The organism is Peptoniphilus pacaensis (genome assembly GCF_900088125.1).
GTDB classification, from domain to species: Bacteria; Bacillota; Clostridia; order Tissierellales; family Peptoniphilaceae; genus Aedoeadaptatus; species Aedoeadaptatus pacaensis.
In genome coordinates this window covers 1152119-1207365 of sequence record NZ_FLQT01000003.1, presented here as the reverse complement: position 1 = coordinate 1207365, position 55247 = coordinate 1152119, and the positions used below count along the sequence as shown (strand labels likewise).

Genomic DNA, 55247 nt, shown 5'->3' with positions numbered 1-55247 from the left:
GAATTGCCTCGGGCGCCGGAAAGGGCATCGGCCCGCTTGACGTCCTTCATCATTTCCTTCGTGTCCTCGTCATATTCCATGGCGAGGATGGCGGTCTTCACGATTTGAAGGCCCCGCTCCGTCTTCCATTGATAGCCTTCTTCTACGGCTTCGGTCAAGCTCTTGGCGAAGCCGATTTGATCCCCTTGAATGCGGCTCATGCGATTGCCCTTGGAGGGATCGTTGGTGTAATTGGAGAAGGCGGCGGAAAGGGAACCCACCACTTCGTTAAACAGCTGTTCCGCCGCGTCGTTGTCCATGTCGCCAAAATCGAAGGCCGGCGCGTTTTGGATCAGATACTTTTGGGGCACGAAATTTTTTACGAAGAGCAGGGGATCCACGATCTTTAATGTGTAAGTGCCGCGGGTCACGGCGCCCACTTGGGTGCCGAAAAAGGCGTCGTCCCAGTAAATTTCGCTTTGGGTGCCGAAGCGATTGTTGGGGATCTCCTTTAAATTGACGTAAAAGGCCAACTGTTGCGCCCCGGCTTGGCCGCCGAATTGGAATTTATCCCAGGTGGACTGAATCAAGCTTCCCACAGGATCTTCCGTGGTGAAAATGCTTTGGGCGTTGGCGTCCTCGCTTTGGAAAATAAATCCGCCGGGCTCGGCGATGAGGCCGGTAATGGCGCCGTCTTCCATGGTGATGAGGGCCGTTCCCTCGGGCACGATGATCTTGCTGCCGGAGGTAATAATATTGTCGTTGCCCTTGGTGTTTTCGCCGCGACCGTGATTGGTGCCCTTGGGTCTGGCGGCAAAAAGACCTGCCGTGGCGGGGACGCCTTCCGGCGGCATGTAAAAATCTTTCCACTGATCGGCGAAGCTTCCGCCCAATGCGCCGGTAAATGCTTTAATAAATCCCATGATGTCCTCCTTTTTTCTTCTCTGCGTTTTATCCCTTAGGTAATTCTACTTTTGCATCGTCATACAAGAGGCGTATGGCCAAGGCCACCGCTTCGTTGCGGCGGATATAGCCGTCGGGGTTGAACCGCATCCACTCGTCGCCTACGGCCACCCCCATACGGTACAGGGTCAGGATCTCTTGGTGGTGAGGCGTGCACTTATCCACGTCGGGAATGTCCGTCAAGGGAACGTCGGGATTCAATAAAACCCGTCCCGGCCGCTGATCCACATAGGCGTACATGCCCGCCACGTCCCTTCGCTTGGCGGGAGCGTTCCACTTTTCACAGGCATAGAGCTTGACTTGGCCTCGTGCGACCTTTTGATTTCTGTAAATGCCGTTTTCGTAACAGTAGCTCAGGTACTTCCCATACCACGGCGTCGTGGAATTCACCTGAAAGTGGGTATTTCTTTCCAGCAATCGGTCGTGAAGCTTTGCCGCTATGGTGGCTACCTCGGCCATGGTGACGTAGCCGTCGGGATCGAATTTGGTTTCCGTTCGTCCGTTAATAATGCCCTCGTAGTAAGCCCATCGGACGTAGAAGCTGTACCAGCTGTCCTCCGGCACGTCGGTAAAGGGCAGGTGCTCCTCGCCGCAATTGCATACTTCGTTCTCGCCCTCGGCATAAGCTTTTGTAGCCGCAAAGGGGCTCATAAAAACCAATGCTGCCAGTAGGATAAGAACGATGCTTTTCTTCTTCATTTCGAGACTCCTTTCTTTTATGCTTCAAGCTTATGCTTGACCGTCCTCTTTATGGCTTTAGTCTAATCGATTGTTGTTAATCTTCCATCACCTAAAGGTATGAGATCATTTCTTTTTCGAAAAAATTTTCCGATGGCGTTCTGAAAACGGGCACAAAAAAAAGACACCGCCCTTCGGCAGTGCCTCTATGTAGCCGGGGTTGAACCGGCTGTTATACTAATTCGATAATGGCCATTTCCGCGCCATCGCCACGACGGGGACCTTTTTTCAGAATACGCGTGTAACCGCCTTGACGGTCGGCGTATCCCGGTGCGATTTCTTCGAACACTTTCGTTACAACGGATTCGTCGAAGATGTAAGCCAGGGCTTGACGTCTTGCGTGAAGATCGCCTCGTTTGCCGAGGGTGATCATCTTTTCAGCCATGCGTCTGGTTTCCTTTGCACGGGTCACTGTGGTTTCGATACGGCCTTCGCGCAATAGATCGGTTGTTAAGTTTCTTAACATAGCCCGTCTATGGGGCGTCGGGCGGCCTAATTTTCTCAACTGTGCCACAATGGATTCCTCCTTTATTCTTCGTTTTCTCTGAGAGAGAGTCCAAGTTCATCCAGTTTTTCCTGCACTTCTTCCAGGCTCTTCTTTCCGAGATTTCTAACCTTCATCATTTCGTCTTCGGTTTTGGCCGTGAGCTCGCTCACGGTGTTGATGCCCGCACGTTTCAAGCAATTGAAGCTGCGAACAGACAAATCCAACTCTTCCACGGTCATTTCCAGGACTTTTTCTTTTTTGCCTTCGGGTTTTTCAACCATAATGTCCATGTCGTTGACTTCTTCGGTCAAAGAGACGAACAGATCCAAGTGTTCCATCAGGATCTTGGCTGCCAAAGAAGTGGCTTCGTCCGCCGTCATGGATCCGTCGGTTTCCACATCCAGGATCAGGCGATCGTAGTCGGTACGCAAACCGACGCGGGTGTTTTCTACATTCCAATTCACCATGCGAATAGGCGTGTAGTTGGAATCCACGGCAATGACGCCGATCTCGGTGATTTCGTCTTTTTTCAGTTCGCTGGGCTCGTAGCCGCGGCCTCGCTCGATGACGAGTTCCATATAAAAGTTCGCATCGTCGTTTAAAGTGGCGATGTGGTGTTCGGGATTGACGATTTCCACACCGGCCGGCACGGTAATATCTCCGGCGACAAGCTCGCCGGCGCCGACTTTTTCGACGGCCAGGCGCACGGGTTCGTCTTGATCGCTCTTAAACACGATGCCTTTAATGTTCAGAATGATCTCCGGTACGTCTTCTAAGACGCCGTCGATGACGCTGAATTCGTGTTCGACGCCGCGAATATTGACGAAGGAAACAGCACAGCCCGGAAGCGAGGAGAACAGCACTCTGCGAAGGGAGTTGCCTAATGTGATGCCGTAGCCGTTTTCCAACGGCTCGACGATAAATCTTCCCTTATTGCCGTCGCTTGATACTTGTTCAACTACAATACTAGGCTTTTCAATTTCAATCATGTTATCCGCCCTCCTATGAATGGATCTGTAGAGACTTTCTCGTGAGATGGGTTGCTGTTTCGATATCAGACTCTACGACGCTTCGGCGGACGGCAACCGTTGTGGGGAATCGGGGTTACGTCTTTGATCATGGTAACCTCAAGACCCGACGCTTGCAGGGAACGAATGGCGGCTTCACGTCCGCTGCCCGGTCCCTTGACGAATACTTCAACGCTCTTTAAGCCGTGTTCCTTCGCCTTGGTTGCCGCTTCTTGTGCCGCTTCTTGTGCAGCGAAGGGCGTGGATTTTCTGGAACCCTTAAAGCCGAGTTGGCCGGCGCTGGACCAGGAAATGACGTTGCCGCTCATGTCGGTTAAGGTCACCATGGTGTTGTTAAAGGAAGAAGCGATATGCGCTTGTCCTTTTTCTATATTCTTGCGCACTCTCTTTCTGGAGCGCGTAGCTCTACCTTGTTTAGCCATTTAGCCCTCCTACTTCTTCTTGGATACAATCTTCTTCGGACCTTTGCGCGTTCTCGCATTGGTCTTCGTGTTTTGACCGCGAACGGGCAGGCCTCTCTTGTGACGGATGCCGCGGTAGCAGTTGATTTCGCGTAAACGCTTAATGTTTAATGCGACTTCACGACGCAAATCCCCTTCTACATGGTAGTCGTCGATGACTTTACGAATAGACGCAATTTCTTCTTCGGTCAAGTCTTTAATATACGTGTTGAAGTCGACGCCGGCTTTCGTCAGGATTTCTTGGGCGCGGGAACGTCCGATGCCGTAAATATACGTGAGCCCGATTTCAGCTCGTTTTTCTCTAGGTAAGTCAATACCAGCAATTCTTGCCATGCCAACACCCCCTATCCTTGTCTTTGTTTATGCTTCGGGTTTTCGCAAATCACCATGACGCGTCCTTTGCGTTTGATGACTTTGCATTTATCACACATCTTCTTAACTGAAGGTCTTACTTTCATTTCGTCCCCTCCTAAACTATTTCTTTCTCCAGGTAATACGTCCGCGGGTCAAGTCATAAGGACTCAGCTCGACAGTCACACGATCGCCGGGCAAGATGCGAATATAGTGCATGCGCAATTTGCCGGAGATATGAGCGAGAATTTCATGTCCATTTTCCAACTTGACTTTAAAGTTTGTATTGGGCAGGGCATCGGTGACGACGCCTTCCACTTCAATGACATCTTCTTTTGCCATGGTTGCATCCTCCTTATGCCTCTTGGAAGCGAGACAGTTGTTTACGAATATAACTATCGTTTAACGGTCTATCCTCAGGTTTCAGATCCACAAGAGAATGGGTTTTTTGCAAATGCATGGCCTTTTTCCGCTTGGGATTGTCCAATGTTCTTCTCTTGCCGTCTGCCAGAAGAAGATATCTGTCGTCAATAACTTCCAAGACCACAAAGAATTGTTCCTTGTCTCTGCCCGCCTTGGATATGACTACCTGACCGACCTTAATATCTGAGGTTCCGATCATCGACAACTAGGCCTCGTCTTCGAGCCCAAGTCGTATTTGCTTGAATACATCGTCGATGCCCTTGGAACCGTCGACATCCAGTAACAGTCCTTGCGCTTTGTAATAGTCGATTAACGGGGAAGTTTGCCTTTCGTATACGTCGATGCGCTTCTTCACCGTTTCTTCCGTATCGTCAGCTCGTTGAATCAACTTGCTTCCGTCGTCGTCACAGATGCCTTCCACTTTCGGCTTTTGATTGACCACGTGGTAGGTTCTGCCGCAGCTGGGGCATACCCGGCGGCCGACGGCGCGGTTGATTAAGAGTTCGCTGGCGACCTGAATGTTTATGACGCGATCGAGCTTCGTGCCCATGGCTTCCAATGCCGCATCCAAGGATACCGCTTGGTTTACCGTGCGCGGGAAGCCGTCTAAAAGGAATCCGCCTGCCACATCGGGCTTCTTCAGGCGATCCACGACGATTTCATTGACCACTTCGTCGGGAACGAGTTCGCCTCGATCCATAAAGCTTTTCGCTTTCTTACCGAGTTCCGTGGCATTCTTAATGTTTTCGCGGAAAATATCGCCTGTGGAGATATGCACCACGTCGTAAGTGTCAACGATGGATGCCGCTTGAGTGCCTTTGCCGGCGCCCGGCGGGCCTAAAATGACTAGTCTCATATGATCCTCCTTATTTTAGGAATCCCTTGTAGTGTCGCATCATTAATTGTTGTTCCAAAATACGTGCCGTTTCCATAATAACGCCGACGACGATGATCAAGCTGGTTCCCCCGAAGCTGAAGTGCATACCCGTGACTTTTTCTAAAATCGTAGGCAAGACAGACAAGAGGGCCAGGGCAAATGCGCCGGGCAAGACCAGTCGATTGACCATTTGTTGCAGGTAATCGGATGTTTTCTTGCCGGGGCGGATGCCGGGAATAAAGCCGCCGTTTTGTTGCAGGTTTTTGGAATATTCCACCGTGTTAAACTGGATGGCCGTATAGAAGAAAGTAAAGAAGACGATTAACACAACCATAAAGACGCTGTAGATAACAATCCCGATACTGCCTGCCGGCGTAAACCATTTGGTCATGAATTTCGCCGCTTGAGAGTTTTGGCCTTGGAACATAACGATAATCGATGGAATGCTCATAATGGTTTGAGCGAAAATGATCGGCATAACGCCGCTCATGAGAACTTTAATGGGAATATGGGTGCTTTGACCGCCGTACATTTTCCGTCCGACGACGCGCTTGGCGTATTGAACGGGTACTTTGCGTTGCCCTTCGTTTAACAGGACGACGAAGAAGACGATGGCGATGGCCAGGACGATGAAGACAACGACCCAAGCCCAAGATACCATGCCTGCCGCCGCCATGCGGAAGGAAGCCCATATATCAGCGGGGAATCTGGCTACGATCCCTGCAAAGATGAGTAGAGAGATCCCGTTTCCGATCCCTTTTTCCGTAATCATTTCACCGATCCAAATCAGGAAGGTACTCCCTGCAACGACAGAGAGAATAATGACGACGTCTTGGAACGGGTTGCTCGTATTGACTGCTTGACGATAAAAGCCGTAGGTGTAACCGATGGCTTGAACGGCAGCCAGAACAACAGCTAAATACCTTGTATACTTTGCGATCTTCTTACGTCCGGTTTCGCCTTCTTTGCTGAGCGCTTCCAAACTGGGGATGGCGATCGTCAACAATTGAAGGACGATGGACGCCGTGATGTAGGGATAAATGCTCGTGGCAAAGACAGAGAAATGTCCGAAGTTGCCGCCGCTCATTAAATCTAAGAACGAGAGTATACCACCTTGTTGTTGGTTAAAAATCTTTGCGATGGCCGAGCGGTCCATAAATGGAACGGGAATGTGGCTACCGAAACGAAAGACCACAAGCATCAACAGGGTGAAGAGAAGCTTTTTGCGAATTTCCGGGATCTTCCAAGCGTCTCTAAAGGTTTGGATCATCTAGATCACCTCAGCCTTTCCCCCTGCTGCTTCGATTTTTTCGGCAGCGGATTTGGAGAAGTGGTTGGCCTTCACGTTAACGGAAACATTGATGTCGCCGTTACCTAAAATACGCAAGCCGTCTTTTGCATCGGCGCGCTTGACCAAGCCGCTTTCAATCAGGGAATCTAAAGTCACAGTCGCTCCATTGTCGAATTGGTTCAATGCGTCCACATTGACAATGGCGTACTCTTTCTTAAAAATATTCGTAAAGCCGCGCTTCGGAAGACGACGGAAAAGAGGCATTTGGCCACCTTCAAAGCCCGGACGAACGCCGCCGCCACTGCGGGCTTTTTGGCCCTTGTGACCGCGTCCGGCGGTCTTACCGGTACCGGAACCGATACCGCGGCCGAGACGTTTCTTTGCCTTGACTCCTCCACCTTCGTAAGGTCTTAAATCATGCAATTTCATTACGTCCACCTCCTTAATCGACAATTTCGACCATGAAGTCTACTTTTCTGATCATGCCGCGAATTTGAGGAGTGTCCTCTTTTTCGACGACTTGACCGATCTTTCTGAGACCTAAGGCTTTAATCGTGCGTCTTTGTTTTTCGATTCTTCCAATGGGGCTTTTCTTGAGTTTAATCTTAATGGTACTCATGTCGTCCCCCTATCCTAAAATTTCTTCAACGCTTTTGCCGCGAAGTTTAGCTACACTTTCGGCGGTCTTTAAAGACATAAGCCCTTCCATCGTCGCATTGACGGTGTTTCTCGGATTCGGAGAACCGATGCTGTGGGTGTAGATGTCTTTAATGCCTGCGAGTTCGCATACAGCACGGACGCTGCCTCCGGCGATAACACCGGTACCGGGACGAGCCGGCTTTAAGAACACGCGACCTGCACCGAAGATGCCGGTGATTTCGTGCGGAATGGTATTTCCGACGAGGTTGATATTCACCATGTTTTTCTTAGCTGCTTGGCTGCCCTTGCGAATGGCTTCGGGAACTTCCAAGGCTTTGCCGGTGCCGACACCGACGCGGCCGTTTCTGTCGCCGACGACGACGAGGGCAGAAAAACGCATATTACGACCGCCCTTAACGGTCTTTGCAACACGGTTAATGGCTACGACGATTTCGTCGAGTTCCGTGTCTTTTTCTCTGGTATTGTTTTTAGAACGGTTCAATCTTTCCCTCCTTAGAACTTCAGTCCTGCTTCGCGAGCAGCTTCGGCTAAAGCGGCAATGCGACCGTGATAGACGTAACCGGAGCGGTCGAAGACGGCTTCTTCGATGCCGTTTTCCTTTGCTTTCTTTCCGATGGCTTCACCGACGGCTTTGGCCGCTTCTACGTTCTTCGTGCTTTCGAGACCCAAGGACTTGTCCAAGGTGGAAGCACTGGCTAATGTCTTTCCGTTTACATCGTCAATCAGTTGAGCGTATAAATGGTGCGCACTGCGGTAAATGGCAAGACGAGGTTTGGATTCCGTTCCGTTAATTTTCTGTCTGACGCGAATATGTCTCGCTTTTCGATTGCCTTGGCGATCAATTTTCTTAAACAAAACACTCCACTCCTTTCTTACTTACCGGTCTTACCGACTTTTCTGCGGACGTATTCGTCAACGTAGCGAATACCCTTGCCCTTGTAGGGTTCAGGTGCGCGGAAGCTGCGAATCTTAGCCGCATAGGCGCCGACTTTTTGCTTATCGATACCCCGTACAATGATTTGGGTATTGGCCGGTACTTCCACTTCGATGCCTTCCGGATCGGTGAGTTCGATGGGGTGGGAGTGACCGAGGTTCAGGGTCAGTTTGTTGCCGGATTTTTGTGCACGGTAACCGGTTCCGATGATTTCCATTTTCTTTTCGTAGCCGTTGACGACGCCTTCGATGTTGTTGGCGATCAAGGTACGATACAGGCCGTGAAGGGCGCGAATGTTCTTTTCATCGTTGGGACGGGTGACGAGCACTTGATTGTCTTCGATGGCAACGCTGATGACCGGGTCGACTTCCGTTTGAAGGCTGCCCTTGGGGCCCTTCACTTCAACCACGTGACCGTTCAGCTTCACTTCTACGCCGGTAGGGATTTCGATAGGATTTTTTCCGATTCTGGACATCTTTTTCTCCTTCCTTTACCAAACGTAGCAGAGAACTTCTCCGCCAACTTGTTCCTTGCGGGCATCGCGATCGGTCATAATTCCCTTGGATGTGGAGATGACGGCAATTCCCAATCCACCTAATACTTTGGGGATTTCCGAGTTTTTCGCATAGACGCGAAGGCCCGGTTTGGAAATGCGCTTCATGCCGCTGATTACTTTTTCGTCGTTTCTTCCGTATTTTAACTCTACATTAATTTTGCCTTGGGGACCTTCTTCAATAAGATCGTAGCCTTTAATATAGCCTTCCTCGAGAAGGATACGGGCGATTTCCGCCTTCATTTTCGAAGCGGGAATCTCAACAGATTTATGTTTTGCATCGTTGCCATTACGGATTCTCGTAAGCATATCTGCAATAGGGTCTGTCATCATAGTCAATTCCTCCTTTCGGTTAGCTTTACCAGCTTGCCTTTCTTACGCCGGGGATTTGTCCTGCGTAAGCCAGTTTACGGAAACAAATTCTGCAAATGCCGTATTTTCTAAGCACCGCGTGAGGGCGTCCGCAAATTTTGCAACGGGTATAGTTTCTAGCGCTGTACTTGTTCTTACGTTTTTGCTTGGCTACCATGGATTTCTTTGCCACAGTTTAACCCTCCTTCTTTGCAAAAGGCATGCCCATCTTTTCGAGGAAGGACTTCGCCTCTTCGTCTGTTTCGGCGGTTGTCACGATGATGATATCCATGCCGCGCAACGAGTCGATTTTATCGTATTCGATTTCCGGGAAAATCAATTGTTCTTTGAGTCCCAGTGCATAGTTTCCTCTGCCGTCGAATGCCGTCGGCTTCACGCCGCGGAAGTCGCGGACGCGGGGCAGGGCGACGTTCATGAGCTTGTCGAGGAAATCATACATTCTGTCACCGCGCAGGGTGACTTTGCAACCGATGGCGTTTCCTTCACGCAATTTAAAGTTTGCGACGGATTTACGCGCCTTGGTTACAATGGGTTTTTGACCGGCGATCAAGGTCAAGTCGTTGACGGCACTTTCCAGTGCTTTCGGATTGTCCTTGGCTTCGCCCAGTCCTATATTAATCACGACCTTTTCAAGGCGAGGAATTTGCATGGTGTTGTCATACTTAAACTCGTCCATTAAAGCAGGCGCGACTTCGCTTTGAATTTTATCTCTTAATCTCGATGTCATCACAGGCCTCCTTATTTATCAGAAATCGTAGCGCCGGAGGACTTTACGACACGTACCTTCTTGCCGTCTTTAAATTCGTAGCCGATGCGGCTTCTCTTGTTGGTCTTTGTATCGTAATACATGACATTGGATACGTGAATCGGGGCTTCAACTTTGTTGATGCCGCCGGGGTTTTGCGGTCCTCTCGGTTTTTCGTGTTTCGTCACAATGTTGACACCTTCGACGACGACGCGGTCAAGCTTCGGTAAAGTACGAACGACTTTGCCCTTCTTGCCTTTGTCCTTGCCGGAAATGACTTCGACGGTATCTCCTTTTTTGATGCGCATTCTATGCCACCTCCTTAAAGAACTTCCGGAGCCAAGGAAATGATACGCATAAAGTTATCGCCTCTGAGCTCGCGGGTTACCGGCCCGAAAATACGGGTACCTTGGGGATTCTTATCGTCCTTGATGACGACGGCTGCGTTGTCGTCGAATTTAATGTAGCTTCCGTCGGAACGACGAATGCCCTTTTTCGAACGAACGATGACCGCCTTGACAACGGCACCTTTTTTAACAACGCCACCGGGTGTTGCATTTTTGACCGAACAAACGACGATGTCGCCGATGTTGGCATAGCGACGGTTCGTACCGCCCAATACCTTAATTACGCCCAGTTCTCTCGCGCCGGAGTTGTCAGCAACTCTTAATCTGGTTTCTTGTTGAATCATGGCGAGAACCTCCTTACTTCGCTTTTTCTACGATTTTGACGAGGCGGAATCTCTTGTCCTTCGAAAGGGGACGTGTCTCCATTGCGCGTACGGTATCGCCGACACTTGCTTCGTTGTTCTCGTCGTGCACCTTGTATTTCTTCGTGTTTTTGAATCGTTTATTGTAAATCGGGTGACTCTTGAAGGTCTCGACGGCTACGACAATCGTCTTGTCCATGGCATCGCTTACGACCTTACCGGAGATCACTTTACGTTGATTTCTTTCCATAAGTTACGCCTCCTTTTCCATATTGAGCTCGCGCTCTCTTTGGATGGTCTTGACGCGTGCAATGTCTTTTTTCACACGCTTAATGGTCGCCGGATTGTCTAATTGACCTGTTGCAAGTTGAAAGCGAAGGTTAAAGAGCTCGTTCTTCAACTCGGACACCTTTTTATTCAGCTCGTCACCGGATAAATTGCGGATGTCTTTAATTTTCATGACTATCGCCCTCACTTTCTTCCTTATTCTTGGCGATGAAGCGCGTCTTAATGGGAAGCTTCATGGCTGCAAGGCGCATGGCTTCTCTGGCAACTTCTTCTTCGACGCCGCCTAATTCAAACAGGACGCGGCCCGGCTTGACGACGGCTACCCAGTACTCGGGTGCCCCTTTACCGGAACCCATCCGAGTTTCGGCCGGCTTTTCCGTTACCGGTTTGTCGGGGAATACTTTGATCCAAATGTTCCCGCCACGACGAATGTAACGGGTCATGGCACGACGTGCGGCCTCGATTTGATTGGAAGTGATCCAGGTCGGTTCCAATGCTTGGATGCCAAAGTCACCGTAGGTGAGCGTATTGCCTCTGTGTGCAACACCCTTCATTCTCCCGCGATGTTGTCTCCGATATTTTACTCTTTTCGGCATTAACATAGTGCTTTCCTCCTCACTTACCGTCTATCTTGGCCTTGGCCTTGATTTCTGCGGTTTCCACCGCGGCGCTTGTCGTTGTTGCCGCGACGTCTGTTGTCTCTACGGTTTCTGCGTCCTTGGGGCGCTTCGGGAAGAACTTCTCCCTTATAGAGCCATACCTTCACGCCGATCTTTCCGTAAGTGGTGTCGGCTTCGGCAAAACCGTAATCGATGTCTGCGCGCAGGGTTTGAAGGGGAATGGTTCCTTCGCTGTAGCCTTCGCGACGGGCCATGTCGGCGCCGCCCAAACGGCCGGAGCATTGGGTACGGATACCCTTAACGCCTAAGCGCATGACGCGTTGAATGGTTTGTTTCATAGCACGACGGAAAGCGACGCGGCGTTCCAATTGTGCTGCGATGTTTTCGGCGATTAAGGTCGCATCCAAGTCGGGATTTTTGATTTCATCCACATTGATGACGACGCTTCTGCCGGTTAATTTTTCAAGCTCTTGGCGAAGTTCTTCCACGCCGGTACCGCCGCGGCCGATGACCATGCCCGGCTTTGCCGTGGAAATGGAAATCTTGACCTTGTTGGCAGCCCGTTCGATTTCGATGCGGGAAACGCCTGCTTGGAACAAGTTCTTTTTAATGTATTTACGAATTTCGTTGTCTTCGACGAGGAGATCTCCAAAGTCTTTTTTGTCGGCATACCATTTGGAATCCCAATCTTTAATGATCCCTACACGAAGACCGTGCGGATTTACTTTTTGACCCATTCTTCTCCCCCTTCTTATTCTCTTTCGGAAACGACCACGCCGATGTGGCTGGAGCGCTTCAGAATCGGATACGCCATGCCCTTCGCTTTCGGGCGGAAACGTTTCATTGTCGGACCGTCGTTTGCGTAAGCTTCCTTCACGATGAGATCTTCGCGATCCAGGTTCAGGTTGTTTTCCGCATTGGCGACGGCGGAGTGAAGAACTTTATAAAGTTCACGAGCGCCGCGCTTCGGTGTGAATTTCAAAAGCGCCAGGGCTTCGTCCACTTGCTTGCCGCGAATTTCAGCACAGATGAAGTTGACCTTCAAAGGAGAAATACGCACGTATTTTGCAATTGCTCTTGCTTCCATTCGTTACTCCTCCTTACATTCTCGTGGTCTTTTCGCTGCCTGCGTGACCACGGTAGGTTCTGGTCAGAACAAACTCGCCAAGCTTGTGGCCAACCATGTCTTCGGTAATATAAATCGGTACGTGCTTTCTTCCGTCGTGAACGGCGATGGTGTGGGACACCATTTCCGGGAAGATCGTCGAGCGACGAGACCAAGTTTTTACCACTTCTTTTTTGTTTGCTTCGTTAAGGGCGTCGATTTTCTTTAACAGATGTTCATCTGCAAAAGGCCCCTTCTTAATGGATCTGGACATTGCTTCCTCCTCCCTTATTTCGTTCTACGACGAACGATGTAACGATCGCTCTTCTTGTTCTTCTTACGCGTCTTAAGACCCAGAGCCTTCTTGCCCCAGGGTGTCATCGGGGAAGGACGACCGATCGGCGTACGACCTTCACCACCGCCGTGGGGGTGATCCACAGGGTTCATCGCGGAACCGCGAACGTGGGGACGAATGCCCAGGTGACGTTTCTTACCGGCCTTACCTAAGTTAATCAGTTCGTGGCTAATGTTGCCTACTGTACCGACGGTGGCGCGGCAGTTGACGCTGACGCGGCGGTATTCGCCGGAGGGAAGACGGAGTTGAGCCATCTTGCCTTCTTTTGCGGAAAGTTGCGCCGAGGTACCGGCTGCACGAGCGATTTGGCCGCCCTTGCTGGGGGTCATTTCGATATTGTGTACCGTGGTACCGATGGGAATAGCGTACAGGGGAAGGGCGTTGCCGATCTTAATGTCCGCATCTTCGCCGGATTCCACCTTGTCGCCGACCTTTAAGCCCTTAGGAGCTAAGATGTAGCGCTTTTCGCCGTCCGCATAGTTCAACAAAGCGATGTAAGACGTACGGTTCGGGTCGTATTCGATGTGAGCGACCTTTGCGGGTACGCCGTCTTTCGAACGCTTAAAGTCGATGATTCTGTATTTCTTAGCAGCACCGCCGCCTCTGTGGCGACTGGTGATGCGGCCGTGTGCGTTGCGGCCTGCCGATTTATTGAGGCTTACGACCAAGCTCTTTTCAGGCTTGCTTCTGGTAATTTCTTCAAAACTGGCGACGGTCATGCCTCTGCGGCCGTTCGTCGTCGGTTTATATCTTTTGATCTCCATGAATGTCCCTCCTTAGGCTTATTGCATGTTGTCGAAGAATTCAATCGGCTTGGAGTCATCCGTTAAGGTGACGATGGCCTTCTTCCAGTTGGGACGCTTGCCGATATTCATGCCTTGACGTTTGACTTTACCCGTCATGTTCATCGTGTTGACCTTGGCTACCTTGACGGAGAAGATCGATTCGATGGCTTTTTTGATTTCCGATTTATTGCTCGTCTTCGCTACTTCAAAGGTGTACTTGTTTTCATCCATTTGTGCCATGGATTGTTCAGTAATGATAGGACGAATGATGATATCAAAGTTTTTCATTAGTTATACACCTCCACGATTTTGTCCAGCGCATCCTTGGTGAGGATCAGGGAATCGTATTTTAATATGTCGTAAACATTCAAGGTGCCTACCGTGGAAACTTCCGCCTTCGGTAAGTTTCTCGCACTCAATACGACGTTTTGATCGCTGTTTGCCGTGACGATCAATGCCTTTTCAGCGGCGCCCATCTTGGCCAGCGCATCGCTCAATGCCTTGGTCTTGGGAGCATCCAGAGCCAATTGATCTACGACGATGAGTTCTTTTTCTTGAACCTTTGCCGTTAAAACAGACTTCATAGCTAAACGACGAACCTTTTTCGGGGTCGTGTAGCGGTAGCTTCTCGGCTTCGGTGCAAAGACGATGCCGCCGCCGCGCCATTGAGGCGAACGAATGGAACCTTGTCTTGCACGGCCCGTGCCCTTTTGTCTCCAGGGCTTCTTGCCGCCGCCGCGAACCTCTGCGCGAGTTTTGGCGGACTGTGTGCCTTGACGTCTGTTGGCGAGAATATTCTTCACGACCAAATAGACGACGTGTTCGTTAATTTCTACATTAAAGATATCGTCGGAAAGTTCGATTTCTTCTAAGGACTTGCCGGCCATATCTACCATTTGGAACTTAGTCATTGTTAGTGTCCTCCTCTCGCTTATTTACCGCTTTTAACCGTGGCACGAACGCGAACGAGTCCGTTTTTCGGTCCGGGAACGGCACCTTTAATTAAAAGGAAGTTGTTGTCGGCGTCGACACGTACAACTTCGAGGTTTTGAACGGTGACCCGTTCGTTCCCCATGCGACCCATCATGCGGTGGCCCTTCCATACGCGACCCGGGTAGGATGCAGCACCCATACCACCGGGCATTCTGTGGAATTTAGAACCGTGGGTTTCACGGCCGCGACCGAAGTTGTGGCGCTTAATCAAACCGGCGGTTCCTTTACCCTTGCTGGTACCGGTAATGTCGACCTTGTCGCCTGCTTCAAATACAGTGACATCCAAGGTGTCGCCGACGTTGAAATCTTCGCCGTCAGCCAAGGGGAATTCACGAAGCACTCGTTTGTATTCCACACCGGCCTTGTCGAAGTGGCCCTTTAAAGGTTTGTTGACGCGTTTTTCCTTTACGGCGCCGGTAGCGACTTGAATCGCTTCGTAACCGTCGATGTCTTTGGTCTTTCTTTGAACGACCACTTGGGGTTCAACCGCCACGACGGTGACGGGAACTTGGACGCCTTCTTCGGTAAAGACTTGGGTCATGCCAATCTTTTTACCCAATGCATATTTCATAAAATACCTCCATTACAGCGGATTGCTTGGCAATCATATAGTCCGACAGCTTACAGTTTTATCTCGATATCTACACCTGCGGGCAGATTGAGTTTCATTAAAGAATCCACGGTCTTTTGATTCGGGTTCATGATGTCGATTAAACGCTTGTGCGTTCTTTGTTCGAATTGTTCACGGGAATCCTTGTGTTTGTGTACGGAACGAAGAATCGTAATGATTTCTTTTTCCGTGGGCAAGGGTACCGGACCCGATACATCGGCGCCGCTGGCTTTTGCCGCTTCGACAATTCTTTGAGCGGAGCTATCCAACAGCTCGTGGTCATAAGCTTTCAAACGAATTCTGATTTTTTGTTTTACATTTGCAGACATTTAGTCCCTCCTTGTGCATTTTCCTCAACGATAAGGGAAGAGCGCCGATCAACCTAGCCGGGTGTTTTCTGCATCCCGTAAAAAAAGTCGGGCACTCCGTCGCCCAATTCACGATTGGACATTCTCGACAATAATTCCCTTTTCCGCAAGCCTCCGATGCGAACACATCTTTGCGCCTGTTTCAAAGCCACCTATTGTGTCAACGCATGTCTCACGCATACCCTGGTATTATACATAAAAAATAACCCGAAATCAAGAGATTTAGGCATTTTTCGCGGAATTTCCGGCCAAAAGGCTCTATCCGCACGTATCTACTTTGGCAACTTAGCTATAATAACCGATTTGCCCCGTGATTGCAAGGCTTTTTCGAAAGTTTTCAGAACGGACCGCCCGGATTATAAAAGCGCCTCGATTTTTTCTTCCAGGCTCTTCGGATCCTTTTGCGGCGCAAAGCGATCCGCGACGCGTCCCTCTCTGTCCACGAGAAATTTCGTAAAATTCCATTTAATGTCGTCGCCTAAAAGTCCGCCTTGGGCTTTTTTCAATTCTTTATATAAAGGATGGGCATCCTCGCCATTGACGTCGATCTTCCCCATGACCGGGAAGGTGACGCCGAAGGTGTCGCTGCAGAAATTTTTGATGGCACTTTCGTCGCCTGGCTCCTGATGACCGAACTGGTTGCAGGGAAAGGCCAAGACGACGAGACCCCGATCTTTGTATTTTTCGTATAAAGCTTGTAGGCCGGCGTATTGTTTCGTAAAGCCGCATTTTGAGGCGGTGTTGACGATCAAAAGCACTTTGCCTTCGTAGGTTTTCAAGGACAGATCCTGCCCTTCGATGTCTTTTACTGCGTAATCGTAAATCATTTTCTTCTCCTTTGCTTCTTTACTTTTGCTTTTTTCATACCCCACATCATTTCCCCCCACGCAAAAAACGCCCGAGATCTCTCGAGCGTTTTGTTTTTGATTTATTTTTTGATGATATAGTCGTCGCCGTCCACGGCAATTTCCAAATGATCGCCATCCATAATCTCGCCGGCAATGAGGGCGCGGGAGAGTTTGGTTTCGATGTGGTTTTGGATATAGCGCTTCACGGGCCGTGCGCCGTAGAGCACGTCGTAGGCTTCGGCCAAGATCTTGTCCTTGGCTTCGTCGGTGGCGGAGATGTGAATATCTCTGTCTTCCAGGCGGCTTTCGATTTCCGCGATATTCGTGTCGATGATCTTTACGATTTCGTCTTTCAACAGGGGCTTGAAGAGGACGATTTCGTCCACCCGATTTAAAAATTCCGGGCGGAAGTGTTCCTTCATTTCTCTGCTGACGGAATCTTTCGCTTCATCGGAGATGTGGCCGTCCTCCGTGACGCCTTCGATTAAATCTTGGGAGCCGATGTTGGAAGTCATAATGATCACCGTGTTTTTAAAGTCCACGGTGCGACCTTGGTTGTCGGTGAGGCGGCCGTCGTCTAAGACTTGCAAAAGGATGTTGAAGACGTCGCGGTGGGCCTTTTCGATTTCATCGAAGAGGATGACGGAGTAGGGCTTTCTGCGCACAGCCTCGGTGAGTTGGCCGCCTTCGTCGTAGCCCACATATCCCGGGGGCGATCCGACCAATCGCGAGACGCTGTGTTTTTCCATGTATTCGCTCATGTCGATGCGAATCATGTTCCGCTCGTCGTCGAAGAGGGCTTCCGTCAAGGCCTTGGCGGTTTCGGTTTTGCCCACGCCGGTAGGCCCTAAGAAGATGAAGCTGCCGATGGGGCGGTTTTGCGCCTTGAGCCCGGCGCGGGCGCGAAGCACGGCGTCGCTTACGGCTTTGGTGGCATCGGCCTGTCCCACGACGCGCTTCTTTAAGATGTCGTCTAAGTGAAGGAGTTTTTCCCGTTCCGTTTCAGCCAGCTTCGAGACGGGAATGCCCGTCCATTTGCTGACGACTTCGGCTATTTCTTCTTCCGTGACTTCTTCTTTAATGAGCTTGCCGTCGCCCTTTTCCTTGCCTTGCTCCTCTTTCAGCTTTTCTTCCAGTTGAGGCAGCTCGCCGTATTTCAGGGCGGAGAGTTTTTCCAAATCGTAGTTGCGTTCCGCTTCTTCGATTTCGTGACGCACCCGGTCGATGGCTTCTTTAATATTTTTTTCGCCTTCCAGCTCTTTCTTTTCCGTTTCCCAACGGGCGATAAGGGCGTCGTAATCGGCCTTTTCTTCAGCCAGCTCTTCTTCCAGAGCGGCGAGCCGTTTTTTCGACGCGTCGTCGGTTTCCTTCTTCAGGGCTTCCCGTTCGATTTCAAGTTGGAGGATGTGCCGGCGGATTTCGTCGATTTCCGTGGGCATGGACTCGATTTCCGTGCGCACCATGGCGCAGGCTTCGTCCATAAGGTCGATGGCCTTGTCGGGAAGGAAGCGATCGGTGATGTAGCGATCGGAGAGCAGGGCCGATTGAATGACGGCGCCGTCGGAAATGCGAATGCCGTGATAAATTTCGTATTTTTCCTTCAGGCCACGCAAGATGGAGATTGTGTCTTCCACCGTGGGCTCTTGCACTTGCACCTTTTGGAAGCGGCGTTCCAGAGCCGGGTCTTTTTCGATATACTTGCGGTACTCGTCCAAGGTGGTGGCGCCGATGGTGTGGAGCTCGCCCCGTGCGAGCATGGGCTTTAAGAGATTGCCCGCGTCCATGGCGCCTTCGCTCTTGCCGGCGCCGACGATGTTGTGAATTTCGTCGATAAACATAATGATTTCGCCTTCGGAGCTCTTCACTTCGTTTAAGACGGCCTTCAAGCGTTCTTCAAATTCCCCGCGGTACTTGGCCCCGGCGATCAACGCCCCCATGTCCAGGGAAAAGACGGTTTTATTTTTCAAGCCGTCGGGCACATCTCCCGCCACGATTCGTTGGGCCAAACCTTCCACAATGGCGGTTTTCCCCACGCCGGGCTCACCGATTAAGACGGGATTGTTTTTCGTGCGGCGAGAGAGGATGCGGATCACGTGGCGCACTTCGTCGTCGCGGCCGATGACCGGGTCCATTTTGCCCTTGGCCGCTTCCACCGTCAGATCCCTGCCGTATTTATTTAATGCTTCGTAGGTGTCTTCGGGATTGTCGCTGGTGACGTGTTGATTGCCGCGAATTTCTTTTAAGGCGCCCATAAAGCTGTCTTCGTCGATGGAAAACTCTTTAAGGATTCGCTTGTTGTTCACCCCGTCGCCCTTGATCATGGCGAGGTAGAGGTGTTCCACGCTGACGTAGCTGTCGCCGAGGCGCTTGGCTTCTTTCAATGCGTCGGTTAAGACGCCGTTCATGGCGTTTGAGAGGCGGGGCGTGGCGCCGGTTTGCTTGGAGAGGCGGCCGATTTCCCGGTCCAGGGCGTTTTCAACCTCCTTGGCGTCGATGCCCATGTAGTTTAAGACGCGAGGGATCAGGCCTTCGTCGTCGGAGACCAAAGCTTTGTTTAAGTGGAGGACGTCTACCTCCGGATTTCCGTATTCTTGTGCCAAATTTTGCGCGCTTTCTAAAGCGGCCATGCTTTTTTGTGTAAATTTATCGATTTTCATATGGCACTCCTTTCATTCATTAGATTAATTTTTTATTTTGTGGTTTTGTGATTTTCTTTTAATTGTTTATAGAGGGCTTCTTCTTCCTCACTTAATTGATCCGGGTTCACGATGACGAAGCGAATGTAGGCATCGCCGGTGTTGCCCTTTAAATCCTTTAAACCTTTTTTCGGCAGCCGCAGCTTTTGTCCGCCCTTGGTTTTTTCGGGGACGGTAATGCGCAGCTTGCCGGCGGGCAAGGTACAGGTGACCTTGTCGCCGAAATAGGCTTGCCAGGGATAGACGGTTTGATCCATGACGATGTCCAGTCCTTGGATTTCCACGCCCTTGGGCGCCGTGACGTGGATTTTAAAGAGGATGTCCCCTTCCACGCCGAATTTATCGCCCCGCACCTTCAGCTTCTTGCCTTCGGTAATGCCTGCGGGCACCTTCACGGGGATTTCCACCCCGCGCCCGTCCACGGTGAGGCTTACACGCCGCTCTACGCCGCGGTAGGCCTCGTCCATGGAAACGGTGAGATCCGCCGCGTACTGCATCCGTTGGGGTTTTCGGGCTCTGCGGGCACCGCCGCCGAAAATATCTCCCATATTGAAGGTGGAGCTTTTGCGCTTCGAGCCGGTGCTTGCGCTTGTGCCGAAAAACATATCGAAGAAATCGCTGAAGTCCCCTTCGCCGCCGGTGGTGGTGTAGGTGTAGCCGTATTGGGAGGGATCGAAGTTCATGCCGCCGGAGAAATTACCGGCGCTTCCGAATTGGTCATAGGTCTGTTTCTTTTTCGGATCGGACAGAACTTCGTAGGCTTCGTTGATCTCTTTAAACTTTTCATGTGCCTTTTTGTCGTCGGGATGAAGGTCCGGGTGATATTGTTTCGCCAATTTGCGAAATGCTTTTTTTATCGTCTTTTGATCGGCGTCTTTTTCCACGCCGAGAATTTTATAATAATCTTTATATTCCATAAATCACCTCAGTTGACTTTCTTTGACCTTGATTCTATTATAGCACCTTTGCTATGGATTGCAATAAGTTTTTTGACCTTGTTTGACTTTTCTTTTCTTTCCGACAAAATAATAAAAGCCCGCGTTCAGCAGGCTTTTGTTGCACTCGATCAGAAGCGGTTTGCGTGTGCGACGAAGGCGTCGACGAAGCTTTGCAGGAAGGCTTCCGTGTCTTTGACCAATGCCCCGTCTTTGTCGAAGAGCTCGTGGACGGAGGCCAAATAGACTTCCGGCTGTTGCAGGGGAATGAGGTCGACGAAGATCAGATTCTGTCTCAGGCTGAAATTCGCTGCCATGCCGCCGGATGTGCCGACGCTGGCGCTGACGACGGCAGCGGGCTTGGTGCCCCATTTGCTCTTGCCGTAAGGGCGACTTGCCACGTCGATGGCGTTTTTAATGGCCGGGGCGCAAAGGCGATTATATTCCGGTGTAAAGAAGATGAAGCCGTCTTTCTCTTCCACTTCTTTGCGGAAGCGGGCGTAGCTTTCGGGCTCGTTCTTTTCCTTTTCAAAGTCTTCGTTATAGAGAGGCAGATCGCCGATTTCGATAAATTCCGCTTCGTAGCCTTCCGGGAACATGGCTTGCACATTTTCCGCAACCTTTCTGTTCCAGGATTCTTTTCTTAGAGAACCTACGATTAAACCGATTTTTTTCGTCATATACGACTCCTTTTCTTTCAGTAAACTATTGCTTAGTACACTGATATCCGAAAGAAAGGAATTTTAAACATTAGCGGTCCACGTAGCGCTTGATGTCCCGCTCGATGTCCCGCTTCTTGATGGCTTCCCGCTTGTCGTGAAGCTTCTTGCCCTTGGCCTCGGCGATGGAGATTTTCACCCTGCCGCGAGTCAGGTGCACGTTTAAGGGCACGATGGTGTAGCCCTCCCGCTCCGTGGCCCTTGCCAGCTGAGCGATCTCTTTTTTGTGCATGAGGAGCTTGCGCTTTCTCAAGGGCTCCAGATTAAAGCGGTTACCCTGTTCGTAGGGCGCCACGTGCATGCCTTCGATAAAGATCTCGCCCCCTTCGATGGAGCAATAGGCTTCTTTTATGGCGACGCTGCCCTTGCGAATGCTCTTGACTTCCGTTCCCTTTAAGACGATGCCCGCCTCGTAGGTATTTTCGATATGGTATTCGTGAAAGGCCTTTTTGTTGTTGGCCAAATTGTCCGGTCCGTTGTTTTTCTTTTTAGCCACGGGCCTCCTCCTCTAATTGAAAATCGATGCGCCCCAAAATGGGATCGGCACCGGCTACGACGATGCGCATGGGATCGCCCATGTGAATGGTCTTTTTCGTTCGCTCGCCTACGGCCACGTAGTGATCCTCGTCGAAGCGGTAAAAATCGTCCATGGAGGCGTAGCCGATAAGCCCTTCCACCGTATTGTCCAGCTCGCAGAAGATGCCGAAGGACGTGATCCCCGACACTTTGGCGTCGAAACTTTCGCCGATGTGATCGGCCATGTATTGAGCCATCTTCACATCCACTACCTTGCGTTCCGCTTCCTGAGCGATTTTTTCCGTGGCGGATATGTGATCGGCGATGTCCGGGAAGGTTTTTTGGTACAGATCGATGAGCTTCGTGTCCAGGACGTGGTTTAAGTCCTGCTTAATGACCCGGTGAATGGTTAAATCCGCATAGCGGCGAATGGGCGAGGTGAAATGGGAGTAGTACTTGGCGGCGAGGCCGAAGTGGCCGCCAAGCTCCTCGCTGTAGCGGGCCTTTTGCATGCTCCTGAGCACCATGGTTTGAATCAGCGCCTCTTCGTCTTTGCCCTTGCAGGCTTGGGTCAGCTTTTGAATGTCCTTAGGATGGATGTCCTTGGTGAGATCCAAGTGGTAGCCGAAGGGACGGATCACCGCATTCAACAGGGTGAGCTTTTCGGCGTCGGGCTCTTCGTGAATCCGATAGATGAAGGGGAGCTTCTTTTTATGATAGACCTCCGAAACGGTTTCGTTGGCGAGAAGCATAAATTCCTCGATCAGATCGTTGGCGTCCCGGTGATCCGCCAGGCCGATGTGTATGGGGTGGCCGTCGGCATCCAGCTCGATGGCGGGCTCATCGAAGGAAAAATCGATATTGCCCCGCTTATCCCGCATCTTGCGGCGATTTTTTGCAATGGTATTAAGAATCGTCAGCTCTTCCGTGAGATCTTTTAGGGAATCGTCGATTCGCCCATCTTCCAAAAAGTCGCTGACATCGGCATAGACCAGGCGTCGGTCGCTGTTGATCACCGTCTCGGCGATGTGGAAATTATAGACCTTGCCCTTTTCGTCCAGCTCGAAGACCACGCTCAAGCAGAGGCGGTCCACCCCTTCGTTTAAGGAGCAGATGCCGTTGGACAGCGCCTTGGGGAGCATGGGCAGCACTTCGCTTAAAAGATAGACGCTGTTGCCCCGGTGCAGAGCTTCTCTGTCCAAAGGACTGCCCGCGCGCACGTATTCCGCCACGTCGGCGATGTGGACGCCCACTTCCCAGCGGCCCTCCTTTAAGGGGCGTACGCTGAGGGCGTCGTCGAAGTCCTTGGAATCGGCGCCGTCGATGGTGAAGGTGGTTACCTCGCGGAAATCTTCTCTCCCCGCCACGGCGGAGCGGCTTACCTTTTGAGGAATGGCGTCGGCTTCTTCCATGACATCTCTCGGAAATTCCAGATCCAGGCCCATGGCGTAGGCGATGGAGAGGATGTCCACGTTTTTATCGTCGGGATAGCCCAGGACCTCCACGATTTTTCCCTCGGCCTTTTTATTGGGCTCGGGGAATTTTTCAATGTCCACGACGACTTTTTGGCCGTCTTCGGCGCCGTTTTTCCATTTCTTCGGAATGAAAATGTCGTCGGGGATTCGCTTGTCGTCGGGAATGACGAAGCCGAAGCGCATTGCGTCGTCGTAAATGCCGACGATGCGGTGATTTGCCCGCTCGAGAACGGTGACGACCCTGCCTTCGTCCCCCTTGTCCGGATCCTTGGAGGGAATCTTTTCCACCAGTACCCGGTCTTTGTTCATGGCGGAGTTCACCTTGGTGCGGTGGATGTATAAATCCTCCCCGTCCTCGTCGTCGGGAACGAAAAAGCCGAAGCCCTTGTCGTTGCCCTCGAAGGTGCCGGTGAGAAGGCCGTCGCGAAGGCTGACGTGGTAATTTTTATCCTCGTCCCGGTAGAGGGTGCCGTCTTTTACCATGTCCTTTAAAAGGGCTTTCATTTCCTTTTGCAGATTGTCGTTGACGGCCAGTGCCCGGAAAATTTCCCGTTTGCTCAGTCCGTCGGTTTTTTCCAGGGCTTCCAATACCCGGTCTCGAATGGTCATAATGCCTCCTTTGGCCTACAGCTTGCTTCCGTAGGTGGTTTTCGTAAATAAATTGGATTCGTAGCTGAAGGTGGTGTCCTTCCTTTCCCTCGCCCGCATTTCACCCAACTCGATGACTCTGTCCAATAGGCTCGCAAAGGAAATGCCTACAGGCTCCCAGAGATAAAAGCCCATGGAGCCGGGCAGGGTGTTGATTTCGTTGACGACGGGGCCGGCTTCCGTGACGAGAAAATCGATTCGCGCCGTGCCGCAGGCGTCGACGGCGGTGAAGGCTTCTTTCGCCAGGTCCTCGATTTTTTTCTTTAAGTCCTCGTCTACATTGGCAGGGCAGTTGCGGGCATTCTTTCCCTTGCTCGGGCCGGATTTTTTGCCGCCGCCCACGTATTTATCTTCGAAGCTCAAGAGATCTTTCCAGCCCACGGGCTCTTCCAGAGCCGATGCGATCACATCGCCTGCATAGCCCAGAACGGCGCAGTTGATCTCCCGAGGATTTTCCGCCGCCTTTTCCACCAAAATCTTGCGGTCGTAGCTTGCGGCGAGGTCCATGGCATCGTCCAGATCCGCGGGATCTTTTACCTTGGTAATGCCGATGGATGAGCCCAGGTTCACGGGCTTCACGAAGACGGGATAGCCCAGGGCCTCAATTTCGCTTTTCACTTTTTCTTTTTCTTCCCGCCACTCACGGCGATAGAAACAGATTCCTTCCATCACGGGAATGTCGTGGGCGCGGAAGACGTCTTTCATGATTTTTTTGTCCATGCCTACGGCGGCGGATAAGGTGGAGCAGCCGATGTAGGGGATGTCCATGGTGTCGAAGTAGCCTTGAATGGAGCCGTCTTCGCCGAAGGTGCCGTGAAGGGCCACGAAGGCCATGTCCACGTCGGCATAGACTTCTTCTTTCAAGCCGCCTTTGGAAAAGAGGCCGCCCTTGTCTTCCACTTGCTTGTAAATTTTGCCGTCTGCTCCGGCTTTAAAGTACACTTCAAAGGCGTCGTCGAAATTCCCTTCCTTGAAGGTTTTGAAATTGGACAGGCCTTCGCCGCCGAGAAACTTTCCGTCCTTGGTTATGTAGACGGGCACGGCCTCGTATTTGGATTTATCTAAATTTTCGATTACTTGCATGCCGGTAATGACGCTGACTTCGTGTTCCACACTGCGTCCGCCGAAAAATACAGCGATTGTTTTCATATAAACGTCTCCCTTCGTTTCGTTCTTTTTTTATTCTATCATAGACGGCGGCGGGAATAATAAAGAACCGTTAAGATTCCGTAAAAAAGACGAAAGAAAAAACGGCCCGAAAGCCGCTTTCTCATGAAATTATTCGTCGTAAGAGTCGGGCAGGTCGTTTTCGAAGAGCACCACGTCGCCGACGACGGCCACATGGCCCAAGGAGGCCGTGGCTTCGTCCAAGTTCTTGGTCACGATCATCTTGTCTTCACTAAAGCCCGCGTCCATCAGGCCCTTTTGAATGGGCGCCGTGCGCTTTTTGCCCACGAGAATGGCCACGTCGCACACCTTGGCGATTTCCTTGCCCAGTTTATAATTCTCTTCCTCTTCCATATCGCCTAATTCCACCATGCCCGGCGTGACGATAATCTTCTTGCCCTTTTCGAATTGGCTCAATACGTCCAGGGCCGCCCGAGCGCCCACGGGATTGGAGTTAAAGGCGTCGTCGATGACGATGATCCCCGTGCCGCCGTCGACGATGTTCAGGCGATGTTCCACCGGTTCCACCTTGCCGATGCCCCTAGCCACGGCCTCAGGCTCCATGCCCAGCACGTAGCCCACGCTTGCGGCAGCGAGGAGATTGGAGATATTGTGTTTGCCTAAAAGCTTGGTTTCCGCCTTTACCTCGCCCTTGTCCTTAAAGCCCAGGGTAAAGGAACTGCCCCGCTCGTGGACGGCGATGTCCTTGGCGTAGACGTCGAGCTTGTCGATCTCTTCCATGCCGTAGCGGATGGTGCGCTTTTTCGTCTTGTCCGCCAAGGGCTTCACGTAGTCGTTGTCGTAATTGAAAATGGCGATGTCGTCATCGGCCAAGGCCTCGATAAGCTCGTACTTGGTCTTTTGAATGTTTTCGATGGTCTTAAACAGATGCATGTGGGTGGGCCCGATGGCGGTGATGATCCCGATGGAGGGCTGTACCAGCTCCGCCACTTCGGCGATTTCCCCGGGCTCCTTGGCCCCCAGCTCGGCGAGGAAGATCTCGTCTTTTTCGTCCAACTCGTTGTTAATGACCTTAGAAAGGCCCATGGGGGTGTTGTAAGAAGAGGGCGTGTTTTGCACGACAAAGGCCTCTTCCAACACCGTGGACGTAATAAATTTCGTGGAGGTCTTGCCGAAACTCCCTGTAATCCCCACGACCTGCAGGCCCTTTTCCTTTAGGTCACGCACCTTTTTTTGTGCCGAATCGTAAAAGCCCTGATTGATTTTCATTTCCCTGGGATAATTGATGCGATTGGCGTAAATCAATACCACGTATTGGAAATAGTAAATCCCCACGCAGAGAAGGGCAAAGACCATCACCGCCAAGGTAGGCGATATGCCATACGCTGCCACGGCGGCGACGAGGGCCACGGCGAGCAGAATGCGGTTCAATCGGCAGTGGGTGCCGAAGAGGCGCTTCGCCCGATCCGTCATCACCAAAAGCGTCTTTTCCGAGGTAGGCGCGTAGCGGAAGGCTTTAATCTTTTCCTTATTCGCCGCGAGCCACGCTTTGTATTCCCCTTCGTTGTAGCCTTCCAGCTGAAGCATGTGCAGGGGATAGAGAGCCCGCTTATTAAAAACTTTATACAGACTCATACTTAACGCCAGATAAATGGCCAGAAAAAACACGAATGAAACCGAATGATACATGGATATCTCCTTATAAAAATGAACGCAGCACGGCATCGAATTGGCCGTAGGCATCTAAGTAACTGTAGTGGCCGCCCTTTAACACGACCAGGCCCGCTTCGGGAATTTTTTCCTCGAATACCTTGGCCATATAAAGAGGCGTGGCGTCGTCTTCGTCGCCCCAAATCAATAGGGTATCCGCCTGAATCCGCGGGAAGTATTCTTCCGTAGATTCGTTCACCACCTTGACAAAGACCTTGCGCATCACTCCGTCCGCCGCTCTGTAGTCGTCGGAGCCGAATTTCTTGTAAAAGCGCGCCATGGCCTTTTCCGTGTCCTGCCAGAAAAACAGGAGCTTGTACATATTTTTGAGGAATTTAAAGGTGTAGACCTTTCGATAATAGGAAAAAGAACGCTTGGGCAGCACGCCGGATGCGTCCACCAAAACCAATTTATCCACCATTTCGGGATATAGGGCGGCGAAGACGCTCAAGGTCTTTCCGCCGAAAGAATGGCCGATGCAGGTGGCGCGGCTCACGCCGTAGTGGTCGTAAATCTTTTTTAACAGCGCCACGTAATCGTCGCCGCCGATGACCTCGTCGGGCTCGTCGCTATCCCCGTGGCCCAAGCTGTCGTAGGCGATGACCCGGTAGCGGTCACGCAAGCTGTTGACGATGGGCATGACCGATTCGATATTCGCGCCCCAGCCGTGAAGGACAAAGGCCACGTCCTCGCCCTCGCCGGTATCGACGACGGCGATTTTTTTCCCGTCGATTAAGATAAATTCTTTCTCCATGACTTCCCCCTTAAAAAGTAATTATACCATAGGCGCCCCGCTACGCCGACATTTCGGATGTATTTTGACGGCGAAAAAAGAATTTGTCTATTTTATAAAAGAGGTTTTGTATACAGTTGTGAAAATTGTAGACATTGTTTTTTCCTAATGTTATGATTGTATTCAAAGAAAGTCTCTTAAGGAGGTTACGTGATGGAATTTTTGTCTTTAAAAGACCACGTCTATAATTTTATCGCCGAACAAATTCGTCTCGGCAAACTTAATTCAAACGAAAAAGTAAACGAACAGGATATTTGTCAGCAATTAAATATTTCCCGCACGCCTGTCAGAGAAGCCTTGATTCAATTGGCCGCCGACGGCTTTTTGGACTCCGCTCCCCGCCGCGGCTTTCGGGTCAAGCCCCTGACCAAGAAGGAAGGGGAAGATATTTACCGCATTCTGGCGCCTTTGGACGCCTTAGCTGCGGAGCTGGCCGCCCACAATTTAACCAAGGAAGATCTGAAGTCAATGGACGACTTGGTGGAGCTTATGGATTTCCACATCGACCGCAACCAATTCGACGAGTATTTCGTCCTGCAAGAGCGCTTCCACGACATCTACATCGAGAAGTCCAATAACGAAACTCTGATCAAGACCATCGACCGCCTTCAACGGCGCTTTATTCGCCAAGGCCAAGAATTGGACGACAACGATGCGCTGCAAAAGCTCTTACACGAAACCAATAAGCAGCACTCCCACATTACGGATCTCTTCCGGGAAAACAAAATTGAAGAACTGAAAGATTTTCTCGCCCACACCCATTGGACCTATCACTTTTCGGAAGTGGGTCAGACGGCGACGGATGACTAAGTAAAATACAGGGGGTGACCTCTGTATTTTTTTTGGAGGTTGATATGACCATTTACATGAACACCATCACCTACGGCTCTCCTGCCCACGATCGGGCCATCGCCATGAGAAAGCACATTCTCTTTAATCCCTACGACGAAGCCTTCGACGAGGCGAGAAAAACCTGGGACAGGGACAAAATCATCTACGGCCTCTTCGACGACGAGGATTTAATCGGCGTCATGGTCACGGAAAAAACCGACGAAGGCATCCACCTATCGGAAATCATCGTGGACTACGACAAGCGGCGCCAAGGCTTGGGCAGACAGATGCTGAGCTTCTTGGAGACCCGTTTGGAAAAAGACGCGCTAATCACCGCCCAAGGCCCCCTCTCCGCCCGTGCCTTTTACGAACAATGCGGCTTCGCGCCGAAATCCAAATACCGCACCACTAACGACCGCATGGAATTGGATTACGAAAAGAAAGTGACGGGCAAGGAAAAAAATGCCATTCCCTTTTTCGAACATCGGCAAAATTTGCCCATCTTTTTCTACACCGTGGACTCGAAAGATTTCGAGCTCATCCCCGTCATTCGCAACCACTTCCCCAAGGAGCATCTCTTCGTCGTAGACCTTCTGCGCGACGAGCCCCGTTGGCTGGATCTGGCAAAGGAAACGAAGCGGCGCTCGGCGAAATATTCCATCATCGCCCCCCATCTCTACGGCAGTCGCAACTTCCGTCCCCTGGACGACTTCGATCTGCCGGAAAAATGTGCAGCGGAGGCCGATCGCCTGAGTAAGAGCAAGACCGTGCTGCTCCTCGGCACGGAAGCGGAATTTTCCACCAACGCCTATCGGGCGGCCTTTGATTCGCAAAACGCCTCCCTCTCCACGGTACAACTGCCCTTGGAAGAGGAAGATTTCCGCGGCGGCCACCATTTGGACGCGGATTTCTACAACACCTTCGCCGAAAAAATCGACGAATTAAAGGATACGCCCTTCGATACCCTGGCCGTGGTGGACGGATCCTTCTCTACTCAGGCCGACGCCATGGAAAAATTTTTGGAACACAGCCTCGTACGGAATTTAAACAAGATCGACGTCTTCGATCTATTGATCACGGGCCTGCGCAAAGATCTCCTGGACAAAAATCTCCTGCGCCACGACGCCACGCCGGGGGTGCTTAAAATCTTTTCCGAAACGCCGGCTCGGGCGCGAGCGGAATTGAAACGCCTCCACCCCGCCGAAATGAGCGCCGATGTGGAGACCATTCGATGATTCTCCTCGTCCTCGCCGACTTGGACGATGCCATTGCTAAAGACGGCAAGCAGATCACCTTCATTCCCGAAGACCTGGCCCGCTTTAAGGCCCGCACCACGGGACAGGTGATCCTTATGGGCAGAAAGACCTTGGACGATGCGGGCAAGCTTCCCAATCGCATTACCGGCGTCATGACGCGGCAAAATTTGCCCGACGAAGACGAGCTCTTCTACTTCTCCTCGGAAGAGGAGCTGGACGAAAAGCTCCGGGCCTACGAGGGCAAAGAGATCTATCTCGTCGGCGGCGCGGGCATTATAAAAAGCCTCTTTCACCGCGTGAAGGAGGCCTACATTACCCGGGTGAACCTTCATTCCGGCGGCGATGTGAAGATCCCCTCCCTGAAAGAAGATTTCGAGCTGGTGGCAACCACGTCTATTACCGAGGACGCCACGGAGGAACATTGGATCCGAAAGAAATAGTAAAAGGCAGAGAACCTATTCGTTCCCTGCCTTTTTATTTTGCTGTTGATTTAATTCAATCACTTGTCCTGAATCATATCCCGATAAACGAAAAACAGATCGAAAACAATCAGAAGGAAAACAAGACAGGCAAGGGTCAATATCATATCCGGACTTAAATCAATTCGTTCCAAACCGACGCCTCCGCCTTCATAACCTATACAGCCATAGAAGAAGACAACACCAATCGTCGTCTTTACAAGGGAGAAAAGATTATACAGGTATATGAAAGAAAACTCACCCTTCTCAAGAACGCCTTTAAGAAGAAAATGTAGATTACGAAATGCGAACCCTGCAATTAGCAATATAATAGAGAAAAATATTTGATCCACAATGTTGCGTGCATCAATATGGCCCACGAATACATCCTTAAACATCGAGACGATCACCAGCGCGGATAAGGCGAACCATATGTAATAAAAAATTTTCGTGAACGTGGAATATCTTCCGAGAGTTTTCCTTTCTACCATCATTTCCTCCTGTAACTTCAATGGTCAATCCGAGATGTCTAAATTGTATTTCACATTTAGACAACATAGCTACGTTCCTTAGCGTTTTCATCCATGCTGCACATGGGGCAGCCTTCTTGCTACCGGAATTCTCGGCCACTGCACCGATTCATAAAATCAATTCCTTTTCTCATAATCGATTATAGCACTGTAGCATGGAAAAGAAAATCCTACACATTGATATTTTTTATGAAATTGTTCCGACAATCAACATAAAATTATCTGTAATCAATGGTCGCAGCAAAAGAATTTGTGATTTTCTTTGCATTCATTATACCCCCCCCCGACAATTTTTCAATACTTTACGGGCAACAATTGATTGGGACGCAAGACTTTCGCACGCAAAAAGAGCCGGCTCCTGCCGACTCTTTCTAACTTTTAGGATTTAGTTATCGCTTTCGATGGGGTAGCCTGCTTCTAACCAAGCGCCGATGCCGCCGGGTTGACGAATAATGTGGGTGTAGCCTGCTTCTTCAGCGATTAAAGCGCCGACGTGGGAGCGTTCGCAACCGACGAAACCGCAGTAGAGAACGATGGTCTTGTTCTTGTCGTCGCCGAGCAATTTAAGGAATGCTTCTTTTTGTTCCGGTTTTACTTCGTCCATGGTAACGGGAAGTTCTGCATTGACAGCGCCGGGGATACGATTGGCTTTGTAAGATTTTTCGGGCATGGTGTCGACGATAATCATGTCTTGTTTTTCGTCGATCATCTTCTTCAGGCCTTCGGTGTCGACCATTTCATACTTGCCTTCTTCGGCAGCTTTGACGAGCTTCATGGAAGCTTTTTCGATTTCGATTTCGCTACCGTCTCTTGCGGTACCGGGAAGATCTTTCATTTCTACCTTCGGCGGTTCTTTGGCTTCGTTGCCGCCGTTGTTGTTGGCTTTGGCTTCATTGTTTCCGCCACCGCCGGCACAGCCTACTAAAAGGGCTGCGGACAGTGCAGTAATGGTGAACAGCTTTCCTAATTTCATAAAAATACCTCCTTGTATTAATTTAAGAATACCTGATTATTATCAGCTTGTAAATCGCTTTCCCATTGTTTTTTCTAATGGTATTTCTTGCTCTATTTGTTTTTTCTATGCACTCTTCTTCGTCTCGATTCATCCGAAAAACGAAACACAAAAGCCCCCATTCGTCGTCGAATAAGGGCTGTGATTCGTTATTTCTCTTCGCTTATTTGCTTTCGGCTTTATATCCCGCTTCGAGCCAAGCGTCGATTCCGCCGGGATGGCGCAAGACATGGGTGAAGCCTTCTTCTTTGGCGATTAAGGCACCTACATGGGAGCGATAGCAGCTGACACGGCCGCAGTAGATGACGACGGGCTTGTCCTTGTCGTCGCCCAGGGCCTTGACGAAGGCCCCACGACGCTCGGGATCCACATCCTCCATGGTGCCGGGGAGCACCGCGCCGAGGGCGCCGGGAATATGATTCTTGTCATAGGAATCTTCGGGCATGGTGTCGATAATAACCATGTCTTCTCCCGCGTCCAATCTCTTTTTAATGTCTTCTGTGGAAATCAGATCGTAGCCGCCGCTCGCCACGTCTCTGACCAAATTCAAGGCCGCTTCTTCCGCCGCAAGCTCGCTGTGGGGCTTCACATCGGGGGCGACGCTGCAGCATCCGCCGCCGCCACCCATAAGCGTAAAAGTGGAAAGGGCGGACAGTTTCATTAATTTCGAAAGTTTCATAGACAACTCCTTTTTGTTTTAAATGAGCTCTTCCATTCATCATAGATACCCAAAAAGAGGACCGGGGTCTATTGATTTATCCTTCGGTTCCAAAAGCCATATTACTATCTTCTATTCCATAAAAAAACGACACCGAAGTGTCGCTTCTTTGTCGGCTCTGGTGTCCGCACATTAGGTAAGCCGTCGCCCCATAGGGGCTACACTTTAATAATTTCTCGCCGGTCCGTGATACTCGTTGCTACCGAAGGCGGGAAAGAGCATGATGAAGGGAAAGAAGATGGCTAGAACGGACAGGAGTGTGTTGCACTCGAAGTATTTCATCATTTTGTAGGTAAGAACGGCGCCGTAAATGGCGTTCACTCCCGGAATAATAAAGAGCAGAGTATACCAGTAGCTGTCGAAGACGATTTTCGACGCTACGGCCAAGTTTACAATGGGAATAATGGCGAGGATGCCTGCGTATCCCGCCTTGGAGAAAAACTTCCACCAGGCGATGGCGACGATAATACCGATACCGGCAAAGAGTGCCGTGTTCGACGATGAGCTTGCAATTTGATCCATATTGTTCATGTTTTCATCCTTTATTTTAAAAGATCTTTGATCACGTCGGACAGGAGCCGGCGCTCTCTTAAGGTAATGCCTTCGATTTTTTTGTCGGCGGTGAGGTGCGGCGTGTAAATGGTCTTAAAGCCCATGCGCACGGCCTCTTTAATGCGGGAAGTCATGGCGGGCACTTGTTTCAGCTCGCCGGTGAGGCCCACGTCGCCGATAAATAAGGTGCCCGAGGGGATAGGGCGATTGGTCACCGCCGATGCGATGGAAAGGAGTGTGCCTAAATTGGCGGCGCCTTCTTTTAACCTTAGATTCCCCGTGGTCTTTACCACCACGTTTTTGTCGTAGAGGCCCATGCCTCCCCGCTCTTCCAAAATGGAGAGGAGCACGCCCAGCTGTTCTCTGCGCAAACATTCGGAGATACGCTGGGGATAGGGGGTGAAGCTTTTGGAGACCAGGCTTTCGATTTCCACGATCATGCTCCTCGTGCCTTCCCGCACGATGCACATGGCGCTGCCCGGCACTTCGCTCCCCGCCGCCCGCTCCGTCATAAAGTGGGCGGAGGGATTGTCGATGGAGATCATGCCCGCCTCGGTCATTTTGAAAAAGCCCATTTCTCCCGTGGAGCCGAAGCGATTTTTCGTCGCTTGAAGGATGCGCAGCTCGTCCTGCATTTCGTGGTCGATGAAAAGCACCGTGTCCACTAAATGCTCCAATGCCCGCACGCCGGCCAGGGAATCCTGCTTCGTGAGCTGGCCCACGATAAAGACGGCTTTGGGACTTTTCGGATTTTTCGCCAAGTCCACCAGGCGATTGGCGCACTCCATGGTTTGGGTTGGGGTGCCGGCACGGGCGGGAAATTCCTCCAAGGTAAAGGTCTGAATACTGTCGAGAATAATGATGTCGGCGTCCACGTCGTCGATCCAGTGGCACACATCGTCCATGGAGGTGCCGGAGTAGATCCAGATATTGTCGGCGATGGCGGGGGCGATGCGCTCCGCCCGCATTTTAATTTGGCTCTCGCTCTCTTCCCCCGAGGCGTAGAGCACCCGGTGGCCGTCTTGTGCCAAGGCGTTTGCGATTTGAAAGAGGATGGTGGATTTCCCGGCACCGGGCTTCGCCGCCAGTATGCTCACCCCGTCTTCCACGATGCCGCCGCCCATGACTCGATCGAATTCCTCCATGCCGCTTTTGAGCCGCCGCTTGGATTCGCCGGAAACTTCTTTCAGCCGTTGGGCCGGCCGATACGCCGTCATGCGCCCAACCGATTTCTTCTCTTCCCCCACCTCTTCAAAGGTGTTCCAATCTCCGCAGTTGGGGCATTTGCTGAAGTAGCCCGCGCTTTTGTAGCCGCAGCTCGTGCAGCGATAGGCCTTATGCTTCATTGCCCACGGTCTCCGCTATTTTTTCTTCTTCAAAGCTCAGTCCTTCCCCTTCCACATCCACGTGGATGGCTCTTTCCTTGTGCACGTGGCCGGAAAGGATTTCGTCGGCCAGGCGGTCTTCGATGTTTTTACGAATGGAGCGCACCAAGGGGCGGGCGCCGTATTCTTCGTCGAAGCCTTCCTTGCCGATGTAATCCACCACGGCGTCGGTAAAGGTGATGGTGAAGTCGTTGTCTTCCAGTCGGGTCTTCAAATCCCGAAGCATAAGCTCCACAATTTCCTTCACCTGTTCTTTTTCCAAATACTTAAAGACGATGATTTCGTCGATGCGGTTTAAAAATTCCGGGCGGAAAGTTTCTTTCAGGCGACCCTGAATGGTTTCCACCATTTTGTCGTAGCCCTTCACGTTGCCTTCGTCCGGCGCGCCGAATCCCATGGTGTTTTGCTTTTTCAAAAGGGTGGCGCCCACATTGCTGGTCATGATCAGTACCGTGTTTTTGAAGTCCACGGTGCGGCCCTGACCGTCGGTAAGGCGGCCGTCGTCCAAGATCTGAAGCAGAATGTTAAACACGTCGGGATGGGCCTTTTCGATTTCGTCGAAGAGCACGACGGAGTAGGGCTTTCTGCGCACGGCTTCCGTGAGCTGGCCGCCCTCGTCGTAGCCAACATAGCCCGGAGGCGAGCCCACCAATCGGGAGACGGTGTGCTTTTCCATATACTCGCTCATATCCACGCGAATCATGGCGCTTTCGTCGCCGAAGAGGGATTTCGCCAAACTCTTGGCCAGATAGGTCTTGCCCACACCGGTGGGGCCCACGAAGATAAAGCTGCCGATGGGTTTGTCGGCGCTCTTTAGGCCCACCCGCGCCCGCTTAATGGCGCGGGAGACGGCTTCCACCGCCTGAGGCTGGCCGATGACTTGGCCGTTTAATTCGTCTTCCAAATGGACCAGCCGCTCGCTCTCTTCCGCATTCATGGTGGTCACGGGCACGCCGCTCCACTTGCTGACGATTTCTGCGATCTCTTCTTCGTCCACGGTCATGTTTTGGACCCGCTTTTCCTTGTCCCAATGCTTCTTTTCATCGTCCAAGGCTTCCCGAACTCTCTTTTCTTCGTCGCGGACCTTGGCCGCTTCTTCGAAGTTTTGGGAATTCACCGCTTCTTCCTTTTCCTTGGAGAGCTTCTTCAGCTCGTCTTCCAGTTCCTTTAAGGCGTTGGGGCTGTTGAAATTTTCCACCCGCAGCTTGCTCGCCGCCTCGTCGATAAGGTCGATGGCCTTGTCGGGCAGGAAGCGGTCGTTAATATAGCGGTGGGACAGCTCCGCCGCCGCCACCAAGGCCTCGTCGGTAATCTTCACATTGTGATGGGCCTCGTACTTGTCCCGAATGCCCTTTAAGATCAAAATCGTATCTTCCACCGAGGGCTCTTCCACCATAATGGGCATGAGCCGACGCTCGAAGGCCGTGTCCTTTTCGATATGCTTGCGGTACTCGTCGATGGTGGTGGCGCCGATAATCTGCAACTCGCCCTTGGTAAGGGAGGGCTTCAAAATATTGGAGGCGTCCATGGCCCCTTCCGCGCCGCCGGCTCCGATGACCACGTGGATTTCGTCGATAAAGAGAATCACGTCTTCCCTATCTTCCACTTCGGCGATGACGTCTTTCAGCCGCTCTTCGAAATCGCCGCGGTACTTGGCCCCGGCGATAAGGGCAGAGACGTCCAAGGTGTAGATCTCCTTGTCCTTAATGATTTCCGGCACATTGCCTTCCACGATGCGCTGAGCCAGCCCCTCGGCGATGGCGGTCTTGCCCACGCCGGGCTCGCCGATTAAGACGGGATTGTTTTTCGTGCGGCGCACCAAAACTTGGATGATGCGCTCGATTTCATCCTTCCTGCCGATGACCGGATCGATCTTGCCCTGGCGTGCCCTGTCGTTCAGATTATATCCGAACTCTTCCAAGGCGCTTTCGATTTCGTCGCCTTCCTCGCCGCCGTCTACTTTGCGAATGGCGGCGTAAATGCTTCGCTCCAACATGGCAATGTCGATGCCCAGATTTCTTAAAGCCAAGACGGCCACGCCCTTGCCCTCCCGCAAAATCGCCAGAAGCAAATGCTCCGTGCCGATGTAATTGTGGCCCAGCTCGTTGGCGATCTCGAGAGCCAGCTCGAAGATCTTTTTCGTCCGAGGGGTGTAGGTGAGGGATGTAACCTTCGAATCTTCCGGGGACACGATTTCCGCGATGCCGTCCTTCGCCCGCTCGTAATCGATCCCTACCTGACCCAGAATGGAGGATGCCCCTCCCGGTTCCTTTAAAATGCCGAGCAAAATGTGCTCGCTTCCTATATATGAATGGCCCTGGGCTCTGGCTTCCGACTGGGCGAAAACCATGGCCCGCTGACTTTTTTCGGTAAATTTTCCGAACATTGCCATTAAAAAACCTCCTTTATAAATTGACGCACCTTGTTGGCGCGGTAAATATTGCTGCTCCTGTCGTCGAGAAAGCTTTCCCGCTCCATTTGCAAATGGGCCTTGCCCATGTGAATCACCGCATCGTAGAGATCGAAGTCCCGCATAGGTTTCAATACGGACAGATCGATCCCCAGCTTCATGTGGCTCAGATGAAGCATGGTCTCTTCGAAAGTAATGATGCGGGCGTTGCGCAGTATGCCGTAGCTGCGCCGTGCCATGTCCTCCAGCTCGATAAGGTGATCCAGATACATTTCCTTGCGCTTAATTCGCTCCAGAGCCGCCACTTCCTGTGAAATGGACTTGGCCCGCTTTAAAAAATCCTCTTCGCTGAGACCCAGGGTGCGCTCGTTGGAAAGCTGATACATATGGCCCACGATTTTCGAGCCTTCTCCGCGCATGCCCCTCAGGACGAAGCCCATGCGGGTCACGGAGCGCTCGATTTTGTCCATGCCCAAGGTGTCCAGAGCAGGCAGGTGCAGCATGCAGCCGGCTCTTAAGCCCGTGCCCACATTGCTGGGGCAGGCCGTTAAATAGCCCAGCTCCTCGTCGAAAGACACGGGGAGCTTCTCCTCGAAAAAGCGCGCCAAGCTCGCCACGGTCTCGTACTCTTCGTCTAAGTGAAATCCCTTGTCCATGGCCTGAATCCGCAGGTGATCCTCTTCCATCATCATAACGGACAGATGCTCCTTGCCGAGAAAGTAAGCGCCCCTGTCTCTGTTTTTCAAGAGAGCTGCGCTGATTAAATTTTCTTCCAAATCGTAGAGATTCTTCAAAGACCCGTCTTTTAAATCGTAAAGGGTCCACAAATCGTCGTGCTCGTGAAGTGCGCCTATGATTTTCTCCCGCAGCTCCTTGGCCTGATCCTGCGTCATGGCGCCGGGATAGGGATAACCCTGAATATTTCTCGCCAAACGGATGCGGGATGTGAGTAGAATTTGATCCTTATCCATGGCGCTCTTCCTTCAATGCCTTGATCTCGTCCCGCAAAAGAGCGGCGTCCTCGTAGCGCTCGTCGGCCACGGCGGCCTCCAGCCGATCCTTCAGTGCCTGCTCCTTCTCCGACGCCTCCCGGTCCCGCTTAAAGGCCTCGGGCATGGCGCCTACGTGGCGATCCGCCCCCTGCATGCGAGGCAGGAGGGCATTCAGCTCTTCGGCGAAGGTATTGTAGCAATTGTCGCAGCCGAACATGCCCGTCTTGCGAAACTCCTTTAAGCTGCGGCCGCAGACGGGGCAGGTCCTGCCTTCTTCTGCATCCTCGTCCTTGCCGTGAAACAGAGAGAGCAGCTCCTGAATCATGGGCTGAATATCCAAGGGCGGAATTTGTGACGAGGGAAATTGCTTGGCCAAAAATTCCTGAAAGCAGGCGGGACACACCTGCATTTGTTTCGTGTCGTTGCCTTCCACTATGGTGTAGCTGATCTTCGCTTCATTTTCATGACAGTGTTCACAAAGCATGGCGCACCTCCTTAAGAAAAGATCCCGAGCAAAATATTTTGCAACAGATCCGCCCGCACGGCGTTGCGCTTATCCGACGCACCGGCCAGGGAGCGATCGGACAGGGCGATGCCCAAGAGTCGGTGCTCGTTTTCCGTTATATATTCCGCCTCCAGAAGGGTGTCCAAAATCTGATTGGCCTTGGACTGGGTGATGCTTTCCCCTACGGCTTCCGTAAGCTGCTCGTAGAAATGAGCGTCGTCTTTGATTTCCACCTGAACGATGCGAATAAAGCCACCGCCTCCCCTTCGGGACTCCACAAAAAAGCCTTGCACCGGCGTAAAGCGAGTGGTGAGGACGTAGTTGATTTGGCTGGGAGCACAATTAAAATGCTCCGCCAAAACATTTCTCTTTATTTCGATCTGCCCTTCCCTTTCGATTAAAAGGGCCCGCAGATAATCTTCGATGTGATTGCTAAGACGTGCCATGATTGCCTCCTATCTGATTTCAGTATACGTTTAAAGTCAAAGAATGTCAACATCAGAAAGCACGCCCTCTTTTTTCTATATGAACCGAATTCAGAACATAAAAACACCCTCCTAAGAGGGCGTTTCGTTTACTTGTTCAGCTCAGGATCTCGTACCCACACATCGTTCACCACGTCGTATTTATAAAAGATGCCCTTGTTTAAATCCAGGCGGTAGCGGGCGACGGTTACGATGTGATCCGGATGATCCTCGATTACATCGTAGGCGTAGATATGTTTCTTTATCAAAGCATCGCTGCCCTCATGAGAGCAGTCGATTAATTTAAAGGGCGGCTTCTTATATTCCGCAGGCAATTTGCTGTACATCCATGCACCGGCAATTTCCTCGTCGGTCTTCGCCACCTTCCCCTCGATGGACACCGTATAGGTCTTTCCGTCCCAGGAGATTTTTTGGTCGAAGAGCTCCACCACGGCCCGAAGAGGAATAAAGGCCCTGTCTTCTTTAATGACCGGCGCAACCTCCAAGGGCAGCTTCTTCCCTTTCTCTAGGAGAGTCGCTATCTCTTTCATCTGAAAATCCAACTTCGTCGACATATCGTAAGCCGACGCCACGTCTTTTTCATTCAACACGACGACGTTCTTCTCTGTCGGCTTCAGGTAAATGGCTTGCTCCGGTTTGTTCGTATCGAAATTCATCTTCGTCAAAAGGATGTCGCGGCTTTCCTCGTCCCACAACACTTGATAGTCCAGGGCCTCGGCCACGAAGCGCAGAGGAACCATGGTGCGATCGGAGGAAATAAAGGCAGCGGGCTTCGACACCACCGACTTTCCGTTTACCTTCAGCTTCACATTTCTTTGGGCAAAGGCCATAGACGGCAGAGCCAACAGGGCCAGAGCCAGGGCCAGCACATTTCTCTTTTTCATCTTACACCTCTTTCTATGTACCGAAATTCATGCTTGTTTTCAATATACCCTTCACGGCCTTTTTCCACACAAAAAAACAACTCGCCGAAGCGAGTTGCTCTATAATTTGATCGAGTTGGATCGACTACATAAAGATGCCGCCGAATTGAACAAAGAGGGGCGCGAAGACCAAGGATACCACCGTAATCAATTTGATTAAGATGTTCAAGCTCGGTCCGGACGTGTCCTTAAAGGGGTCGCCGACGGTGTCACCGGTAACGGCCGCTTTGTGTGCTTCGGAACCTTTGCCTCCGTGAGCGCCGCCTTCGATATATTTCTTTGCATTGTCCCAAGCGCCGCCGGCATTACTCATAAAGATTGCCATTAAGACGCCGGTGACCAGTGCACCTGCCTGCAAGCCGCCTAATGCTTCCGTGCCTAAGCAGAAGCCGACGACCAAGGGAACGACCACGGCGATGACGCCGGGTACGATCATTTCTCTTAATGCGGCGGTGGTGGAGATGTCTACGCATTTTGCGTATTCCGGGGTAGCCGTCCCTTCCATAATGCCGGGGATGGCTTTAAATTGACGACGTACTTCTTCGATCATAGCCGTAGCCGCATTCCCTACCGCGCTCATGGTTAAAGCGGAGAAGGCGAAGGGCAGCATGCCGCCGATGAAGGTCCCTGCGATGACGCCGGGCTTGGAAATATCGATGCCGGCGAGGCCGGTGGCGTGAATGTAGGATACGAACAGAGAGAGTGCCGTTAAAGCTGCGGAACCGATGGCGAAGCCCTTACCGATAGCTGCCGTGGTGTTGCCGACGGCGTCCAGGGAGTCGGTAATATCGCGGACTTCTTCGGGAAGTTCGCACATTTCGGCGATACCGCCGGCATTGTCGGCGATGGGGCCGTAAGCGTCTACGGCAATGGTGGATGCCGTGGTAGCCAGCATACCTACCGCTGCCAATGCGATGCTGTATAAGCCGATGGTGGCATTTTCGTGGCCGCCGCCCAAGGAGTAAGCTGCAATGATGCCGATGGCCAATACGATGATCGGGCCGACGGTGGACATCATGCCCACGGAAAGACCGGCGATAATATTCGTCGACGCACCGGTTTCAGATTCGTGTGCGATCCGTTGAACGGGCTTGTATTCGGCTGCCGTGTAGTATTCGGTGATTTTGGAAATAATCAAGCCGACGCAGACGCCGATAATAACGGGCCAGAAGACGGACAGGCTGTCGAAAATTTTATTCGCCAAGACGCCTGCCACGATAATGGTAATAATCGATGCCACATAGGTACCGATGTTTAATGCTTTTTGCGGATTCTTGTCGCCTTTAACGAAGAACATGGAGATAATCGACGCCACGATGCCGACGGCGGCGATGGAAAGGCCGTATTGAATGCCCTTGTCTTCGAATGCGACGAAGCCCAAGGTGATGACGGAAAGTAATGCACCGACATAGGATTCGAATAAGTCGGCGCCCATGCCTGCCACGTCACCTACGTTATCGCCTACGTTGTCGGCGATGACGGCGGGGTTTCTCGGGTCGTCTTCCGGAATACCCGCTTCCACTTTACCGACCAAGTCGGCACCGACGTCAGCCGCTTTGGTATAGATACCGCCGCCGACACGGGCGAAGAGAGCGATGGAAGATGCCCCTAAGGAGAAGCCGGTGATGATGCTTGCATCGCCGAACCAAAGGTAGAAGACGGAAATCCCGAAAATACCCAAGCCGACGACGACAAGACCCATAACGGCACCGCCGGAGAAAGCGATGTCCAGGGCTTTTCCCATGCCGTGGCTATGGGCGGCTTGTGCCGTGCGAACATTGGCTTTGGTTGCCGTGTTCATGCCGATATAGCCGGCGGCAACGGAAAATGCCGCGCCGACGACGAAGCACACGGCGGTGCGCCAGTCGATGGCGAAAAATAAAACTGCGGCCAAAACGACGACAAAGACGACGAGCGCCTTGTACTCCCGTTGTAAAAAGGCCATGGCTCCCTCGTGGATATAGCCGGAGATTTCTTTCATCCGTTCATTACCCGGGTCTTGCTTTCCTACATAGGAAGATTTCATCAGACCGAATAAAATAGCTATAACGCCGATAACGGGAGCAATGAATAAAATATTATAATCCATGATTCCTCCTGGTTATTTCGTAAATGCGATCAGTAAAATAATCGAAATAAAAAAGACGACCGACGAAACGACGGTAATGCGTTTAAGCATGTCCTTGCGGCTCGTCCCGCGATTCGAACCCCATTCCGACGACGGGGAGCTACCGTCCAAGGTTCCCAAACCCACTTGATTGGATTCCTGTGCTACGACGGCGCAAATAATTGCAATCGCCGATAATGCGACGATGACGCTGAAAAAAGTAGTCAAACTAACACCTCCTCGATCCAAACTATCTATCAATAACATTACTATCCTAACATAATCCATTCTCCATTGCAATTAAAACCGCCCCTTGAAAGGCTTGTTTTACGCATTTATCTGGTCAAAAGACGATAAAAAGATTATACTCCTCTTAAAGGAGCGTGAGACCATTGTACCCCAAGTATCCCTATTCATCAAAGAGAAGCATGACCTACGGCCGTGCCATGGCCCTGGCATCCAATCCCGCGGCTGCGGCAGCTGGAAGAAAAATTTTAGAAGCCGGCGGCAACGCCGTGGATGGCGCCGTCGCCATGGCGGCGGCACAGACGGTGGTCGAGCCCACTTCCAACGGCCTGGGGAGCGATCTCTTCGCCATTATCTCCGCCGGCGGCAAACTTTACGGCTACAACGGCAGCGGCAAAAGCCCCGCCGCCCTCTCCCTCGCCGCCGTCAAGGAGAGAGGCCATACCTCCATGCCCCTTTACGGCATCGAATCCGTGGGTGTGCCGGGAGCCGTGCGGGCATGGGCGGACATTCACAAGAAACACGGCCGCCTCCCCTTTAAGGATGTCCTCGCCCCGGCTATTGAATACGCCGAGAAAGGCTACGTCCTCTCCCCCACCGTGGCGCGGCTTTGGGCCATGGAGCTTGAAAAAAGAAAGGCCAATACCGCGACCGTCTACGACGGCTTTTGGGCTACCTTTTCTGAAAAAGGCAAGGCGCCCGAGGCGGGAGACATCATCCGCCTGCCCCATCACGCCCGCACCTTAAGAGCCATCGCCGAAGACGGCGGCAAAAGTTTTTACGAAGGGGCCATCGCGGAAAAAATCGATACATTTATGAAGGCCCACGGCGGCTTTATGCGGGCGGAGGATTTAAAAAACCACGAGACCTTGGAGGTAGAGCCCCTCTCCGCCACCTTCCGCGGCACGGAAGTGTGGGAGCTTCCCCCAAACGGCCAGGGCATTACCGTACTTATGGCCCTGAAAATTCTGAGCCGGTTCGATTTAAAGGCCGACGATCCGGAATCGATCCACTACACGGCGGAGGCCATTAAGCGGGCCATGACCGACGGCGCCCATTACATCGCCGATCCCGACTACATGGAGCTCACGACGGAAGATCTCCTTTCCGACGCCTACGCCAAAAAATGTGGCGAGGCCTTCGGCGAAAAGGCTCAAGCCATGACCTACGGCAATCCCCTGGACCGCTCCACCGTCTACTTCTGCATCGGCGATGAGGACGGCAATATGGTGTCCATGATCCAATCCAATTACGAGGGCTTCGGCGCCGGCATCGTCGTGCCGGAAACGGGGATCTCTCTGAACAATCGCCTGCTTAATTTCTCCATGGAAGAGGGCCGTGCCAATACCCTGGCGGGAGGCAAACGCCCCTACCACACGATTATCCCGGGCTTTTTGACCCGCGGCGGAAAGCCCTACGGCGCCTTCGGCGTCATGGGCGGCTTTATGCAGCCCCAGGGCCACGTACAGACCCTGCTGCAGCTCTTGGCTTACGGCAGAAATCCCCAGTCCGCCTTGGACGCGCCCCGATTTATGTGGACCGGGGACAAGAGAATCGAAATGGAGGCGGATTTCGATCCCGCCATCATTCAATCCATGAAGGAACGGGGCCACGAGGTGCACATTCCCGAACACGATTTGGACATGGGCCGGGGCCAATACCTTCTGTACGACGAAGAGCGAAAGATTTATATGGGCGGCACGGAAAAGCGATGCGACGGCACCATCTGCGTGGCGGAATAGCTTGACGGCGATTTCCTCCTCTGCCATAATAAATCCAGAGGTGATATGATTGAAGCATTTAAAACGCGCCCTGCTCGTGGCTGCGCTGGTGTTTGTCCTTCAAATCATTGCCACTGTCGTCGTCTCTTATCAAAACCACGGCAGCTGGCAATTCAGCGACTATTACACGAAGCCCGTGAACTTAATTCTTCTCGGCATGTTCTTCGTCTCGACATTCTTGTCCGGACTGAACAAAGACCAAATGGGAAAAAAATAAAACCGGAGACAGTGCACTGACCCCCAAAAGTTGGACCAAGAAATCCAACCTTTGGGGGTCTTTTAATGGCAAAATACAGTTATGAATTAAAAAGGAAAATCGTCGAAGAATACCTGTTCGGAGAGTCAAGCTATCCCATCTTAGAAGATAAATATCAAATTGATGAATCACTGATCAGACGTTGGGTCAATAATTACAAACAATTTGGCGATGAAGGGTTAATGCGCTCTAGAAATAAACGTGAGTACAGTGTAGAGTTTAAGTTAGAAGCCATTACACGTTACGAAACGAGCGAATGCAGTTACCAACAATTGGCCCTTGAACTTGGTTTGACGAATCCGTCCATGATCGCCAAATGGCACAGTCAGTATCGAAAGGAGGGCATGGAGGGGCTGCGAACACATAAGCGAGGGAGACCTGTGACGAAGAAAGACGCCTGCAATCAACCACCGAAGTCTGCAACTAAGAAGGAGCCTCTTGATGCATCCTCGCGTGAGGCATTGGAAAACCGCATCAAAGAATTAGAGGCGGAGAACCGGAAACTCACCATTCAAAAGCTATACCTGGAGGAGCTAAGGAGTTTGGTGAGGGAAGAAAAAATGAGAAAAAGGCGAGGATCGTCGCCAAACTCCGAGAACAATTCCAACTAACAGAGATACTCGCTGCCATCAACTTTCCCAAATCCACCTTTATGTATTGGCAGAAAAAGTGGAGCGAAGAAGACAAAGACCAAGCGTTAAAAGACGAGATCCTCGCCATTCGGCGCGAACACAAAGACTACGGCTACCGCCGGATCCATCTGGAGCTGAAGAACCGGGGTTGGGCGGTAAACAAAAAGAAAGTTCAACGACTGGTTCAAGACATGGGCCTTCAAGTCCGTGCCTATGGCAGGAAATACAAGAAGTACAACTCTTACAAAGGCGTCGTCGGTAAGATCAAGAAGAATCGAATCAATCGACGCTTCAACACCTGTATCCCCTACCAAAAAATTACCACCGACACTACAGAATTCAAATACTACGTCGAAGATAAAGCGGGGAAACTTCAAACAAAGAAACTCTACCTCGATCCATACATGGACATGTACAATCTGGAAATCATTAGCTACGTCCTATCCGATCAGCCCAACGGCGTCACCATGCTACGAGGCTTAGAAAAAGCCATCGAACGAACCAACACCTGTCCCTATCGCCGCACCTTCCACTCCGATCGCGGTTGGGGCTACCAAATGACCGCCTATCAAGCCATGTTAGAAGAACACCACATCTTTCAAAGCATGTCGAGAAAAGGTAACTGCTACGACAACGCACCCATGGAAAACTTCTTCAGTGTACTGAAAAGAGAAATCTACGACGGTTACGTCTACCGAAGCCGGCAGAAACTTGTGCGGGCGATCGAAGACTTTATCCACTACTATAACAACGACCGAATCAAAGAAAAATTAGGAGGGCTAAGTCCAAAGCAATACCGTGAACGAATGAAAACCGCTTAGAAAATAAGTTATGTAAAACAAAATCGAGCAAGCGAAATGCTTACTCGATTAAGTCCAACTTTATGGGGTCACTCTACAGTTTTGTCTCCGATTTTTTATTGCCTCCAACTTTTTACCAAGTGCAAAGGCCCGTGACTTCCTGGAATTTCCATAGGGGGCGAATGAGCACTCGCTCGTCTTTATATTCTTCAAAGGGCAAGGTGTACTCCCCGTCTTCGTTGGCCCAAATGCGACGGAAGTAATTTTCCACGGCCACGTGGGTCGGGGAATTTCTCTCCATCTCCATGGCCACGTCCGTTTCCAAATTATAGTTGTCTAAATTTCTGCGGGTGAAATTGCCGCTACCTAAAATCGCGAGAGGCTTCCGATCCTTGAAATCGAAATAAGCCATCTTCGTGTGGAATTGCTCGCCCTGTGTGTTGTACCAGCGGATCTGTATGCTCGGTGTCTTTTCCTTCAGCTCGCTCAGTGCCGGCCGATTGGGGGCGCCGTTTTTCTCCAGACCGAAGGCGTCTTTGTTTAAGTCGGCGACGATTTTTATATCTACGCCCCGATTGGCCGACGCCTCCAGATCCTTTAAAATGCGAAACTCCGACAGGTAGAAGATGCCGATGTGAATCTGATCGCCCTTCTCGCTCTTGTTGATGTTCTCGGATAAGGCGTCGTAGATCTTTCCCTCGGTGATGACCTTCAGCCGATCCGTGGAGTCCACATCGGGAGACTTGAAGGCCTTTACCGACGGAGGAAGCTCTTTAAAGAAGATGCTTTCCGAGCGGATCAAATCCTCCATGGCCTTGCCGCGAAAAACCGCGGCCACATTGGAGTGATAGGCGCTGGGGTCGTGGGGATTGGCCGATGCCACCATGGCTTCATTCTCCGACACCACCACTTTGCGGTGATTGCCCTTGAAATTAAGGAGCTTCAGCACGGAGCGCACCGTCACCTTCTCGCCCTCTTTGGCAAAAAAGTTTCTGATGCGGCCGTTCCCCGACGTGCCCAACCACTGAATGTAGGCGCGGTAAATGCCGGAGAACAGGGGGTTGGAATCCCTCATGCGGTTTAAGTCCGTGACCACCACTTCGATGCCGGCGTCTCTCAATCTTTTTATATTGGCCTCCTCGTAGGCGCCGTAAAAATTATTGATGGGATCCGTAACGAAGAGAATGGGCATGGCGGGATTTTCTCTCTTCTTTTCGATTAAGAGATCCGTCATGTCCGCCACCTGTTTGAGACAGCCCACGTCCTTATCGTAGGTGGCGTTAAAGAGAAAGAAGTCCACCATGAGAAATTCCTTCGCATCGCGAATGATGTCCATCTCCCGATCGAAAATCTTCTGCTCGTGGATTTTTTCCCCGTCCTTTACATAGCTCAGGTCGTAAATAAATTCCGCCTCCGCCGGCGCGAACTCGCCCGCCACGTTGGTTCCCTCGGGATTTTTTGTCGCGAGGCTGTAGACCGTGGGAATCAACCACATAATCAGGAGAATCCACAGGGCGGCTTTTTTTCTCGATAGCTTCTTCAATAGGCCCCTCCTTTTTTATTATTATAACAAAAATGCACCGAGCCTCGCCGAAACAGTTTTTCGACAAGTCGGTGCATTCATTTATTTGCAGTGAGGATCCAATGGCGGCACCGCCGAGAGGAGCTTCTTCGTGTAATCGTCTCGGGGATTTTCCATAATGCTGTCCCGGTCGTTGATCTCCACCAGCTTGCCACGGTACATGACGCCGATGCGATCGGAAATATGTTCCTCCACGGCGATGTCGTGGGAGATGAAGAGATAACTCAGGTTTCGCTCCTCTTGCAGCTCTTCCAAGAGATTGATGATCTGGGCCTGAATGGACACGTCCAGTGCCGAGGTGGGCTCGTCGGCCAAAATCAAGGTAGGCTCCACCACCAGGGCGCGAGCCACGCCGATGCGCTGCCGCTGGCCCCCGGAAAATTCGTGGGGATAGCGACCGAAGTGGGTCTTGGACAAACCGCAGAGGCTCAAGGTCTCGCGAGCCTTCTCGCGAATGTTCTCGCCCCCTAAATTCACCAGGGGCTCCATGACGATTTCCTCGGCGGTCATTTGGGGGTTCAGAGAGCTGTAGGGATCCTGAAAAATCATCTGCACGTCCCGGCGAATGACCTTCAGCTCTTTATCGTCGGCCTTTAACACGTCCCGGCCCTTGTAGAGGATTTCACCCTCAGCATCGGGATAGAGGCCCAAGATGCAGCGGGCCAAAGTGGATTTGCCGCTGCCGCTTTCGCCGACGATGCCCAGGGTTTCCTTTTCGCCTAAAGTAAAGGACACGTCGTCCACGGCGGTGAACATCTTTCCCTCTTTCGAAAAGAGGGATTTTTTCCCCACGGGAAATTTTTTTACTACGTGATTTAATGTCAACAGATCAGCCACAGCACGCCTCCCCTTCGTAGAGGAAACAGGCGACGCATTGACCCGGTCGATGTTCCCTCAGCTCCGGCACTTCTTTGCCGCAAATAGCCATGCGCTTGTCGCAGCGGGAATAAAAGGGGCAGTGCCCTTCCATTTCCGACGGCGGCGGCACATTGCCGGGAATATTGTAGAGTTTTTCGCCGCGGTTTTCCAGTGTGGGCCGCGCCCGCAAAAGCCCCATGGTGTAGGGGTGCAGGGGGCGGTCGAAAATCGTGCACACGTCGGATTTTTCCATAACCCTGCCGCCGTACATAACCACCACATCGTCGGCCATTTGGGCCACCACGCCGAGGTCGTGGGTGATGAGCATAATGGCCGTGCCCATTTCCCGCTGCAGGTTTTCCATAAGCTCCAGCACTTCTTTTTGAATGGTCACGTCCAGTGCCGTGGTGGGCTCGTCGGCGATTAAAAGCTTAGGGGAAGAGGCCAATGCCATGGCGATCATCACCCGCTGGCGCTGGCCGCCGGAGAGCTCGTGGGGATAGGCGCGGGCTTTGTTTGCCGCATCCTTAATCTCCACCATCTCAAGCATTTCCACGGCCTTCTTCTTCGCCTCGGCCTTGGAAAGGCCCATGATGCGGCGGTAGACCTCCTCGATTTGGAAGCCGATCTTCAGCGCCGGGTTCAAACTGGTCATGGGCTCTTGAAAGATCATGGCCAGGTCTCGACTGCGAAGCATGCGCCGCTCTTCTTTTTCCATGTTTAAAATACTTTCGCCCTTATAGAGGATGTCGCCCTCGTCGATTTTTCCGTAAGGCTTGGGCAAAAGGCCCATAAGGGACAGGGCCGTGACGCTTTTTCCGCTGCCGCTTTCCCCCACCACGGCGGTGGTGGAGCCTTCCTCGATGGAAAAATTCACGCCGTTGACGGCATGGACCGGGCCGGCGTCGGTGTAAAAGGTGGTATGCAGGCCGTTAAATTCAATTAGCTTCGACATATTAACCCCTTTGCGTTGCATCCAGGGCGTCTCTCAACCCGTCGCCGAAAAGATTTAATGAAAAAATCGTCAGGGCGATGGCGAGACCCGGGAAGATGGTCATGTGCGGATAGTCTTGAATGTAGCTTCTGCCTTGGGAGAGCATGCCGCCCCATTCCGGCGTCGGCGGTTGCACGCCGAGACCGATAAAGCTCAGGCTCGCCGCCTGCAAAATGGATGTGCCCACGCCTAATGTGGCTTGGACGATAATGGGGCCCAGGCAGTTGGGCAGAATGTGGCGAAAGATCAGACGGAAGTTGGATGCGCCGCCGATCTTTGCCGCTTCCACATACTCCTGCTCCTTTACGGATAGGACGCTGGCCCGCACGATGCGGGCGTAGTTGGTGATCCCGGAAAGGGATACGGCCAAAATCAAATTGCGAATCCCCGTGCCCAAGACCGCGGAAATGGCGATGGCCAAGATCAAGGACGGTATGGAGAGGATAATATCCACGAGGCGCATCAGCGCATTGTCCACGCCGCCGCCGAAAAAGCCCGCCACGGCGCCGATGATGGTGCCGAAGATCACGGAAAGGATGGTGGCGAGGAAGCCGATGAAAAGAGAGATCCGCGCCCCGTAAACCACATTGGAAAAAATATCCCGGCCGAAATTATCCGTGCCGAAAAAATGCTCGCCGGAGGGAGATTGAAAGCGCATGGCCAAATTTTGCTCCGAGGGCACTTGCGTGGCGATAAGGGGCGCAAAAATTGCCACGATAATCATGACGGCAATAATGGCGAAGCCCAGTACCGCCATTTTGTTTTTCTTAAACAGGCGAAGGAGGTCATAGAAACGAGATTGTTTTGAAATCATAGGGCCTCCTTATTGGTATTGGCTGCGCACGCGGGGATCCAAAAAGCCGTAGAGAATGTCCACGATGAGATTGAGCACGCAGTAGGAAAGAGAGATCAAGAGCACCGCCCCCAGGATCATGGGATAGTCCATGGCGGAAATACTTTGCACCATGTGGCGGCCGATGCCGGGAATGGAGAAGATGGTTTCCGTCAGGACGCTGCCGCCGATTAAAGAGCCGGTGAGAAGACCGGCGCTGGTGAGTACGGGAATCATGGCGTTTTTCAAGGCGTGAACGAAGAGGATGTAGCCCTCCTTCAGCCCCTTGGAGCGGGCCGTGCGAATGTAGTCCTTGCTTAAAACCTCCAGCATGGATGAGCGGGTTTGCCGCATAATCACCGCCATGGACTGAAAGCCCAAGGCGAAGCCCGGCAAGATCAAGTGCTTAAAGGAGCGCAGCCCCGAGGAGGGGAGCCAGCCCAGCTTCACGGAAAACAAGAGGATAAACAACATCCCCGACCAGAAGATGGGCATGGACAAACCGATCATGCCGAAGAACATGGATATCTTATCGATCCAGCTGTATTTATACACGGCGCTTAAGACGCCGAAGATAATACCGAAGATGACGGCTACGGCCAGGGAAAAGAGGGTGAGCTTCACCGTGGCGGGAAAGTATTCCTTCAGCGTGTCCCCCACGTCGGCGCCGGAAATATAGCTCTTGCCCAAATCGCCGTGGAGGGCGCCCTTCATGTAGCGGCCGTATTGCACGATAAAGGGATCGTTCAGGCCCAGTTTTTCCCGGTAAGCCTCGATGGCCTCGGGCGGCGCCTGTTGCCCTAATTTCGCCACCGCCGCGTCGCCGGGGGTCAGGTACAGGAGCCCGAAGATAATGAAACTGACGCCCAACATGGTGGGCACCATGAGTAAGAGTCGTCGAAGAATAAATTTGCTCATGCGCTCCTCTTTCCATACACCTTATGTAATAAAGACTCCCGAAGGAGCCTTTATCGTCGTGGTTTATTCAAACGTAATGTGGTAAAACTCGTTGCTGCCACAGGGGTCGGGCTCGAAGTTTTTAATATACTTTTGCGTGCCGATAATTTGCTCGCCGTAGAGAGCGAAGATGGCCGGATGTTCCTTGATGACCAGCTCTTGTGCCTCTTTGTAAATAGCCGCCCGTTCTTCTTCCGATGCTCGGAGGCCCTTTTCGATTAAAGCGTCGAGCTCGGGATTGCCGTAGAACATAAAGTTCGGGCCCACGCCCTTCTTATCCGTGGCGTAGGTGGCGTAGAGCGGATAGTGGGGATCCACGATGGAAGGCGACCAGCTCATAATAAACATATCGTGTTCGTGGTCGGGCTTGCCCAATGCGGACATATAGGCGTTCCATTCCATGGCGTTGATCTTGACGTTTAAGCCCACTTCGGCCAATTGCGATTGAATAATCGTGGCCATGTCCTTCCGGTCTTGTTGGTCGTGAACGTAGAGATTGATGGTTTCCCCTTCCTTGACCCCGGCTTCTTTTAAGAGAGCCTTGGCCTTTTCCATGTCGCGCTTTTCGGGCTTGACGGAATCGGAAATGGAGAAGGGAATGTTCGGGTTCACGGGTCCCGTGGCGATCTTGCCGTGGCCCATGTAGACGGCGTCGATAATGGCCTGCATGTCCAAAGCGTAAGTCATGGCTTCTCTGGCCTTGGGATTTTGGAAAATGCCCTTGTCCACGGTGAGACCGATAAAGTGAACGGAGTTGTCCAGCTTCGTGTAGAGGGTTAAATCCTCGTTGGATTCCACCTTGGAGGCGTCGTTAGGCGCAACTTCCATGGCGATGTCCGCCTGACCGCTGTCCAATTCGATGACGCGGTTGGCATCTTCCGGAATAATGCGGAAGACCATTTTCGTAAAGGCGGGCTTTTCGCCCCAGTAATTTTCGTTAAAGCTCAAAGCCGTGTTGTCCAGCTTCTTCCATTCGTCCAGCTTAAAGGGGCCGGTGCCCACGGGATTGGTGCCCAAGGCTTCCGGATCTTTTTCCGTGGTGGTCTTGTCCACCATGGATGCTGCCGGGTGAGCCAGTGCCGCCGTAAAGGTGGCATCCGGTGCCTTCAGTTTAAATTTAATCACGTGGGGATCCGAGGTGTCGTAGCTGTTGGGATCGATTTGTCCGAAGATATAGCCGTAAGCGTCGGATTGAGCCACGCGGTTTAAGGTATAGGCCACGTCTTCCGAGGTAAAGTCTTCGCCGTTGGAAAACTTCACGCCCTCCTTCAGCTTGATGACGTAACTCACGTCGTCGGGCTGCTCGATGGATTCCGCCAGGCGGTTTTCCATGGTGCCGTCGGGCTTACGAACCACCAGGGGATCGTAGATTTGCTTAATTATATTTTCGGCGTAAATACTGTTTTGAATGGTCGGATCCATGGACTCGGCATCGGATGCTTGGGCGATGACCAAGGTGTCCTTATCCTTGGCGTCGGCTTTTTCTCCGCCGCCGCAGGCCGTGAGCAACATGGTCATGGCCAGGACCACTGCCACAAATTTCTTCTTCATATGCGATCACTTCCCTTTCATTTTGGGTTTCTTCGTACTGTGCTCGTTAGAATAGAGTATACCCGAAGGAAACGGCTTGAAATCACCGAATCGCCATTACGCCTCTTCGCTTTCCACGCGGGAGATGACGGCGCCTAAATTTCTGAATTTTTCTTCGATGTCTTCGTAGCCGCGATCGATGTGGTAGATGTCGTGGATATGGGTCTTTCCTTCCGCCACGAGGCCCACGAGGATCAGGGCGGCGCCGGCACGCAGGTCGCTGGCGTGAACATGGGCGCCCTTTAAGTGCTTGGGCCCGATGACCACGGCACTTCTGCCGTCGATCTTAATGTCGGCCCCCATTTTTTCAAATTCGTCCACGTGCATAAAGCGGTTTTCAAACACCGTCTCGATGGCCACATTGCTGCCTTTGCACTGGGTCATATAGGCCATAAACTGAGCCTGCATATCCGTGGGAAAGCCCGGATAGGGCAAGGTCTTAATATCGATGGCCTCTGGAATGGCCCGGCCGATAACCCGGACGTTTTCTCCCTCTTCGATAATTTCCACGCCGGATTCTTTCAGCTTGGCGATCACCGGCTTAATGTGATTGGTAATGACATTTTCCACCAAGACGTCGCCGCCGGTAATGGCCGCCGCCACCATAAAGGTCCCCGCTTCGATGCGGTCGGGAATAATGGCGTGGCGGGCGCCGCCTAAGCGCTCCACGCCGACGATGCGAATGGTGGATGTGCCGGCGCCGGTAACCTTGGCGCCGAGCTTTCTGAGGAAATTGGACAGATCCACGATCTCCGGCTCCTTGGCCGCATTGTCGATGACCGTCTCTCCTTCGGCAAGCACCGCCGCCATCATAATATTTTCCGTGGCGCCGACGGAGGGGAAGTCGAGATAAATCTTATCCCCTACAAGCTTGTCGCAGGAAGCCGTAATATTTCCGATGTCTTCTTGAATCTCCGCACCTAATGCGCGGAAGCCCTTTAAGTGGTAGTCGATGGGTCTGGCGCCGATGGAACAGCCCCCGGGAAGGGAGTTTTCCGTCTTGCCCAGGCGGGCGAGTAAGGGTCCCATGACGAGAAAGGATGCCCGCATTTTATTCATTAATTCAAAAGGCGTCTTGTATTCCGACAGGCCCGCTGAATTGATCTTCAGCTTGCCCTTGCCCAGGACTTCCACTTCGCTGCCCAGGGCTTGAAGCACCTGGCACATAATGTGTACGTCTTGAAGCTCGGGCACTTCTTCCAAATAAATATCTTCCGTTCCCAAAAGACAGGCCGCTAATATAGGCAGAGCCGCATTTTTCGCTCCGCTGATGCGCACGCGACCCTTGAGGGCCGGGCTTTTTTCCACGACGATTTTTTCCAAAAAAATTCTCCCCTTACATCTGCTGATTTATTTATAGGATTGGATCCTTTGCATACAAATAGAACGCCTAGAGACAAACTCCTGGCGTTCTTATTGTACCATATTTACGCGGCTCGCAACCTATGGTTTACAGCTTTTGTTTTAAATCCCCCGACGAATGACTTCGGTCTTGTAACCGTCGGGATCCGTGACGAAAAAGTAGCGGGGCGCTTCGCCGGGCAGGCCCATGAGATCGGTGACGTTAAAACCTTCCGCCTTCATGCGGGCGTGATCCGCCTCCAAGTCGTCGCTTTCTACGGCCACGTGGCCGTAGCCGTCGCCGATGTTATAAGCGCCGTGACCGATATTGTAGGTGAGCTCCAGCTCCGCCTTGTCCCCTTCCAGAGCCAAATACACCAGCTTAAAGCCGTCGGCGGAGTGATCTTTTTCCCGAGTCACCTTGTAGCCCAGAGCCTTTTCGTAGAAGGCGATGGAGGCTTCCAAATCCTTCACGCGAATACAGGTGTGGGCGTAATTCACGATCTTACCCTTTCTATTTTGTCCACGTAGACACCTTTGTCCACGATGGGATCGTATTCGATCTTGTGGAGGCTCGCCTTGCGCACCGCCACCACCTCGCCGGTAATCTCTTCGATGGTGTAACCCAAAGAAGGTTGATGGGCGATAAATAAAATGGGCTCGTCGGTAATATAGGTCTTCATATTGCGCCAGCGGGTGGCGTCTTTGTAGCTGACGATTTTCACGTCGTGTACGCCTAATTTTTCCGCCATGACTTCTGCCGTTTGCGCGGCGCGCTTATATCCCGAAGCGATGATTTTTTGAGGCAGGGGCCATTCCCGTCTCAGAAAAGCTTCCGCCGTGTCTTCCGCCTGGAAGATCCCCTCTTGGGTTAAGGCGCGCTCTTCGTCGCGAGAAGCCATGTCTTCCGCCTTGCCGTGTCGCATTAAATATAAAATCATAATGTCCTCTTATCTAAACAGATCTTTTCCCTCGTAGCGGGCGAGATCGCCCAATTCATCTTCGATGCGAAGGAGTTGATTGTACTTGGCGACGCGGTCGGTTCTCGCCGGCGCGCCGGTTTTAATTTGTCCCGTGTTCAATGCCACGGCCAAATCGGCGATGGTGGCATCTTCCGTTTCGCCGCTGCGGTGGCTGATCACCGCCGTCATAGACGCTCTGTGGGCCATGTTCACGGTATCGATGGTTTCGCTCAGGCTGCCGATTTGATTCAGCTTGATCAAAATGGAATTGCCCACGCCCTCTTCGATGCCTCTCTTCAGGCGCTTCACATTGGTGACGAATAAATCGTCGCCCACCAACTGAAGCTTGTCGCCTAAGCGGTCGGTAAGCATCTTCCAGCCTTCCCAGTCGTCTTCGTCCAGGCCGTCTTCGATGCTCTTAATGGGGAAGCGAGCGGCCAAGTCTTCGTACCAAGCCACCATGTCTTCCGCCGAGTATTCCTTACCTTCGCCCTTTAAAACGTAAATGTTTTTGTCAGCGTCGTACATTTCCGATGCGGCCACATCCAGTGCAAAGACGATGTCTTCCCCGGGCGTGAGACCCGCTTCTTTCACCGCTTCCACGATGAGTTCCAAGGCTTCCTCGTTGCTCTTTAAGTCGGGAGCGAAGCCGCCTTCGTCGCCGACGCCGGTGGAAAGGCCCTTGGACTTAATGACCTTTTTCAGGTGGTGGTACACTTCGGCGCCCATGCGCAGGCCTTCTTTAAAGCTTTCCGCGCCTACGGGCATAATCATAAACTCTTGAATGTCCACATTGTTATCGGCGTGTTCCCCGCCGTTTAAAATATTCATCATGGGCACGGGCAAGGTGCGCGCGCCGACGCCGCCGATGTATTGATACAGAGGCAGGCCCTGCTCGTCAGCGGCGGCCTTGGCCGCGGCGAGGGATACGCCTAAGATGGCATTGGCGCCGAGCTTCGACTTATTTTCCGTGCCGTCCAGCTCCAGAAGAGCCTCGTCGATGCCCAGCTGATCCAAGACGTCGTAGTCGAGAATTTCCGGGGCGATGATTTCGTTGACATGAACCACGGCATCTTCCACGCCTTTTCC

The 55247-nt window shown here is 51.9% G+C and carries 69 protein-coding genes (2 of these 69 running past the window's edge); 6 read left to right on the top strand and 63 right to left on the bottom strand.

Going from position 1 to position 55247, the window contains the following annotated elements:
- From BN7444_RS05795 to BN7444_RS05600, 41 genes are all read right to left on the bottom strand, one after another.
- On the bottom strand, positions 1–902 hold the 5' portion of the coding sequence (locus tag BN7444_RS05795; RefSeq protein ID WP_068457028.1) for an SHOCT domain-containing protein. It extends 289 nt beyond the left edge of the window; the window shows 902 of its 1191 coding nt (coding positions 1–902); it begins with the start codon at positions 900–902; its stop codon lies off the left edge, out of view.
- Between the two features lie 28 nt (positions 903–930).
- On the bottom strand, positions 931–1641 hold the full coding sequence (locus BN7444_RS05790; protein ID WP_068457025.1) for an S-layer homology domain-containing protein: 711 nt from the start codon (positions 1639–1641) through the stop codon (positions 931–933).
- Between the two features lie 211 nt (positions 1642–1852).
- On the bottom strand, positions 1853–2194 hold the full coding sequence (rplQ, locus tag BN7444_RS05785; RefSeq protein WP_068457022.1) for a 50S ribosomal protein L17: 342 nt from the start codon (positions 2192–2194) through the stop codon (positions 1853–1855).
- 14 nt (positions 2195–2208) lie between these two features.
- Complete coding sequence (locus BN7444_RS05780; protein ID WP_068457017.1) at positions 2209–3156, bottom strand: DNA-directed RNA polymerase subunit alpha; 948 nt, start codon at positions 3154–3156, stop codon at positions 2209–2211.
- A 65-nt stretch (positions 3157–3221) separates the two neighbouring features.
- On the bottom strand, positions 3222–3617 hold the full coding sequence (rpsK, locus tag BN7444_RS05775) for a 30S ribosomal protein S11 (protein WP_068457014.1): 396 nt from the start codon (positions 3615–3617) through the stop codon (positions 3222–3224).
- 9 nt (positions 3618–3626) lie between these two features.
- Entirely contained in the window at positions 3627–3989 is a 363-nt protein-coding gene (gene rpsM, locus BN7444_RS05770; protein WP_068457011.1) for a 30S ribosomal protein S13, read from the bottom strand.
- An 11-nt stretch (positions 3990–4000) separates the two neighbouring features.
- Positions 4001–4114 carry a 50S ribosomal protein L36 gene (gene rpmJ / locus BN7444_RS05765; protein ID WP_007556223.1) on the bottom strand — a complete coding sequence of 38 codons (114 nt, stop codon included), beginning with the start codon at positions 4112–4114 and terminating at the stop codon, positions 4001–4003.
- 16 nt (positions 4115–4130) lie between these two features.
- Entirely contained in the window at positions 4131–4349 is a 219-nt protein-coding gene (gene infA, locus BN7444_RS05760) for a translation initiation factor IF-1 (RefSeq protein ID WP_068368873.1), read from the bottom strand.
- A gap of 13 nt (positions 4350–4362) precedes the next feature.
- Entirely contained in the window at positions 4363–4629 is a 267-nt protein-coding gene (locus BN7444_RS05755; RefSeq protein ID WP_068458459.1) for a KOW domain-containing RNA-binding protein, read from the bottom strand.
- Positions 4630–4635: 6 nt separating this feature from the next.
- Complete coding sequence (locus BN7444_RS05750) at positions 4636–5286, bottom strand: adenylate kinase (RefSeq protein ID WP_068457006.1); 651 nt, start codon at positions 5284–5286, stop codon at positions 4636–4638.
- Positions 5287–5296: 10 nt separating this feature from the next.
- Positions 5297–6577 (bottom strand): preprotein translocase subunit SecY, encoded by a 1281-nt coding sequence (gene secY / locus BN7444_RS05745; protein ID WP_068457003.1) that lies wholly within the window; start codon positions 6575–6577, stop codon positions 5297–5299.
- Complete coding sequence (gene rplO, locus BN7444_RS05740) at positions 6578–7027, bottom strand: 50S ribosomal protein L15 (RefSeq protein ID WP_068457000.1); 450 nt, start codon at positions 7025–7027, stop codon at positions 6578–6580.
- 13 nt (positions 7028–7040) lie between these two features.
- Complete coding sequence (rpmD, locus tag BN7444_RS05735) at positions 7041–7217, bottom strand: 50S ribosomal protein L30 (RefSeq protein ID WP_068456998.1); 177 nt, start codon at positions 7215–7217, stop codon at positions 7041–7043.
- Positions 7218–7226: 9 nt separating this feature from the next.
- A complete protein-coding gene (rpsE, locus tag BN7444_RS05730) occupies positions 7227–7739 on the bottom strand; it encodes a 30S ribosomal protein S5 (RefSeq protein WP_068456995.1) in 513 nt (170 codons plus the stop codon).
- An 11-nt stretch (positions 7740–7750) separates the two neighbouring features.
- On the bottom strand, positions 7751–8113 hold the full coding sequence (rplR, locus tag BN7444_RS05725; RefSeq protein ID WP_068456993.1) for a 50S ribosomal protein L18: 363 nt from the start codon (positions 8111–8113) through the stop codon (positions 7751–7753).
- Between the two features lie 17 nt (positions 8114–8130).
- Complete coding sequence (gene rplF, locus BN7444_RS05720) at positions 8131–8667, bottom strand: 50S ribosomal protein L6 (protein WP_068456990.1); 537 nt, start codon at positions 8665–8667, stop codon at positions 8131–8133.
- Positions 8668–8682: 15 nt separating this feature from the next.
- Positions 8683–9078 (bottom strand): 30S ribosomal protein S8, encoded by a 396-nt coding sequence (gene rpsH / locus BN7444_RS05715; RefSeq protein WP_068456987.1) that lies wholly within the window; start codon positions 9076–9078, stop codon positions 8683–8685.
- A gap of 25 nt (positions 9079–9103) precedes the next feature.
- A complete protein-coding gene (locus BN7444_RS09145) occupies positions 9104–9289 on the bottom strand; it encodes a type Z 30S ribosomal protein S14 (RefSeq protein WP_082941287.1) in 186 nt (61 codons plus the stop codon).
- A gap of 3 nt (positions 9290–9292) precedes the next feature.
- On the bottom strand, positions 9293–9844 hold the full coding sequence (gene rplE, locus BN7444_RS05710) for a 50S ribosomal protein L5 (protein ID WP_068456984.1): 552 nt from the start codon (positions 9842–9844) through the stop codon (positions 9293–9295).
- Between the two features lie 11 nt (positions 9845–9855).
- Positions 9856–10170, bottom strand: coding sequence for a 50S ribosomal protein L24 (rplX, locus tag BN7444_RS05705; protein WP_068456980.1), 315 nt, complete (start codon positions 10168–10170; stop codon positions 9856–9858).
- Positions 10171–10184: 14 nt separating this feature from the next.
- The gene (gene rplN / locus BN7444_RS05700) at positions 10185–10553 is read right to left on the bottom strand and encodes a 50S ribosomal protein L14 (protein ID WP_068456975.1); all 369 of its coding nucleotides are present in this window, start codon (positions 10551–10553) and stop codon (positions 10185–10187) included.
- 13 nt (positions 10554–10566) lie between these two features.
- Positions 10567–10821: a 30S ribosomal protein S17 gene (gene rpsQ / locus BN7444_RS05695; protein ID WP_068456972.1), complete on the bottom strand. Its 255-nt coding sequence runs from the start codon at positions 10819–10821 to the stop codon at positions 10567–10569.
- Positions 10822–10824: 3 nt separating this feature from the next.
- On the bottom strand, positions 10825–11031 hold the full coding sequence (gene rpmC, locus BN7444_RS05690; RefSeq protein WP_068456969.1) for a 50S ribosomal protein L29: 207 nt from the start codon (positions 11029–11031) through the stop codon (positions 10825–10827).
- Positions 11021–11461, bottom strand: coding sequence for a 50S ribosomal protein L16 (rplP, locus tag BN7444_RS05685; protein WP_068456965.1), 441 nt, complete (start codon positions 11459–11461; stop codon positions 11021–11023). Before rplP ends, rpmC begins: the two co-directional genes overlap by 11 nt.
- Positions 11462–11478: 17 nt before the next feature.
- Entirely contained in the window at positions 11479–12216 is a 738-nt protein-coding gene (gene rpsC / locus BN7444_RS05680; protein ID WP_068456962.1) for a 30S ribosomal protein S3, read from the bottom strand.
- Between the two features lie 14 nt (positions 12217–12230).
- Positions 12231–12566: a 50S ribosomal protein L22 gene (gene rplV, locus BN7444_RS05675; protein ID WP_068456959.1), complete on the bottom strand. Its 336-nt coding sequence runs from the start codon at positions 12564–12566 to the stop codon at positions 12231–12233.
- 13 nt (positions 12567–12579) lie between these two features.
- Positions 12580–12858: a 30S ribosomal protein S19 gene (gene rpsS / locus BN7444_RS05670; RefSeq protein WP_068456956.1), complete on the bottom strand. Its 279-nt coding sequence runs from the start codon at positions 12856–12858 to the stop codon at positions 12580–12582.
- Positions 12859–12872: 14 nt separating this feature from the next.
- On the bottom strand, positions 12873–13703 hold the full coding sequence (gene rplB / locus BN7444_RS05665; protein ID WP_068456953.1) for a 50S ribosomal protein L2: 831 nt from the start codon (positions 13701–13703) through the stop codon (positions 12873–12875).
- A gap of 18 nt (positions 13704–13721) precedes the next feature.
- Entirely contained in the window at positions 13722–14012 is a 291-nt protein-coding gene (gene rplW, locus BN7444_RS05660) for a 50S ribosomal protein L23 (RefSeq protein WP_068456951.1), read from the bottom strand.
- The gene (rplD, locus tag BN7444_RS05655) at positions 14012–14635 is read right to left on the bottom strand and encodes a 50S ribosomal protein L4 (protein ID WP_068456949.1); all 624 of its coding nucleotides are present in this window, start codon (positions 14633–14635) and stop codon (positions 14012–14014) included. Before rplD ends, rplW begins: the two co-directional genes overlap by 1 nt.
- A gap of 20 nt (positions 14636–14655) precedes the next feature.
- Complete coding sequence (gene rplC, locus BN7444_RS05650; RefSeq protein ID WP_068456945.1) at positions 14656–15288, bottom strand: 50S ribosomal protein L3; 633 nt, start codon at positions 15286–15288, stop codon at positions 14656–14658.
- A gap of 50 nt (positions 15289–15338) precedes the next feature.
- Entirely contained in the window at positions 15339–15656 is a 318-nt protein-coding gene (rpsJ, locus tag BN7444_RS05645; protein ID WP_068456942.1) for a 30S ribosomal protein S10, read from the bottom strand.
- Between the two features lie 395 nt (positions 15657–16051).
- Positions 16052–16522, bottom strand: a complete 471-nt coding sequence (locus BN7444_RS05640; RefSeq protein WP_068456939.1) for a glutathione peroxidase — start codon at positions 16520–16522, stop codon at positions 16052–16054.
- Positions 16523–16623: 101 nt separating this feature from the next.
- Positions 16624–19200, bottom strand: a complete 2577-nt coding sequence (gene clpB, locus BN7444_RS05635; RefSeq protein WP_068456935.1) for an ATP-dependent chaperone ClpB — start codon at positions 19198–19200, stop codon at positions 16624–16626.
- Between the two features lie 32 nt (positions 19201–19232).
- On the bottom strand, positions 19233–20156 hold the full coding sequence (locus BN7444_RS05630) for a DnaJ domain-containing protein (protein WP_068456931.1): 924 nt from the start codon (positions 20154–20156) through the stop codon (positions 19233–19235).
- Positions 20157–20305: 149 nt separating this feature from the next.
- The gene (locus tag BN7444_RS05625; protein WP_068456928.1) at positions 20306–20854 is read right to left on the bottom strand and encodes an NADPH-dependent FMN reductase; all 549 of its coding nucleotides are present in this window, start codon (positions 20852–20854) and stop codon (positions 20306–20308) included.
- A 70-nt stretch (positions 20855–20924) separates the two neighbouring features.
- Complete coding sequence (gene smpB / locus BN7444_RS05620) at positions 20925–21389, bottom strand: SsrA-binding protein SmpB (protein ID WP_068456925.1); 465 nt, start codon at positions 21387–21389, stop codon at positions 20925–20927.
- On the bottom strand, positions 21382–23493 hold the full coding sequence (gene rnr, locus BN7444_RS05615; protein ID WP_068456920.1) for a ribonuclease R: 2112 nt from the start codon (positions 23491–23493) through the stop codon (positions 21382–21384). Before rnr ends, smpB begins: the two co-directional genes overlap by 8 nt.
- Positions 23494–23508: 15 nt before the next feature.
- Positions 23509–24681: a D-alanine--D-alanine ligase family protein gene (locus BN7444_RS05610; RefSeq protein WP_068456916.1), complete on the bottom strand. Its 1173-nt coding sequence runs from the start codon at positions 24679–24681 to the stop codon at positions 23509–23511.
- A gap of 129 nt (positions 24682–24810) precedes the next feature.
- Entirely contained in the window at positions 24811–26349 is a 1539-nt protein-coding gene (locus BN7444_RS05605; RefSeq protein ID WP_135122042.1) for a UDP-N-acetylmuramoyl-tripeptide--D-alanyl-D-alanine ligase, read from the bottom strand.
- 10 nt (positions 26350–26359) lie between these two features.
- The gene (locus BN7444_RS05600; protein WP_068456913.1) at positions 26360–27124 is read right to left on the bottom strand and encodes an alpha/beta fold hydrolase; all 765 of its coding nucleotides are present in this window, start codon (positions 27122–27124) and stop codon (positions 26360–26362) included.
- Positions 27125–27316: 192 nt separating this feature from the next.
- Between BN7444_RS05600 and BN7444_RS05595 the strand changes: the two genes are divergently transcribed.
- From BN7444_RS05595 to BN7444_RS05585, 3 genes are read left to right on the top strand one after another with little or no spacing between them, the layout of a single operon-like run.
- Positions 27317–27973, top strand: a complete 657-nt coding sequence (locus BN7444_RS05595) for a GntR family transcriptional regulator (RefSeq protein ID WP_068456910.1) — start codon at positions 27317–27319, stop codon at positions 27971–27973.
- 44 nt (positions 27974–28017) lie between these two features.
- Positions 28018–29229 (top strand): GNAT family N-acetyltransferase, encoded by a 1212-nt coding sequence (locus BN7444_RS05590; RefSeq protein ID WP_068456907.1) that lies wholly within the window; start codon positions 28018–28020, stop codon positions 29227–29229.
- Positions 29226–29690, top strand: coding sequence for a dihydrofolate reductase (locus BN7444_RS05585; protein WP_068456904.1), 465 nt, complete (start codon positions 29226–29228; stop codon positions 29688–29690). Before BN7444_RS05590 ends, BN7444_RS05585 begins: the two co-directional genes overlap by 4 nt.
- Positions 29691–29749: 59 nt before the next feature.
- Here the strand turns inward: BN7444_RS05585 and BN7444_RS05580 are convergent, their stop codons facing one another.
- The 12 genes from BN7444_RS05580 to secG all read right to left on the bottom strand — a co-directional run bounded on the left by BN7444_RS05580 (position 29750) and on the right by secG (position 41555).
- Positions 29750–30199: a hypothetical protein gene (locus BN7444_RS05580; protein WP_068456901.1), complete on the bottom strand. Its 450-nt coding sequence runs from the start codon at positions 30197–30199 to the stop codon at positions 29750–29752.
- A gap of 424 nt (positions 30200–30623) precedes the next feature.
- The gene (locus tag BN7444_RS05575; protein WP_245654200.1) at positions 30624–31211 is read right to left on the bottom strand and encodes a rhodanese-like domain-containing protein; all 588 of its coding nucleotides are present in this window, start codon (positions 31209–31211) and stop codon (positions 30624–30626) included.
- Between the two features lie 202 nt (positions 31212–31413).
- Positions 31414–31929, bottom strand: a complete 516-nt coding sequence (locus BN7444_RS05570; protein WP_068456898.1) for a rhodanese-like domain-containing protein — start codon at positions 31927–31929, stop codon at positions 31414–31416.
- 204 nt (positions 31930–32133) lie between these two features.
- Positions 32134–32499 (bottom strand): DUF5684 domain-containing protein, encoded by a 366-nt coding sequence (locus BN7444_RS05565; RefSeq protein ID WP_068456895.1) that lies wholly within the window; start codon positions 32497–32499, stop codon positions 32134–32136.
- An 11-nt stretch (positions 32500–32510) separates the two neighbouring features.
- Positions 32511–33866, bottom strand: a complete 1356-nt coding sequence (locus tag BN7444_RS05560; RefSeq protein ID WP_068456892.1) for a DNA repair protein RadA — start codon at positions 33864–33866, stop codon at positions 32511–32513.
- A complete protein-coding gene (locus tag BN7444_RS05555) occupies positions 33856–36297 on the bottom strand; it encodes an ATP-dependent Clp protease ATP-binding subunit (RefSeq protein WP_068456889.1) in 2442 nt (813 codons plus the stop codon). The genes BN7444_RS05560 and BN7444_RS05555 overlap by 11 nt, the downstream gene beginning before the upstream one ends.
- Complete coding sequence (locus BN7444_RS05550) at positions 36297–37286, bottom strand: hypothetical protein (protein ID WP_068456886.1); 990 nt, start codon at positions 37284–37286, stop codon at positions 36297–36299. Before BN7444_RS05550 ends, BN7444_RS05555 begins: the two co-directional genes overlap by 1 nt.
- The gene (locus tag BN7444_RS05545) at positions 37279–37791 is read right to left on the bottom strand and encodes a UvrB/UvrC motif-containing protein (protein WP_068456884.1); all 513 of its coding nucleotides are present in this window, start codon (positions 37789–37791) and stop codon (positions 37279–37281) included. Before BN7444_RS05545 ends, BN7444_RS05550 begins: the two co-directional genes overlap by 8 nt.
- A gap of 11 nt (positions 37792–37802) precedes the next feature.
- Positions 37803–38258 (bottom strand): CtsR family transcriptional regulator, encoded by a 456-nt coding sequence (locus BN7444_RS05540; RefSeq protein ID WP_068456882.1) that lies wholly within the window; start codon positions 38256–38258, stop codon positions 37803–37805.
- 128 nt (positions 38259–38386) lie between these two features.
- Positions 38387–39181, bottom strand: coding sequence for a copper amine oxidase N-terminal domain-containing protein (locus BN7444_RS05535; RefSeq protein ID WP_068456879.1), 795 nt, complete (start codon positions 39179–39181; stop codon positions 38387–38389).
- 124 nt (positions 39182–39305) lie between these two features.
- Positions 39306–41309: a sodium-translocating pyrophosphatase gene (locus tag BN7444_RS05530; RefSeq protein ID WP_068456876.1), complete on the bottom strand. Its 2004-nt coding sequence runs from the start codon at positions 41307–41309 to the stop codon at positions 39306–39308.
- A gap of 12 nt (positions 41310–41321) precedes the next feature.
- The gene (gene secG, locus BN7444_RS05525; RefSeq protein ID WP_068456872.1) at positions 41322–41555 is read right to left on the bottom strand and encodes a preprotein translocase subunit SecG; all 234 of its coding nucleotides are present in this window, start codon (positions 41553–41555) and stop codon (positions 41322–41324) included.
- Positions 41556–41710: 155 nt separating this feature from the next.
- Here secG and BN7444_RS05520 point away from each other — a divergent pair, with 155 nt between their 5' ends.
- From BN7444_RS05520 to BN7444_RS09140, 3 genes are all read left to right on the top strand, one after another.
- Positions 41711–43315: a gamma-glutamyltransferase family protein gene (locus BN7444_RS05520; protein WP_245654199.1), complete on the top strand. Its 1605-nt coding sequence runs from the start codon at positions 41711–41713 to the stop codon at positions 43313–43315.
- A 49-nt stretch (positions 43316–43364) separates the two neighbouring features.
- Positions 43365–43571, top strand: a complete 207-nt coding sequence (locus BN7444_RS05515) for a hypothetical protein (protein ID WP_068456866.1) — start codon at positions 43365–43367, stop codon at positions 43569–43571.
- A 65-nt stretch (positions 43572–43636) separates the two neighbouring features.
- Positions 43637–45063 (top strand): IS3 family transposase gene (locus BN7444_RS09140; protein ID WP_417875541.1). Its coding sequence is split into 2 segments (ribosomal slippage): positions 43637–44207 and positions 44207–45063, totalling 1428 coding nucleotides; the frame shifts between segments, so codons are not numbered across the junction.
- Positions 45064–45175: 112 nt separating this feature from the next.
- Here BN7444_RS09140 and BN7444_RS05500 read toward each other — a convergent pair.
- From BN7444_RS05500 to eno, 10 genes are all read right to left on the bottom strand, one after another.
- On the bottom strand, positions 45176–46585 hold the full coding sequence (locus tag BN7444_RS05500; protein ID WP_245654198.1) for a phospholipase D family protein: 1410 nt from the start codon (positions 46583–46585) through the stop codon (positions 45176–45178).
- 81 nt (positions 46586–46666) lie between these two features.
- Positions 46667–47461, bottom strand: coding sequence for an ATP-binding cassette domain-containing protein (locus BN7444_RS05495; protein WP_068456857.1), 795 nt, complete (start codon positions 47459–47461; stop codon positions 46667–46669).
- Positions 47454–48437 carry an ABC transporter ATP-binding protein gene (locus BN7444_RS05490; RefSeq protein WP_068456854.1) on the bottom strand — a complete coding sequence of 328 codons (984 nt, stop codon included), beginning with the start codon at positions 48435–48437 and terminating at the stop codon, positions 47454–47456. Before BN7444_RS05490 ends, BN7444_RS05495 begins: the two co-directional genes overlap by 8 nt.
- 1 nt (position 48438) lies before the next feature.
- Positions 48439–49290, bottom strand: coding sequence for a nickel transporter permease (nikC, locus tag BN7444_RS05485; protein WP_068456850.1), 852 nt, complete (start codon positions 49288–49290; stop codon positions 48439–48441).
- Between the two features lie 9 nt (positions 49291–49299).
- Positions 49300–50226, bottom strand: coding sequence for an ABC transporter permease (locus BN7444_RS05480; protein WP_068456846.1), 927 nt, complete (start codon positions 50224–50226; stop codon positions 49300–49302).
- Between the two features lie 63 nt (positions 50227–50289).
- The gene (locus BN7444_RS05475; RefSeq protein ID WP_068456842.1) at positions 50290–51816 is read right to left on the bottom strand and encodes an ABC transporter substrate-binding protein; all 1527 of its coding nucleotides are present in this window, start codon (positions 51814–51816) and stop codon (positions 50290–50292) included.
- 96 nt (positions 51817–51912) lie between these two features.
- Entirely contained in the window at positions 51913–53178 is a 1266-nt protein-coding gene (murA, locus tag BN7444_RS05470) for a UDP-N-acetylglucosamine 1-carboxyvinyltransferase (RefSeq protein WP_068456840.1), read from the bottom strand.
- 141 nt (positions 53179–53319) lie between these two features.
- Positions 53320–53697, bottom strand: a complete 378-nt coding sequence (gene gloA / locus BN7444_RS05465; RefSeq protein ID WP_068456837.1) for a lactoylglutathione lyase — start codon at positions 53695–53697, stop codon at positions 53320–53322.
- Entirely contained in the window at positions 53694–54137 is a 444-nt protein-coding gene (locus tag BN7444_RS05460) for a SixA phosphatase family protein (RefSeq protein WP_068456834.1), read from the bottom strand. Before BN7444_RS05460 ends, gloA begins: the two co-directional genes overlap by 4 nt.
- 9 nt (positions 54138–54146) lie before the next feature.
- Positions 54147–55247, bottom strand: the 3' portion of a protein-coding gene (gene eno / locus BN7444_RS05455) for a phosphopyruvate hydratase (RefSeq protein ID WP_068456831.1). Its footprint extends 177 nt past the window's final position; 1101 of the gene's 1278 nt are visible here — the last part of the coding sequence; its start codon lies beyond the right edge, outside the window — the gene reads right to left on this strand; the stop codon is at positions 54147–54149.

Coding starts and splice junctions, on each gene's coding strand:
- BN7444_RS05555 (WP_068456889.1), bottom strand. CDS start 36,297: ATGGCAATGTTCGGAAAATTTACCGAAAAAAGTCAGCGGGCCATGGTT.
- BN7444_RS05790 (WP_068457025.1), bottom strand. CDS start 1,641: ATGAAGAAGAAAAGCATCGTTCTTATCCTACTGGCAGCATTGGTTTTT.
- BN7444_RS05560 (WP_068456892.1), bottom strand. CDS start 33,866: ATGAAGCATAAGGCCTATCGCTGCACGAGCTGCGGCTACAAAAGCGCG.
- rpmD (WP_068456998.1), bottom strand. CDS start 7,217: ATGAGTACCATTAAGATTAAACTCAAGAAAAGCCCCATTGGAAGAATC.
- BN7444_RS05590 (WP_068456907.1), top strand. CDS start 28,018: ATGACCATTTACATGAACACCATCACCTACGGCTCTCCTGCCCACGAT.
- BN7444_RS05600 (WP_068456913.1), bottom strand. CDS start 27,124: ATGGAGAAAGAATTTATCTTAATCGACGGGAAAAAAATCGCCGTCGTC.
- BN7444_RS05630 (WP_068456931.1), bottom strand. CDS start 20,156: ATGGAATATAAAGATTATTATAAAATTCTCGGCGTGGAAAAAGACGCC.
- BN7444_RS05750 (WP_068457006.1), bottom strand. CDS start 5,286: ATGAGACTAGTCATTTTAGGCCCGCCGGGCGCCGGCAAAGGCACTCAA.
- rpsC (WP_068456962.1), bottom strand. CDS start 12,216: ATGGGTCAAAAAGTAAATCCGCACGGTCTTCGTGTAGGGATCATTAAA.
- rpmC (WP_068456969.1), bottom strand. CDS start 11,031: ATGAAAATTAAAGACATCCGCAATTTATCCGGTGACGAGCTGAATAAA.
- BN7444_RS05580 (WP_068456901.1), bottom strand. CDS start 30,199: ATGGTAGAAAGGAAAACTCTCGGAAGATATTCCACGTTCACGAAAATT.
- rplB (WP_068456953.1), bottom strand. CDS start 13,703: ATGGAGATCAAAAGATATAAACCGACGACGAACGGCCGCAGAGGCATG.
- rpmJ (WP_007556223.1), bottom strand. CDS start 4,114: ATGAAAGTAAGACCTTCAGTTAAGAAGATGTGTGATAAATGCAAAGTC.
- rplN (WP_068456975.1), bottom strand. CDS start 10,553: ATGATTCAACAAGAAACCAGATTAAGAGTTGCTGACAACTCCGGCGCG.
- rpsH (WP_068456987.1), bottom strand. CDS start 9,078: ATGATGACAGACCCTATTGCAGATATGCTTACGAGAATCCGTAATGGC.
- BN7444_RS05475 (WP_068456842.1), bottom strand. CDS start 51,816: ATGAAGAAGAAATTTGTGGCAGTGGTCCTGGCCATGACCATGTTGCTC.
- BN7444_RS05460 (WP_068456834.1), bottom strand. CDS start 54,137: ATGATTTTATATTTAATGCGACACGGCAAGGCGGAAGACATGGCTTCT.
- BN7444_RS05610 (WP_068456916.1), bottom strand. CDS start 24,681: ATGAAAACAATCGCTGTATTTTTCGGCGGACGCAGTGTGGAACACGAA.
- rpsS (WP_068456956.1), bottom strand. CDS start 12,858: ATGTCCAGATCCATTAAGAAGGGGCCTTTTGCAGATGAACATCTGTTA.
- rnr (WP_068456920.1), bottom strand. CDS start 23,493: ATGACCATTCGAGACCGGGTATTGGAAGCCCTGGAAAAAACCGACGGA.
- BN7444_RS05755 (WP_068458459.1), bottom strand. CDS start 4,629: ATGATCGGAACCTCAGATATTAAGGTCGGTCAGGTAGTCATATCCAAG.
- BN7444_RS05480 (WP_068456846.1), bottom strand. CDS start 50,226: ATGAGCAAATTTATTCTTCGACGACTCTTACTCATGGTGCCCACCATG.
- secY (WP_068457003.1), bottom strand. CDS start 6,577: ATGATCCAAACCTTTAGAGACGCTTGGAAGATCCCGGAAATTCGCAAA.
- rplO (WP_068457000.1), bottom strand. CDS start 7,027: ATGAAATTGCATGATTTAAGACCTTACGAAGGTGGAGGAGTCAAGGCA.
- BN7444_RS05550 (WP_068456886.1), bottom strand. CDS start 37,286: ATGGATAAGGATCAAATTCTACTCACATCCCGCATCCGTTTGGCGAGA.
- rplP (WP_068456965.1), bottom strand. CDS start 11,461: ATGTTAATGCCGAAAAGAGTAAAATATCGGAGACAACATCGCGGGAGA.
- BN7444_RS05530 (WP_068456876.1), bottom strand. CDS start 41,309: ATGGATTATAATATTTTATTCATTGCTCCCGTTATCGGCGTTATAGCT.
- rplV (WP_068456959.1), bottom strand. CDS start 12,566: ATGGAAGCAAGAGCAATTGCAAAATACGTGCGTATTTCTCCTTTGAAG.
- rpsJ (WP_068456942.1), bottom strand. CDS start 15,656: ATGTCTGCAAATGTAAAACAAAAAATCAGAATTCGTTTGAAAGCTTAT.
- rplC (WP_068456945.1), bottom strand. CDS start 15,288: ATGAAATATGCATTGGGTAAAAAGATTGGCATGACCCAAGTCTTTACC.
- rpsQ (WP_068456972.1), bottom strand. CDS start 10,821: ATGGAAAGAAATCAACGTAAAGTGATCTCCGGTAAGGTCGTAAGCGAT.
- rplX (WP_068456980.1), bottom strand. CDS start 10,170: ATGCGCATCAAAAAAGGAGATACCGTCGAAGTCATTTCCGGCAAGGAC.
- rplF (WP_068456990.1), bottom strand. CDS start 8,667: ATGTCCAGAATCGGAAAAAATCCTATCGAAATCCCTACCGGCGTAGAA.
- BN7444_RS05490 (WP_068456854.1), bottom strand. CDS start 48,437: ATGTCGAAGCTAATTGAATTTAACGGCCTGCATACCACCTTTTACACC.
- BN7444_RS05545 (WP_068456884.1), bottom strand. CDS start 37,791: ATGCTTTGTGAACACTGTCATGAAAATGAAGCGAAGATCAGCTACACC.
- BN7444_RS05625 (WP_068456928.1), bottom strand. CDS start 20,854: ATGACGAAAAAAATCGGTTTAATCGTAGGTTCTCTAAGAAAAGAATCC.
- BN7444_RS05605 (WP_135122042.1), bottom strand. CDS start 26,349: ATGTATCATTCGGTTTCATTCGTGTTTTTTCTGGCCATTTATCTGGCG.
- rplD (WP_068456949.1), bottom strand. CDS start 14,635: ATGACTAAGTTCCAAATGGTAGATATGGCCGGCAAGTCCTTAGAAGAA.
- BN7444_RS05640 (WP_068456939.1), bottom strand. CDS start 16,522: ATGATTTACGATTACGCAGTAAAAGACATCGAAGGGCAGGATCTGTCC.
- BN7444_RS05780 (WP_068457017.1), bottom strand. CDS start 3,156: ATGATTGAAATTGAAAAGCCTAGTATTGTAGTTGAACAAGTATCAAGC.
- rplW (WP_068456951.1), bottom strand. CDS start 14,012: ATGAAAAACTTTGATATCATCATTCGTCCTATCATTACTGAACAATCC.
- infA (WP_068368873.1), bottom strand. CDS start 4,349: ATGGCAAAAGAAGATGTCATTGAAGTGGAAGGCGTCGTCACCGATGCC.
- BN7444_RS05575 (WP_245654200.1), bottom strand. CDS start 31,211: ATGAAATTAGGAAAGCTGTTCACCATTACTGCACTGTCCGCAGCCCTT.
- BN7444_RS05565 (WP_068456895.1), bottom strand. CDS start 32,499: ATGAACAATATGGATCAAATTGCAAGCTCATCGTCGAACACGGCACTC.
- BN7444_RS05535 (WP_068456879.1), bottom strand. CDS start 39,181: ATGAAAAAGAGAAATGTGCTGGCCCTGGCTCTGGCCCTGTTGGCTCTG.
- BN7444_RS05585 (WP_068456904.1), top strand. CDS start 29,226: ATGATTCTCCTCGTCCTCGCCGACTTGGACGATGCCATTGCTAAAGAC.
- nikC (WP_068456850.1), bottom strand. CDS start 49,290: ATGATTTCAAAACAATCTCGTTTCTATGACCTCCTTCGCCTGTTTAAG.
- BN7444_RS05540 (WP_068456882.1), bottom strand. CDS start 38,258: ATGGCACGTCTTAGCAATCACATCGAAGATTATCTGCGGGCCCTTTTA.
- BN7444_RS05595 (WP_068456910.1), top strand. CDS start 27,317: ATGGAATTTTTGTCTTTAAAAGACCACGTCTATAATTTTATCGCCGAA.
- rpsK (WP_068457014.1), bottom strand. CDS start 3,617: ATGGCTAAACAAGGTAGAGCTACGCGCTCCAGAAAGAGAGTGCGCAAG.
- rpsM (WP_068457011.1), bottom strand. CDS start 3,989: ATGGCAAGAATTGCTGGTATTGACTTACCTAGAGAAAAACGAGCTGAA.
- clpB (WP_068456935.1), bottom strand. CDS start 19,200: ATGAAAATCGATAAATTTACACAAAAAAGCATGGCCGCTTTAGAAAGC.
- BN7444_RS05570 (WP_068456898.1), bottom strand. CDS start 31,929: ATGAAACTTTCGAAATTAATGAAACTGTCCGCCCTTTCCACTTTTACG.
- rplE (WP_068456984.1), bottom strand. CDS start 9,844: ATGACATCGAGATTAAGAGATAAAATTCAAAGCGAAGTCGCGCCTGCT.